Here is a 49,999-nt window from a genome sequence, read left to right as displayed (position 1 = left end):
TGTGAGAGCAACCAAAATGCGGATGAAAGCAACCAATTCTTAAAATAGCAAGTTGACTTGATGGGAAACTAGGATAATTTCGGCCTATTATAGGAATAATATGGCTTAAAGCCCGCGAATTCTTCAGCTAGCATCTACAAGACCGGTTTGTTGGATTGGCAGTAGATAATGTCTCTTCCAACCATATTTTGTGAATAATAGACCGTGATCAGTTAGTACTTTCCATGGATTTTCGCTGTAGTCGGACGCTCACCCGGCGGAAAGTGCCTGTCTGCAGCGAAAATCACAGCGGACACTGTTTAAGACACATTAGCCCTAAAGTATGCAAAACGGCATATCTAATGTCGTTAGATCATTTATGTTTGTTTATTTATTTTCTGTTCATTAATTTGTACTTGCCATCATACATTCCTACTAGGGGGAATGTTATGCTTTCGAAACGAAAATGGGTACTTGCGTTACTTTTTGTATTAGTCTTTTTTATAGTGGCAAACCTAGAGGCAAATAATACATTATCGACCAACTATACAACAACGTTATTAGAGCCACAGAAGCCCGCAGAGGTGTATAAAAAAGTGAAGGCATGGGTAGAGCAATCGGATAAAAAAATTAATGTGAGTGCGCCTGTGACGAACCCTCCTTTAATCGAATATAAATCGATTCAACCTCTTGGTGAAGGAGCCATTTTAGCTGTTGAAGAATCACAGGATTTGTATGCTTCAGAAAATGGATTTATTATTTTTACTGGATATAAGAAAAACACAAGTAAAACGATGTCTATTTTATATGATACAGGGGAAACGGCAACATTTGGATTTGTAGAAGAGTTTCACCAATTGCCATATACATCGGTAAGTCCAGGAGATATTTTTGCGACCGTTGAGAACGAATTACTATATATTGAAGTGGAGAAAGATGGAAAAAAACTAGAAATGAGCGAACTTGTTGATTGGCTAGCAGCAGCTTATGAATAAGCAAGTCTTTAAAGTGCATCCTATTATGATTCCGTTTTTCCTCTTTTTTTATTTATCAGGGGAAATCGCTATCTATTCGATTGTATTTGGTTCCTTGCTTATTCATGAAGTTGGGCACTTAATCGCGGCAAAATTAGTAGGGATAAAGGTGCGATCTTGTACGATTTTACCGTACGGCGGAGAGATTAAAATGGAGCAATTTTCGAAGGTGTCAAAAAGTGGACAGCTTTTCGTTATTTTCGGTGGGCCATTTTGTACACTTTTAATTATGGTTTTTAGTTATTTCATTGACTTTCCGCAAGATCGATTTGTATTTTTTACACAAGTAATTATATTATGTTTAAATTTACTTCCGATTTATCCATTAGACGGTGGACGGGCTTTAGATGCCCTTTTTCCGGATAAATATGAGATGCTAATCGGCTTTTCCATTTGGAGTAGTAGCCTTATTTTTTTCCTTAGCTTAGCTTATTTTCCAAGGGCTATATCGGTTTCGCTCATTTTTTTGTTTATCGTTTTGCAAAATTATTCTTATTGGAGATTTCGAAAGTACAAGCTAGCATTTGATTGGATTACGAAAACTACTTGACGAGGTATTCTATATGTGATAATATTCAAATGTTATTGTTTGTAGCAGCACCCGTTGCTACAACCGCTCTGAAAAGGTTCAAGCATTCAGGTAACTGAATCACCTTTGTAGAAGGCGAGTCTTAGTCTAAGAGGAGGTGCAAGTATGTACGCAATTATTGAAACTGGTGGTAAACAAATCAAAGTTGAACAAGGGCAAGAAATCTACATTGAAAAATTAGATGCAAATGCTGATGAAGTGGTAACTTTCGACAAAGTTTTATTCGTAGGTGGAGATGATGTTAAAGTTGGTGCTCCATTCGTGGAAGGTGCTACAGTTACAGCGAAAGTTGTAAAAAATGGCAAAGCTAAAAAAATCATCGTTTTCAAATACAAAGCGAAAAAGAATTACCGTAAAAAACAAGGTCACCGTCAACCATACACTAAATTAGTAGTAGAATCTATTAGTTTATAAGATGATTAAAGTGACTATAGTTAGAGATCAATCAGGTCTGATTCATTCATTTGAAATGAAAGGACATGCTGATTTTGCAGAACATGGCAAAGATTTAGTTTGTGCAGGTGCTTCTGCTGTATCATTTGGTGCAGTGAATGCAATTATTGCACTTACAGAAATTACACCTGTTATAAAGCAAAAAGGTGACGGAGGCTATTTATACGTCGAAGTACCGAGCATATCAAATTCTGAAAAAGCTGCCAACATACAGTTAATATTAGAAGCGATGATTGTTTCTTTGCAAACGATTGAGCAAGATTATAGTAAGTATATAAAAATAACCTTCAAAAAGTAGGAGGTGGAACATATGTTAAGATTAGATCTTCAGTTTTTCGCATCCAAAAAGGGAGTAGGTTCGACTCGTAACGGTCGTGACTCTCAATCGAAACGTCTAGGCGCTAAACGTGCTGACGGACAATTCGTATCAGGCGGATCGATTTTATACCGTCAACGCGGTACTAAAATTCACCCTGGTGAAAACGTTGGACGTGGTGGAGATGACACACTTTTTGCGAAAGTTGACGGTGTAGTGCGCTTTGAGCGTTTCGGCCGCGACAAGAAAAAAGTAAGTGTATATCCTGTAGCTCAAGAAGCTTGATGATAAGAAAAGGACTGCATTTATGCGGTCCTTTTTTTTAGGTTAGAGCAATAATAAACTATACCTGTTATACTAATAAGAACGAAAGCATAAAACGGAGCGTGGTTACTAAGATGGACAATAAAGAGATAACGTTAAACAATGTAATGCGCCATTCTATGCATGATTTTCTAAATAGTTTACATTTAATACAAATGAATTTAGATATGGGCAGAATTGAAGAAGCAAAAAATCTAATACGCGCTTATTCTTCAAAATGTAGTCAGTTTTTTGATATTAACAATATCGGTCTATACAAAACAAACGAATGGTTACAAACGTTTAGTATGAGATATAATAAAATGACTTTAGTTGTTCAAACATCTCTTTTAACAAGTGGAGCAGAAAAATATGACGCTGCACTTCGGGAGTTCTTAGATTGGTTTCTTCAATCCATTTACCCGAATCTTAGAGGATATGAAGAGCAATTATTTAAAGTTCATATTAAGACGGATGAACAACTAGAAATCCAAATAGATGTCCAAGGTAATTGGTCTTCTTTTTCGTGGATGGAAGAGATGTCTAGTGAAGCGCTTTTTCACGTAGAGAAACAGGTAAAAACAGAAACTGAGTTAAAATTTATACTAATTGCAAGTGAAAGATTGGAGTGAAATAAATGTTTGTAGATCACGTGAAGGTTTATGTTAAAGGTGGAGACGGCGGAGATGGAATGGTTGGATTCCGTCGTGAAAAGTATGTTCCTATGGGCGGTCCTGCTGGTGGGGACGGAGGAAATGGTGGCGACGTTATTTTTGTCGTAGATGAAGGTTTACGTACATTAATGGATTTTCGTTATAAGCGTATTTTCAAAGCAACTCGTGGAGACCATGGTGGAAGTAAAAATATGCATGGTGCAAATGCAGATGATTTATTCGTAAAAGTTCCTCCGGGTACTGTCGTAACGAATGAAGAAACTGGAGATGTTATTGCAGATTTAGTAGAACATGGTCAAAAAGCAATTATTGCTAGAGGTGGACGTGGCGGTCGAGGAAATTCAAGATTCGCAACACCAGCAAACCCAGCGCCAGAGCTTTCTGAAAAAGGAGAGCCAGGTTTCGAGTTAAATGTTGCATTGGAACTTAAAGTATTAGCTGATGTTGGTTTAGTAGGATTTCCAAGTGTTGGTAAATCTACTTTGTTATCCGTTGTATCGGCAGCGAAACCAAAAATTGCTCCATATCATTTTACAACGATTGTGCCAAATTTAGGAATGGTAGAAACAGAAGATCATCGTAGCTTTGCGATGGCCGATTTACCAGGATTAATCGAAGGGGCTTCTGAAGGAGTAGGATTGGGACATCAATTCCTTCGTCATATTGAACGTACACGTGTAATTGTACATGTAATTGACATGTCGGGAATGGAAGGTCGAGATCCTTACGAAGATTATTTAACGATCAATGAAGAGTTAAAACAATATAATCTTCGCTTAACAGAAAGACCCCAAATCATCGTTGCAAATAAAATGGATATGCCAGATGCAGAAGAGAATTTAAAAGCATTTAAAGAGAAAGTGGGATCTGATCTAAAAGTGTTCCCAATTTCAGCAATTTCTCGTCAAGGATTGCAAGAACTATTGTTTGCCGTAGCAGACTTATTAGAAGTAGCACCAGAATTCCCATTAGAACAATTAATGGAAGAAGAAACGCAAAACTCTGTTATGTACAAGCATGAAGCGAAAAAAGATGATTTCGAAATTTCAAGAGATGATGACGGTGCATTCGTATTGTCTGGCGGAACAGTAGAAAGACTATTTAAAATGACTGATTTCAGTCGCGAAGATTCTATACGCAGATTTTCTAGACAGCTTCGTGGGATGGGTATCGATGATGCGCTTCGCGAGCGCGGTGCAAAAGATGGCGATACGGTGCGATTATTACAATTTGAATTTGAATTTATCGAGTAGGAAAGAAGGGGAACCGCATGAAAGACGTAACTGGCCAGCGCTTTTATTTAGTACGGGAGGATGTACTAACCGAAGCAATGCAAAAAACTTTGGAAGCAAAACATCTTCTCCAATCTGGGAAAGTATCTTCGATATGGGATGCAGTAAAAGAAGTAGATTTATCCCGAAGTGCTTTTTACAAATATCGTGATGCGGTTTTTCCGTTCCATTCGATCGTTCAAGAACGAATCTTAACGGTATTTTTGCAGTTAGAAGATCGAGAAGGGACCCTTGCAAGATTATTGCAACTTGTAGCGGGGGCGTCTATCAATATTCTAACGATTCACCAAACAATACCGATTCAAGGTAGAGCAAGTGTGACGTTATCTTTAGATGTAACCGCAATGACAAAAGAATTAGATGAGTTTTTAAACGAAATGAAGCGACTGGACTTTGTAGAATCAGCAGAAGTAATCAGTTCTGGTGCTTTATAAGTAATGCTTTGTTAAACTATACTGTTGATTTCCGTTACAGGCAGACGCTCGTCACTCGCCCGCGAAAAGCGAATGCCAGAGCGTCCAATTCTTGTAGCGGATATTTATCGAAAAATATATTTGTGTGACAAACTTTCAGTGCCCTAAGAGCAAGGCGCTGGAGCTAGACAAAGTAAGGGGGATTACGAATGTCAACTCAACAAGTGGCTTTCCTTGGACCGGAAGCTTCTTTTACACATTTAGCAACGCAAGTTTTATTTCAACACGAAAAGTTAGTTCCACTTCGGACTATACCAGAATGTATAGAAGCAGTGACAAGTGGAAAAGTAGACATTGCTGTCGTACCGATAGAAAACGCTTTAGAAGGTACAGTACCGCTGACAATCGATTATTTATATCACGAAGCAAATGTATCGGTCATTGCGGAAATACTAGCACCTATTCAACAACATCTAATGGTTCATCCATCGAACGTAAAAAGATGGGAAGACATCCAGACAATCTATTCTCATCCGCATGCTTTAGCACAATGTCATAAGTATTTGTCTTATCGATTTGGTAAAGTACCACTTGAACAATCGACTTCGACTTCCGCCGCGGCAAAATACGTTTCTGAAAATGAACAGAATTGTATTGCAGCTATTGGAAATACTTCGGCTGCCACTGAATATGGCCTACAAATTATGGAACATAATATTCATGATTTTCATTTTAACCATACGAGGTTCTTTGTCCTCTCTAAAATGAAAAAGAGTATCTGGCAAGCAGGTCATACAAAACAAGTAAAAACGACTATTATGCTTACATTGCCAAAAGACGATCGATCTGGATCATTACACCAAGTGCTTTCTGTTTTTGCATGGAGAAAGCTCAATTTAAGTAAAATTGAATCGAGACCTTTAAAAACGGGACTAGGGCAATACTTTTTTATTATGGATGTATTAGAGGACGATCAGGTTCCAATGATGCGAGGGGCTATGGAAGAGCTAGCGGCTTTAGGTTGTGAAGTGAAATCGCTTGGATCTTATTATACATATGAAACGAAAGAATCTGCAGATTAATGAACAATAGATAAAACGCTAGATAGAAAACGGATTGTTTTCTGCCTAGCGTTTTTTTGTTATTGCTTAGCTAACCTTCGCGCTTGCCGCACCTCGCATGAGCCAACTCATGACTTCGGTTCATGCGGCCGGGCGCGCTACGGCAAATGTATCCGCTTAACTGGAGAAAATTGTCCAATAAAAAATGCGCAATGTTTATAAATAATGCATCACAATTGTCGCCGTCTCACTCGAAGTAAACTTGTTATTTTAAGATTTGGTTGCTTTCACTAGCAATTTGATTGCTCTTTGTACTGATCTAGTTGCTCTCGTAATAGAAATGGTTGCTTTCAATGACTGGTTTGTTGCTCTATGCCATTTTCTGGTTTTATTTATTCTAGAATTACATAATATTGGGATTTATTGAGCTTAGATGCTGATTAGTCAGCACATCACAGCGGACACCTCTTACGACGCACTATCCCTATTATGTACATCCAATTCTCATTTACCATATCGGGGCAGGGACAAGCGCTTCCTTTTTTGTCATTCTTCTATTAAATACCCTTTTTTTCTTAGTGCTTCTATCCCGCGATTTAATATTTCTTCTGTTGAAGCGGAAAGTAGATGTAAGTGAATACCTGAAGTAAGCTCCAATAAGAAAGAGGCTTCTGTTTCTCGTACCTTTTTTAAGAACATCTCTACATCATGGCGATTGGACACCATAATAGAAGAAGTGATTTCGCCGTATACAGGATGTTCTACGGTCACATTTTCTACCGTCACCCCGGCATCTACAAGTGTTTGAAGTTCATCTTCTGAATCTTTCGATTGGTGATTGCAGGCAACTCTTTTGTGTACATATGCATCATCTTCTTTGTTTGGCAATAACATATATCCTTGACTCGTCGAAACAATTGGGATATTCGTAGCTTTTAGCAGCGTAATATCATTTACGATGACTTGCCGGCTAACATTTGCTAATTTTGCAAGATCTGAACCGGTAACCGGTTGGTTCTGCTCTCTTAAATAGGAGAATATCCAATTTCTTCGTTCTGCACCTTTTAATTTTTTCAATAATAACTCCTCCTAACTTGCATAACGACCTAGCTCCTATTCATAAGTTTATCATGAAGGGTAATGCTTTTCTAAAAAATCTGTGTCCAATTTAGGTAGTTGCACATAGTTTAAGGAGAAGGGAAGGAGGAAGACTGTGCAAATTCATATTGTTGAAAAAGGTGACACTCTTTGGAAAATTTCAAGAAGCTACGGTGTTTCTTTTGAAGAATTAAAAAGATTAAATGCACATCTCGCAAATCCAGAATATATCGTTCCGGGTATGAAGATTTTTATTCCAGATACAAAAAAAATGGAATCCATCAATCATCCATATAGCGAGAATCGCCCAGTTAAAAAAGAAATGGTGAAGAAGGAGGAAATGAGGCCGCATCCGGTTCCGCCAAAAGCGCAGCAAGTACCACCGAAAGCACATCAGGTACCACCGAAAGCGCAACAAGTACCACCAAAAGCACAACCAATTCCACCAAAAGCTCAGCCTGTACAACCGGTTCCAATAGTACCGCCAATTCAACCAGTACCACCAGTTAGGCCGCAACCGATTCCGTCGTATTCGCTACCATATCATATGATGCCAGTTCCAGACTTAGATATGACACCATCTCCCCAAGGCTGGAGACTAGTGGAGTCAACATCTATCCATATTCAAGCAAATTTTAATGAGCGTGAAAGACCAGCACCAGCACCACCAGTTCAGCCTGTTCCACCGGTTCAGCAACCAACTCAACCAGTAGCAAAAGAGCCATCTCCAATATTCGAAGAAATGTATGCATGCCCACCAGAACAAGATTTTTCATATATGCATATGCACCCATTTATGTACCCGCAAATGCACCCACAAATGCAAGCACATTATGGAGGGTGTCCATGTGTACAAATTTGCTACGTACCGGTATATCCATGCCCACCATATCCACACCACCGCTTTTAACAAGTGAGTTACTATATTAAGCAAATAAAAAAAAACGTCTGGAAATGGAATAATGAAAATGGGGTATTTTCTGTAAAGAAATATCCTTCTGAAGAACAGGCAGAAAAAATTCGTTTCATCCACAACAAGTTACAATATATTGAAAATCCATTTGTATTGCCGGTAATGGAATCTCCTCAACTGGATTTCATTATTCAGCCATGGTTTAAAGGGACACATACTGTAAATTACAGTAATGAGGAGGATCGGAAAGCGGTCTACTCGTTACTGACTCGTTTGCATAAAACGAACGAAATCATTGCATGGGAAGATAGCAACGTACTTTTTGCATTTAATTTGATTTCCAAATGGCAAAATCGTTTATTAAAGATGAAAGAAATATCTTTTTTTGTTGAATCGTTTATAGGGGTAAAAAATACGAAAATGCTGTTAATGTATGGTGATATGGCATTAAAAGATATGAAAGCATTTAATATGAATGATCGGACTTTATTACATGGAGATGTTGTGCATCATAATTTCTTATCGGACAGTTCCACTTATAAAATAATCGATTTTGATCTTGCCGTAATTGGACCGAAAGAGATGGAAAATATTTTGTGGATGCATCGTGTGATGTCCGAAATTGACTATGATATTTCTTTCCTTTTGAATGAGTTTCCAATGCTTGAACAAGTCGTATGTAAACATAAAGCAGCAATGATGTATCCGAATGAAATGTATAGAGAATGGCTTTATGCTTTTGCTTTACCAGTAGATAGAAAACAAAAGTTTCTCGATCAATTAGTTCCATATACGAACAAAGCATTAACGGAATGGCCTAATTTATGCTATAATTTAAGTAAGCTTTAAGTGAAATCTAGTTGGAGTTGGTCGCTCGTTTTAAGAGCGGCCTTCTTTGTTTGTACATCCAGACTCCTGCGCATAACTCGTCTCCCCTCGGAGTCAAAGACAGGCGCTTACGATTTTGATCGTTATGGTATACTAGAAGTATTGATTGTGAGGGATTTAAGGTATGTATGATTACTTAAAAGGACAGGTTACACGCATAACGCCTGAGTATGTTGTGTTGGAGTTGCAAGGGATAGGATATCAGCTGTTTACGCCCAATCCATTTGCTTTTAGAAAGAGTGAAGAAATAATCCAAGTATATACACATTTCCATGTTCGAGAGGATATACAACAGCTAATGGGGTTTGCGACTTTAGCGCAACGAGAGTTGTTCCGAAAGCTCATTCTCGTATCTGGGATAGGACCTAAGGGAGCACTTGCAATATTAGCAAGTGGTGAACCGACACATGTCATCCAAGCAATTGAGCGAGAAGATGAAACGTTTTTGGTGAAGTTTCCGGGAGTCGGAAAGAAAACGGCACGTCAAATGATTTTAGACTTAAAAGGGAAGTTGCATGATCTCATGGATTTGGAGCAAATCGAATTTGTGGATGATGAACCGACATTATTTGCGGATAGTTCTACAGACCATGAGCTAGAAGAAGCGATGCTTGCACTTACAGCACTCGGATATTCTGAACGTGAACTCTCAAAAGTTCGTCCAAAATTAAAAGACAATAAAGAGCTTCAAACAACCGATGAATTTATGAAAAAAGCATTGCAATTATTATTTTCCGGGAAATAAGTAAAGCGCAAGCACGGGATCAATAAAGAAAGGGGGTTCTTGGCATGACAGAGCGTGTGATTTCAAGCGAAATATCTAATTATGATGAACCATTTGAACAATCGCTTCGTCCACAATTATTAAAGCAATATATTGGACAAGATAAGATTAAACATAATTTAGAGATTTTCATAGAAGCAGCAAAAATGAGAAGTGAAAGTTTGGATCATTGTCTTTTATATGGACCTCCAGGACTCGGTAAAACGACACTTGCTTCTGTAATTGCGAATGAAATGGACGTTCAAATTCGTATGACTAGTGGGCCAGCTATTGAGCGACCAGGTGATTTAGCAGCTATCGTTAGTTCGCTTGAACCGGGCGATGTATTATTCATCGATGAAATACATCGACTGAATCGTTCCATTGAAGAAGTGCTATACCCAGCAATGGAAGATTTTTGTTTAGATATTGTTGTAGGAAAAGGTCCCGCAGCAAGAAGTGTTCGGCTAGATTTACCACCGTTTACGCTAATTGGTGCAACGACAAGAGCGGGAGCATTATCTGCTCCACTCAGGGACCGATTCGGTGTATTGCTTCGACTGGATTATTATGATGAGGAAGCGCTTACGTCGATTGTTATGCGAAGTGCAGAATTATTCAATGCTTCCATTGATTTTGAATCTGCAGGTGAAATAGCAAGACGTTCGAGAGGAACACCTCGTATAGCAAACCGCCTATTAAAACGTGTGCGAGATTATGCACAAGTGCGTGGAAATGGTCATATATCATTAATTCTAGCAAGAGAAGCACTCGAGCTTCTTCAAGTAGATCCAAGAGGTTTAGATCATATTGATCATAAGTTATTGATAGGAATGATCGAAAGATTCAGAGGCGGTCCTGTTGGCCTAGATACAATTGCCGCAAGTATTGGAGAAGAATCTACGACGATAGAAGATGTATATGAGCCGTATTTATTACAAATTGGGTTTATACAAAGGTCCCCTAGGGGAAGAATAGTAACGCCACTTGCTTACGAGCATTTAGGAATGCCGTTACCGATAGAAAGAAACGACTAATAAAGGATGTACGCCAGATGAGAGTAGAAGATTTTGATTTTGATTTACCAGAAGAACTGATTGCACAAACGCCATTACTGGACCGGACAAGTAGTAAGCTATTAATAGCGGATTATCCAAAGAAGGCGTATACACACAACCATTTCTCCGCCATTTTGGATGAATTAAACGAAGGGGATTGCCTCGTTTTAAACGATACGAAAGTAATGCCTGCCCGTTTAATGGGAGTGAAGGAAGAGACTGGTGCGAATGTAGAAGTGCTTTTATTGACACAAATAGAAGGTGATCATTGGGAGACCCTTGTGAAACCGGCAAAACGCGTCAAAATAGGGACGACGATTGTATTCGGTGACGGGCTACTGCGCGCTGTTTGTACCGATATAAAAGAGCATGGCGGACGTATATTCCGCTTTGAATACGACGGTGTGTTTTTTGAAGTATTAGACCAGCTTGGCGAGATGCCTTTACCTCCGTATATTCATGAAAAATTGGAAAACAAAGATCGTTATCAAACAGTTTATGCGAAAGAGCAAGGTTCGGCCGCAGCACCAACTGCTGGATTACACTTTACAGAAAATTTATTAAGTGACATTCGAGCAAAAGGTGTTAAAATAGCCTTTGTGACACTTCATGTAGGACTTGGAACTTTCCGTCCTGTAAGTGTGGATTCTATCGACGACCATGAAATGCATTCGGAGTTTTATCGCCTATCGAAAGAAACAGCAAATACGATAAATGAAGTGAAAGAAGCGGGCGGAAAAATAGTTGCAGTTGGCACTACTTCTACAAGAACGCTTGAAACAGTTGCGTCCAAATTTAACGGACAATTGCAAGAAGACAGCGGTTGGACTTCTATTTTCATTTACCCTGGATATGAATTTAAATGTATTGACGGAATGATTACGAATTTCCATTTACCAAAGTCGACGCTTGTAATGCTAGTGAGTGCACTTACTTCAAGGGATTTCATCTTGTCCGCATATAAAGAAGCAATTGATTTGAGATATCGATTTTTCAGTTTTGGAGATGCAATGTTTATAAAAGGAAGGAACTATTAAATGACAGCAGTTACGTATGAGTTAATAAAAAAAGATAAACAAACAGGAGCCCGTCTAGGTATCGTGCATACGCCACATGGTTCGTTTGAAACACCAACATTCATGCCTGTTGGAACACAAGCTACGGTAAAGACGATGGCACCTGAAGAAATAAAAGAGATGGACGCAGGTATTATATTAAGTAATACGTATCATTTATGGCTACGTCCAGGTCACGATATTATTCGCGAAGCTGGTGGATTGCATAAATTTATGAACTGGGATCGTGCTATTTTAACGGATTCTGGTGGTTTCCAAGTATTTAGTTTGAGTGATATGCGTAAAATTGAAGAAGAAGGCGTTCACTTCCGCAATCATTTAAACGGTGACAAATTATTTTTAAGCCCTGAGAAATCAATGGAAATTCAAAATGCATTAGGTTCAGATATTATGATGGCATTTGATGAATGTCCTCCATATCCGGCTAGCTTTGAATATATGAAGGCTTCTGTGGAACGAACATCACGTTGGGCGGAGCGTTGTTTAACTGCACATACAAACACAGATAAACAAGGGCTATTCGGGATTATCCAAGGCGGAGAATATGAGGAATTACGTCGCCAATCAGCAAAAGATTTAATTTCGATGGATTTCCCAGGTTATGCAATTGGGGGACTATCGGTTGGTGAGCCGAAAGACGTGATGAATCGTGTACTTGATTTTACGACGCCTCTAATGCCGGATAATAAGCCTCGTTACTTGATGGGGGTTGGCTCTCCCGACTCGTTAATCGATGGGTCTATACGCGGTGTAGATATGTTTGACTGTGTGTTACCAACACGAATAGCTCGCAATGGTACATTCATGACATCGAAAGGTCGTTTAGTCATTAAAGGAGCAGCGTTTGCTCGTGACTTTGGACCGATTGATGAAAAATGTGATTGCTACACATGTAAAAACTATTCGAGAGCGTATATTCGTCATTTGTTTAAAGCGGATGAAACATTCGGACTGCGTTTAGCATCGTATCATAATCTTCATTTCTTAATGAAGTTAATGGAAAATGTTCGTCAAGCAATTCGAGAAGATCGCTTACTTGATTTTAAAGAAGAGTTTTTTGAAGAATATGGGTATAACAAACCAAATGCAAAAAACTTCTGATTCTTGTATACTATAAAGAGATAAAAAGGAGGGGAATAATATATGGATACATTGGTAGGCTTATTACCGATAATTGCGATGTTTGCAGTGATGTGGTTTTTCATCATTCGCCCAGCACAAAAACGTCAAAAAAATACAGCTTCAATGCAAAATAGTCTAAAACGTGGAGATCAAATCATTACAGTTGGTGGTTTACACGGCAAGATAGATGCAGTGGACGATCAAACAATTTTTGTAGTAGTTGCAGACGGCACTCGTTTACAATTCGAGCGCGTTGCAGTTGGACGAGTTGTTTCAGAGTCATAAAAAAAGTAAAAGAACTTACTCAAATATACGAGTAAGTTCTTTTTTTCTGGGCACAGTAAGGATGAGGTGATCATGTGCAAGATATACTCATCATAATGCTTCGTACGATTATATTATATTGGGTTATACTAGGTATTTTGCGTATAATGGGAAAACGAGAAGTCGGAGAGTTAAGTATTTTTGATTTAGTCGTTTTTTTACTAATAGCAGAGGTTGCGGCCTTTGCTTTAGATGATCCACATAGTAATTTTATTCATGCGCTAGTGCCAATGGTTATGTTATTGATTATTCAAATTGGCGTTTCTTATTTTTCATTGAAAAGTAAAAAGTTTCGAGATGTAATGGAAGGTCAACCTTCGATCATTATGAAAGAAGGGATTATTATTGAAAAAGAAATGCGAAAACAACGATATAATTTAGATGATTTACTGCAACAATTACGAGAACAGCAAATTGGATCCATCCGATCTGTTTCGTATGCTTTTTTAGAACCTTCTGGAAATTTATCCGTATTTAAAAAAGATGAACAACAATATGTTTTCCCGCTTATCATAGATGGAGATATTCAACAAGACCATCTGGAACGAATCGGAAAAAGTGAAAAATGGTTATGGGAAGAATTAGAAAAGCAATCGATTACGAACGTAGAAAAAATATTCTATTGCAGTTATGAAGAAGAAGCACTTTATATACAACTTAAAACTTCCTTTTAGTTGTCCGAACAATTTTAAGTATCACAGCTATTTCCTTTCGCTTTATTTGTCTAGTTAACACTAATCCGATTGTCAAAAAGGCTAATGTATACAAACAATCGACGATTAAAGATTGATCGCCTATAGCAAGCAGAAGTGGTCTTGCAATAATGGTGATTAAGAAAACAACATATGGAAGCACAAAAAATGAGAAACCAATTTGTGCTTCTTTTTTTTCTTTTAACGAAGCGATATGTAAAAACGATGTGATTAATACCCCAAAACCAATCGCAACAACAGCTCCCTTTTCTTGAATAGAAACTTGGGAGGCAAGAAAAAATAATAACAATAATTTCCCAATGCCACCATATAAAGAATTTAAAAAAGCGGCTTTTGAATTATCCAGCGCTTGTAAAATGGAAAATAACGGACTTTGAATATAATAAAAGAAAAAAACCGGTGCCAATATTTTCATGTAAATAGTGGAATTTTCTACATGGAAAAGAGTGGAAACTAATTCGCCACCATGCAAATAAAATAAAGTCGCTGCGTAGCAACCAGTCAATGTCGAGAACTTCAACGATAAATGAATTCTTTCTTTTAGAAGGGAGAGATCCCTCCTTGCAAATGCATCGCTTACTGCAGGAATGAGCACAATTGAAAGGGCATAAGGAATAAACGACGGAAACAATACTAATGGTATTAATACCCCGGAGATTACCCCATATAATGTAGTCGCTGCAATACTTGTCATACCGGTAACGGCAAGTGCTTTGATGAAAACAATTGGTTCTAAAAACCAGGTAAAAGATCCAAATAATCTAGAACCAGATGAAGGTAATGCAATCGCGAGCAGCGGTGATAAGGGATAAGAACTTGTTGCTTTTGCATACTTTTGCTTTGTTTTCCATTTATCATATTTCCATTTTAAATAAAGTAATGATGCAGCCTCAGCAAGTAGAGTCATACCCATTGCATATGCTGCGGCTTCTTGCGGTGAAGCAGAATTAAGTAAGAACGGTAATGCAAAAGTGATAAGCAATATACGTAAAATTTGTTCTAGCAACTGTGCCACTGCAGTTTCTTCTAATCTAGCAATTCCTTGGAAAAAACCTTTAATAATACCACTTGCAGCTGCTAACGGTACGATTGCAATACATACATACAAAGTCATCGTAATTGCATCGTTTTTCAATAAGTTACCAGAAATCATTGGCGTGACAAATAAAAATAATGGTGTGAATATTACTGTAGTAGCAACTGTTAAAACAACGGAAGTTCGCATAACGGAGAAATACTGAGAAATCGCATTTCTTGTTCGCAGCTCTGCGACTATTTTAGCAATTGCAACCGGGATTCCAAGTTGTATAATAGATAGAAAAAAGATAAAAGCTGGATAGGCGGTCGAGTAAATACCAACTACTTCTTCGCCGGTTAACCGGACAAACTGCATTCGATAAATAAAACCTAGAAACTTAGATAAAAAAATGGAAAGCATTAACACAAGAGAACCTTTTAAAAAAGTCGACAAATAAACACTTCCTTCTCAAATACAGGAACATCGTTTACAATAACAATATGCTTACTTGTTAGTACATTATTCGTTAAAAGAGGTGTAGTATTTTGGAAAACACATACGAAGACATTTTTACGCACGTACTACCAGCTTTGGAAAGTAAGAAGAGTGAATTTGAAGTATATCAATACACCACAGTGACGGAAAGCGATATATGGAAATATTGTGTGTCCAAAAAGTGGCGCAAAAAAGACATTGCTACTTTGCCTTTACACCAAATTGTCAATGATGTGCTTTCGATTTCACCAGCAGAATATATGACGTTTGAACAAATTGATCAATTTAAAACGGCTAATTGGTTTTCAGAGGTCAATCAAGAAGAATTGCAACTATTATTAAATCCAAAAAATGTAGATGCATAAAGTAACCGTTATTTGACAGTGAGCGCATCGTGTTTCATAATAAACATGTTGCGTTTTTTTGAGGAGGAATACATACATATGAAAACTAGAGGGCGCCTAGTTGCGTTTTTATTACTTATCGTTATTTTTGCAGGGACAATCAGCCCTACGGTTAGTGGAGTACTAAATAATATTAAACTTGGCTTAGACTTACAAGGTGGTTTTGAAGTACTTTACCAAGTAGAAGAGTTAAAAGATGGACAAGTAATTACGGATGAAGTAGTATCGGCTACTGCATCAGCACTTTCGAACCGGATTGATGTATTAGGTGTAAGTGAGCCTAGTATTCAAATCGAAGACGGTCATCGTATTCGCGTTCAGCTTGCTGGAGTGGAGGATCAAAACTCAGCAAGGGAAATTCTTTCTACACAAGCGAATCTAACTTTCCGTGATTCAGATGATAACATTATGTTAGATGGAGCAGATTTAAAAGAAGGTGGAGCGAAGGATGCCTTTAATCAACAAGGGCAACCAATTGTTACATTAGAACTTAAAGATGCTAGTAAATTTGCAGATATAACATCCGAAATTGCGGCTAAACCAGCACCAGATAATGTATTAGTTATTTGGATGGATTTTGAAGAAGGCGTTGATTCCTACGCTGCGGAAGTGATGAAGCCAAAACCAAAATTTACATCCAATCCACGAGTTTCTCAGCGCATTAATTCTGATAGCGTTGAAATTTCAGGTGCTTTCACTTTAGAAGAAACAAAGAATTTAGCAGGTGTTTTAAATGCAGGAGCACTACCGGTTAAGTTAACTGAAATTTACTCTACATCTGTTGGTGCTCAGTTCGGTGAAGAAGCATTAAATAGTACAATTCTTGCTAGTATTATCGGGGTTTCCGCTATTTTCATTTTCATGATTTTCTATTACCGTTTACCAGGTGTAGTAGCAGTTATATCTTTAGTAGTTTATATTTTCTTAATTTTAGTAATTTTTGATTGGATTAATGGTGTATTAACACTTCCAGGTATTGCAGCGATTGTACTCGGTGTGGGTATGGCCGTGGATGCCAATATCTTGACATATGAACGAGTAAGGGAAGAATTACGAGTTGGTAAGTCTGTTAAAAAGGCATTTGATGCCGGAGCAAAAGAGTCTTTCTCAGCGATATTTGATGCAAATATTACGACTCTTTTAGCAGCAGCCGTATTATTCTACTTCGGTACTAGTTCTGTTAAAGGATTCGCAACGCTGTTAATCATAAGTATATTAGTTATTTTCATTACTGCGGTTTGGGCATCACGTGTATTATTAGGGTTACTCGTTAACAGTGGTTATTTTGATAATAAACCAGGGTGGTTTGGTATTCCGAAGAAACGTATGCACGCTCCGGAAGATGAAGTAGATACACTTGACTTAACGACGAAATTTGACCGTTTTGACTTTGTGCACAGTCGTAAAATTTTCTATATTGCTTCGATTACTTTAACGATTGCTGGGATTATTATCTTAAGTGTCTTTAAGTTGAATCTTGGTATAGATTTCTCCAAAGGTACTCGCGTAGATATTCAGTCTACTGAGTCGTTAACAAAAGAATTTGTTTCGGAAAAACTAGATAATATTGGTTTATCTTCTGATGATATTGTACTTTCTGGAGAGAATAATGAAATAGCGGTAGTAAGCTATAAAGATGATTTCACTCAAGAAGAAGTTAAAACGTTAAAAACGGCAATGACCGAGGAGTTTGGTATTGATCCAAACGTAAGTAGTGTATCTCCTACGGTTGGGCAAGAGCTTGCGAAGAATGCGGTTAAAGCACTACTTTTTGCGGCGTTAGGTATTGTAATTTATGTTGCATTTCGTTTCGAGTGGAAAATGGGCCTTGCTTCCATCGTTTCGCTACTGCATGATGCATTTTTAATGGTTGCGATATTCAGTATCCTACGGTTAGAGGTAGATATTACATTTATAGCTGCTGTACTGACGATTGTCGGGTATTCGATTAATGATACGATTGTTACGTTTGACCGTATTCGCGAAAATTTACATCGTAGCAAAAAAATTACGACTGAAGAAGAACTTGCAACAATCGTAAACAAATCATTACGTCAAACGCTTGGACGTTCTGTAAATACCGTGTTAACTGTTATTTTAGTAGTTGTTGCGCTTCTAATATTTGGTGCAAGTGGGATTCAAAACTTCTCGATTGCATTGTTAATTGGTTTAATCGCTGGTACGTATTCTTCGATTTTTATCGGAGCTCAGTTATGGTTCGATTTGAAAGTGAAAGAATTACGTAAAACAGGTGGACTTGATGTGAAAAAAGAAGATAAAACATGGGGTTCTGATGAGCCAGTAGTTTAAGTATGATACATTTTGGGAACAGAGACTATATTCTGTTCCTTTTTTTTATGGTAAAGTAATAAGTAAATGGGGTGCCTGTATGAAGTTTCAGTGGTCGCTTTTATTTGGACTTTTATTTGCCGTTATTATTGCTTTGTTTGCTGTGTATAATGTTGGGGCAGTACCTGTCAATTATATTTTTGGTACAGCTGACTGGCCACTTATTTTAGTCATACTTGGTTCAGCATTATTAGGGGCATTATTAAGTGGTACGGTTGCAATCTATCGTTCCTTTGTTCTTTCAAGAAAAGTGAAACATCTGGAGAAAGAAATGGAAAAGAAAGAGGCTTCCATTAGTGCTTTGCAGAATGAATTGATTGTTCATCAAGAGCAACTACCAAAAGCAACGGAAGTAAAAGACGAAAATACGACAAATTAAGTAGAAAACCTTTTGGCTTATGTCAAAAGGTTTTCTAACGCGTTTAATAATACATAAGGAAGTGAAGAAATGATTCAATCTCAAAAAAAATGGCTTATTTCAAGACCAGATGAACAACTTGTACATGAACTGGAAACTGCACTTTCGATACCAAGCGTTTGTGCGAAAGTGCTAGTATCAAGAGGTTTTAAAAGCGTTGAAGATGCTAAGCAATTTTTATATATTACAGAAGAACAAATTCATAATCCATTTTTATTGAATGGAATGGATGCTTTAGTGGCTCGTGTTCACCAAGCGATAGGTGCAGGAGAACGTATAATGGTATACGGTGACTATGATGCGGATGGCATAACTAGTACAACGATTATGATGAAAGTATTAGAGTTGATGGGTGCGGATGTTCTTTTTAAAATACCCAATCGATTTATTGACGGTTACGGTCCTAGTGAACGCTTATTTCAAGAAGCATTTGATGAAGGAGTCACTTTAATAATTACAGTAGATAACGGTATTTCTGGGCATGCAGCCATTCAATTTGCGAAAGACTTAGGAATGGATGTTATTGTAACGGATCACCATGAACCAGGAGAAACGTTACCGCCTGCAGATATTATCATTCACCCAGGATTGAAAGACGCAACATATCCATTTTCTCATTTAGCAGGAGTAGGGGTTGCTTTTAAAGTTGCTCATGCGTTAATCGGAGAAATACCGAAAGAATTCTATTACTTAGTAGCAATCGGAACAATAGCGGATTTGGTTTCATTGACAGGAGAAAACCGTTATTTTGTCCAACAAGGAATAAAACAAATGCAACGAACCGATTCTATAGCAATAGAGGCGCTTGCTAATGTGAGTGGTGTAGAAATATCCACGATCAATGAAGAAACAGTTGGATTTATGTTTGGTCCACGCATCAATGCAGTAGGTAGACTAGGTGAGGCGGCACCTGGTGTTGAATTATTTTTAACAGAGGAACCAAACTATGCATTAGCGATTGCCAATATATTAAACGAAAAAAATAAAGAACGGCAAGCAATCGTCAAAGAAATTACAGATGAAGCAGTGGAAATGATCGAGAATGCGAATGTCATAGATGGCCCTAGTGTGATCGTAGTTGGTAAAAAAGATTGGAACCCTGGGGTACTTGGAATTGTCGCTTCCAAACTAGTGGAAAAATATTATCGACCTGCAATTGTTCTTGGTTTTGATGAAGAAAAGCAAATGGCAAAAGGGTCTGCTCGTAGTATTGAAGGGTTCCATATGTATAAAGAGATTGCGAAAAACAGCGACATTGTACCCCATTTTGGTGGGCATCCGATGGCAGCTGGTATGACTTTATCATTAGAATATGTAGAAACCTTCCGAAATCGATTAAATGAACAAGCTAAAATAGCTCTAACGGACGAGCAATTAGTACCGATCGTTTCAATAGATGTTCCACTTGAAATGGAAGAAATTTCAACGGAATCGATTGAATCACTTCAAAAGTTGGCTCCATTTGGAATGGATTTTGCTAAACCTGTCTATTGTATAGAAAATGTAGAAGTGTCATCTGTACGTAAAATTGGGTCTGCGCAAAATCATGTGAAAATGGAACTGAAACAAGGAATTACATTATTAGATGCTATTGGATTCGGTAAAGGAGATCTTGCAGACGAAATTGCACCAGCGGCAAAACTTTCCTTCATCGGAGATTTACAAATTAATGAATGGAACGGACGCAAAAAGCCACAACTGATGATTCAAGACGCAAAAACAAATGAATGGCAGCTTTTTGATATTCGAGGAATACGTCAAGAGAAACGCTGGTTACCAATGATTCCGCTTGAACAAACTATTTTTGTAGCGTTTCATGAACAAACTATTGCTCACTTTCGATCGGTAATTCCGAAAGATATATGGCTTGTTGCTGAATTATTGGAGCAACAAGTACACGCTGATTTTGTCACTATATTAGATTTGCCGTCTGATGAAAAAGAACTTAATCAATTATTAGAATACCAAGAGTGGCAACGGATTTATGCGCATTTCTATGCAGATGAATCTACGTATTTTGAAGGATTACCGACCCGCGATCAATTTAAGTGGTACTTCTCCTTTTTAGCAAAGCGTAAAACATTTGCATTAAAACAACATATACATGAATTAGCCAAACATACAGGTTGGAGTCAAAAAACAATTAATTTTATGTCAAAGGTGTTTTTTGAACTTAATTTTGTTAGAATAGAGGGTGGGTCGTTGGTTGTGAATGAAAATCTTGCTAAACAAGATTTATCGGAAGCGCCAGCGTATCAACAGCGTGCAAAAGAAATTGAGCTTGAACAGAAGCTATTATATGCGCCATACATTGAACTGAAACAATGGTTTGAAGAGCGAAGAGCAGGGCAAACCGTTCCTGAGGAGGAGCAAAAATGGATTTAAAGCAATATGTAACAACGGTTGAAGATTGGCCAAAACCAGGTATTAGTTTTAAGGATATTACGACAATTATGGATAACGGGGAAGCATATAAGTATGCAACGGATCAAATTGTAGAATATGCGAAAAAGGTAAATGTTGATATTATAGTTGGACCGGAAGCGCGTGGATTTATCATCGGATGTCCTGTTGCTTATTCACTTGGAATAGGCTTTGCTCCAGTCCGTAAAGAAGGAAAGCTTCCACGGGAAGTAATTCGTGCTGAGTATGGGTTAGAATATGGTAAAGATATTCTTACTATGCATAAAGATGCGGTTAAACCTGGACAACGTGTACTAATTGTAGATGATTTACTAGCAACTGGCGGTACAATTGATGCAACGATTCAATTAGTAGAAGAATTGGGCGGGGTCGTAGTAGGTTGTGCATTCTTAATCGAACTTACATACCTGGAAGGACGAAAGAAGCTAAAAGATTACGATATTTGCACATTAATGCAGTACTAAATAAGGGCGGACTTTACAAGTCCCTCTTTTTTTTTATAGAATATAACTTATATATCATTTTAACTTTATTACGCCAAGGCGTATTTAATAAATATAAACGAAATCAGGTGAGCTTAGCATGGCAAAAGATCAAGTGAAGACAGCAGAAGATGTTTTCGATACACTTTCCAATTATATGAACGAAGAGCATGTGAATTTTGTGAAAAAAGCATATGAACTTGCAGAGCATGCACATCGAGAACAGTTTCGAAATTCTGGTGAACCATATATTTTACATCCAATTCAAGTAGCCGGAATCTTAGCTGATCTTCAGATGGATCCAGAAACCGTTGCAGCTGGTTTTCTACATGATGTGGTAGAAGATACCGAATACACACGAGAAGATATTGTTTCAGAATTCAATGAAGAAGTGGCGCTTTTAGTAGATGGCGTTACAAAACTTGGCAAGATTAAATATATGTCCAAAGAAGAACAACAAGCAGAAAATCATCGTAAAATGTTTATCGCTATGGCACAAGATATTCGAATTATCCTTATAAAGCTTGCGGACCGTTTACATAATATGCGTACGTTAAAACATTTACCAGAGGCGAAACAACGTCGTATTTCCAATGAAACCTTAGAAATTTTCGCGCCACTTGCGCATCGACTAGGAATTTCTGCGGTGAAGTGGGAATTAGAAGATACGGCATTACGTTACTTAAATCCACAACAATATTATCGAATTGTTAATTTCATGAAGAAAAAGCGTACGGAGCGTGAATCTTACTTAAAAGATGTCATGAATGATATTCGCAAGCAACTAGATGAGATGGAAGTAATTGCAGATGTATCAGGTCGCCCAAAACATATTTATAGTATTTATCGTAAAATGGTTGTCCAAAACAAACAGTTTAATGAAATTTATGATTTGCTCGCAATGCGGATTATTGTTAAAAGTATAAAAGATTGTTATGCGGTTTTAGGTGTTATCCATACATTGTGGAAACCGATGCCTGGAAGATTTAAAGATTATATTGCCATGCCAAAGCAAAATCTGTATCAATCCCTCCATACTACGGTAATCGGGCCTAATGGGGATCCGCTAGAAGTGCAAATTCGTACAGAAGAGATGCATAATATTGCAGAATACGGTGTTGCAGCTCACTGGGCGTATAAAGAAGGAAGAAGAGTAGAGGTAAGTAAACAAACCATTGATTCTAAACTGACTTGGTTTAGGGAAATCCTTGAATTTCAGCAAGAATCGTCGAACGCAGAGGAATTTATGGAGTCTTTAAAATTCGATCTATTTTCCGATATGGTGTATGTCTTTACACCGAAAGGGGATGTTGTCGAGCTTCCAGCTGGTTCAGTACCGATTGACTTTGCTTACCGAGTGCATTCTGAAGTTGGAAATAAAACAATTGGTACGAAAGTAAACGGTAAAATGGTTCCGCTCGATACAAAGCTAAAAACAGGCGATATTATTGAAGTGTTAACGTCGAAACAATCATTTGGTCCTAGTAAAGATTGGCTAAAAATTGCGCAATCTTCTCAAGCCAAAAATAAAATCAAACAGTTCTTTAAAAAACAACTTCGTGATGAAAACGTGTTGAAAGGGAAAGAACTAGTAGAAAAAGAAATTAAAGCACAAGAATTTGACACAAAAGAAGTATTAACTTCTGAAAATATTAAGCGTGTTTGTGAAAAATATGCGTTTGCAGGGGAAGAAGATTTATACGCGGCAGTTGGTTTTAATGGAATCACCGCACAACAAGTAGTGAACCGTTTAGCAGAAAAAATGCGTAAAATTCGTGATCAAGAAGAAGCACTCGAAAAAATCACAACAGAAATGAAAGCACCTACTATTAAAAAATCGACCGAATCAGGTGTTATCGTAAAAGGGATTGAGAATCTATTAATTCGCCTTTCTCGCTGTTGTAGCCCTGTCCCTGGCGATGAAATTGTCGGGTTCATAACGAAAGGAAGAGGCGTATCGGTTCACCGTGCAGATTGTCCGAACGTACAAAGCGACGATGCCCATTCCAGAATTATCGAAGTTGAGTGGGAACAGTCCGATGTGCCGATAAGAAAAGAATATCAAGTAGATATTGAAGTGTCCGGATTTGACCGTCCAGGATTACTCAACGAAGTATTACAAGTGGTCAATGAATCGAAGACTAATATTGCAGCTGTAAATGGTAAAACCGAAAATGACATGGCCAATATCCATTTAACGATTCTCATTTCAAATATTGCCCATTTACACAAAGTAGCGGATCGGATTAAACAATTACCGGATGTATATTCAGTTCAACGAATTATTAATTAAAGGAGTTACCGTATTATGAAAGTGTTGCTTCAACGTTGTCGAAATGCCAGTGTTACAGTAGATGGACAAGTAACAGGGAAAATTGATCACGGTTATGTATTATTAGTTGGCATTACTTCAACCGATAGTGATAAAGAAATAAATTATTTAGCAGATAAAATTGCTGGTTTGCGATTATTTGAAGATGAGGAAGGGAAGATGAATCATTCCATCAAAGAAGTAGAAGGTTCCATTCTTTCCGTTTCCCAGTTTACATTATATGCAGATACGCGAAAAGGTAGAAGACCGAGTTTTACAGAAGCAGCCCGTCCAGAGATAGCGAAACCATTATGGGAATTATTTAACACGAAGCTTCGTGAAAAAGGATTTACGGTGGAAACAGGTGTTTTTGGTGCAATGATGGATGTAACATTCACAAACGACGGCCCAGTGACCATTATGTTAGAAGCTTAATGGATATGTTGAATATCCAATGTATTAATGCAGATTGTTCAAGTAGGTTTTCGGAGTACTTTGGACTAGAATGTTTAGTCATACTGTTTTACCGGGATTTTTAAATACGATAGGAGCGCTAGCTGTGCTAGCGCCCCTATCGTATTTTTTTCGGTAATCCTATTACTCACATTCGACCGTCGTACTCCTATAACATAAAGAAACAAAATGCGAAGCTTTATGTTAATGAGAGAATAGCTTACTTTCTTATTCATTATTAGGCAGCCAAAGATACAATTTTGGCTGCTCACCGCTTGTTTATTGGTTTCTTTCTTACTATTTTATAAAAAAGTGTCCCTAGGATAATTAGTATCACCGATGCAAAGGTGTATCTTTTCAAAAAAATAAGCAAGAGACTTCCTGTTCGAAAGCAAATGTGCGAGCGAAATTGTATCTTCGCAAGCTCTCTTAATTGAAAGTATATCCTCTTATCTTATCCAAAGAAATTGCACTTATCACTTGAACTTTTTCGGGTAGTGACGGACAAATATCCGCCACAGGATTATCTGAAAAGGTGGTTTAGGGGTGTGACGTTGTCACACCCCTAAAAGTTATTTTTATGATAATGGTGTAGCAATTATTTCGTCCAAAGAGAACCGAAACTTACAAGTGAAATCCTTTGTCTTTTCTTAATCACTGATCATCAAAGTAATTAATAATTCCATTATAAATACCATGTGTCGCTTGTTCTCTAAACTGTCTAGTCGTGACATTTCGTTCTTCCGTAGGATTACTCAAATATCCTAGCTCTATTAAAATTGCATTTTGTCTATTTTCGCGTAGCACTAAATAATTACCTGGTTGCGCACCACGATCTCTAAGTGAAATCGTATTACCTAGTCCAGCATGTACATATTCCGCTAGTTTCTTTTGATAGCTATGCATGTAATACGTTGTATACCCTCGAACAGTGCTATTTTCCACTGCATCGTAATGTAGACTAATAAATGCATCAGCAGCTGCTTGGTGACCGATGGAAACACGTTTTCGAAGATCAACGTATACATCCGATTGTCTCGTCATAATGACATTCGCACCTGCTGCTTGTAATTTGGAAGAAAGTAACTCTGCAGTTAACAAAGTAATATCTTTTTCATCTGTTCCAAGAGCTCCCGTAGTTCCACGATCATTTCCGCCATGACCAGCATCAATCACAATGGATAAACCTTTGAGCGTCCCCTTTTTTCTTGGTTGCTTATTTTCTTGTATCGGTAAGTCTGTGCTAACAATAGAATTGGATGCCGACACGACCCAACTTGCAGCATATGCTATTGATTTGTTCTCCAAAATGATTTTATACCAATCGTTTACTTTGTCTGTTACTTCAAAAGTTTCCCCGGCATCTACCCGCTTTACAACTGCACTATTTGTCGTGCTGTCTGAACGTAAATTAGTTCCATTGTATAAAATAGTGATTGTATTAGTCGATTCGGAAGACTGCGTGGATTGCATTTCATTTGAAAATGTACCATAAAAGCTGTATACCCAACCACTTTTTCCATTATCCAATTGTACTTTTACCCAATTATGATCGGTGTCAAGTACTTCTAATTGTGTTCCTTTTGTCACTTGTCCAATTTGTTTGGACGAAAGATCTGCTTGTGTCCGAACGTTTAGTATATCTACAGATACAACAAATTGTTTCTCTAAAGAAGGAGTTTTAGAGTTCGTCATACCGTTCGGAGTTTGTTGTGCAACCGTAATATATGCCCCGTTTACCCAGCCTTTTCTACCTTGAAAATCAATTTCAATCCATTCACCTTCTGATTTGTAGGCAGGTGTTTGGTCTCCCTCACTTAGCTGACCGATAACGGCAGAGGAAGTAGATGGCTCTGTTCGTACATTTAATCGGTTTACTTTTGAAACGATTAGTTTATTCGTCATTTCGATCGTTTCACTTGATGTATACCAACTGGCAACCCAACCAGTCGTGGTGCCATATTTAACCTGGAGCCAATCATTTTCTTTATCGATAACAATTAGTTTGTCATTTTGTGTAACTGCTCCAATTGTATCGTATGTAAGTCCCGGGCCAGATCGAACTTTCAACGAAGCAACATTTACGCTCACTTCGTTTTCCTGTGCTTCTACTGGAAAAGTTGGAATAAGTAGAATGACAGCAAGGAAAAAAAATGTTATTTTCTGCAGTATTTTATTTTTCACTGAATCACTCCCACTACCATTGTAAATATTCTGATATAAAATTTCTACCTTTTCTTCAAAAGGGTTGACTTATTTCGCTTCCGTTATTAAGATAAAGTATAATTAAAAACTATAATAAACCGATGACCGAAAAAGTAACTGTTTCAAACGGATGGCAAGAGAAGGAAAGACGTGGCTGAAATCTTTCCTACAGACGAACTCAGTGAACAACATTCGAGAGGATTTTTGTCGAAAGAGAATTTTTTTAGTAGGCAAAAACGGAGCTGGCCGTTATCCAGAGTTGAGAGGGTCAGTTTTTTTGACCAACTAGGGTGGAACCGCGGAAGCTTATATAAGCTCTCGTCCCTTGCTATATGCAAGGGATGAGGGCTTTTTTTATTTTTATTCAACGAATGTCGAAACACGCGTTGAATAAAGATAAAGTCTCCGGCGGATGGCATAGATTTTGAATCGAGTATGCTCGATTCAAAATCTGGACGCAATTACGCCAAGGCGTAATTGATAAGCAAAAAAAGGAGGCAACAGCCATGGATATTAAAGTACCAAGAGGAACGCAAGATATTTTACCCTCCGAAACAGGGAAGTGGCAAGTAGTAGAAGAGCTAATAAGAGAAACTTGTCGAATGTATCAATATAAAGAAATTCGAACACCAATTTTCGAGCATACGGAGCTATTCACAAGAAGTGTTGGAGATACAACAGATATCGTCCAAAAAGAAATGTATACATTCCAAGATCGCGGGGACCGTTCGCTTACGCTTCGTCCGGAAGGTACAGCATCTGCCGTGCGTGCATTTGTAGAACATAAAATGTTTGGATACCCAGACCAACCGGTGAAATTGTACTATATGGGACCAATGTTCCGTTACGAACGCCAACAAGCTGGACGATATCGTCAATTTGTTCAATTTGGAATTGAAGCAATTGGTAGTGCAGATCCGGCAATCGATGCGGAAGTAATTTCACTTGCGATGTCTGTATATCAAAAAGCGGGCTTGAAAAAACTGAAGCTCGTTATAAATTCGCTTGGTGATACGGAAAGCCGGGTAGCGCATAAAGAAGCATTAGTAAATCATTTTGAACCGCATATTGCAGAATTTTGCTCGGATTGTCAAAATAGATTGCAAAAAAATCCACTTCGCATTTTAGATTGTAAAGTAGATCGTAATCATCCGTTAATGGCAACTGCTCCTTCTTTAACCGATTATTTAAATGAAGAATCAGCTGCTTATTTTGAAAAAGTGAAAGAATATCTCAGCTTACTGAATATTCCTTACGAAGTAGATCCTAATTTAGTTCGTGGACTTGACTATTACAATCACACCGCGTTTGAAATTATGAGTACAGCGGAAGGTTTTGGTGCAATTACAACACTAGCAGGTGGTGGGAGATATAACGGACTTGTAGAAGAACTTGGTGGACCCGCTTCACCTGGTATTGGATTTGCGATGAGTATTGAACGATTATTACTTGCAGTAGAAGCTGAGAACAATAAATGGGCGGATCTTTCTACTTTAGATGTATATGTAATTGGTATGGGGGAAGCTGCAAAGAAAAAAGCAGTCGAGCTTACATATGAATTACGGAACAACGAGATTACGGCGGAAATGGATTATTTAGATCGAAAAATAAAAACACAAATGAAATCTGCAGATCGTCTAAAAGCAAAATTAGTGCTCGTAATCGGGGATGATGAACTCGAAAAGCAAAGTGCAATGCTAAAAGACTTAGCAACAGGAGAGCAGCAGCTTGTCCCATTTAGCACATTAATTGAGCAAGTAAAAATTAGTATAACAACACAAGTGGAGGCAAAAGAACAATGAACAGAACACATACAAGTGGACAGTTAAATGAACAACATATTGGCGAGTCCATCCAGCTAATCGGTTGGGTACAAAAGCGAAGAGATTTAGGTGGATTAATATTTGTTGATGTTCGGGATCGTTCAGGACTAGTACAAGTAGTTTTTAACCCAGAAATTTCGGAAGCGGCGATCGAAGTTGCAGATAAACTTCGCAATGAATACATTATTCAAGTGACTGGAACTGTAATTGCGCGTGCGGCCAATCAAGTAAATCCTAATATTACTTCTGGTGCGATTGAAGTGCATGCAACAGAAGTAGTCATTATTAATGATGCTAAAACGCCACCGTTTGCTATTGAAAACCAAACAGATGCCGGAGAAGATGTTCGATTAAAATATCGTTACTTAGATTTAAGAAGACCGGTTATGTATGACACATTCAAAATGCGTTCAGATATTACAAAAACGGTTAGACGTTTCTTAGATGATGAAGGGTTTTTAGAAGTAGAAACACCTATTTTAACAAAATCTACACCAGAAGGAGCGCGTGACTATTTAGTTCCTAGTCGTGTGCATAATGGAGAGTTTTATGCATTACCGCAATCTCCTCAATTGTTTAAGCAAATGTTAATGGTAGCTGGTTTTGAACGTTATTATCAAATTGCAAGATGTTTCCGTGATGAAGATTTACGTGCAGACCGTCAGCCTGAATTTACACAAATCGATATGGAAATGAGTTTCCTATCGATGGATGAAATTTTAGAGATGAACGAGCGCATGATGAAAAAAATCATGAAAGAAGTGAAAGGTATTGATGTGACCATTCCTTTTGCACGCATGGATTACGATGAAGCGATGGCTCGTTATGGATCGGATAAACCTGATGTACGATTTGGTTTAGAGTTAGTAGACTTATCGGAAACTGTAAAAGATAGTGCATTTAAAGTATTCGCTGCTGCAGTAGAATCCGGTGGTCAAGTAAAAGCGATTAATGTGAAGGGAGCAGCAGCTAATTATTCACGAAAAGATATCGATGCTTTAGGTGAATTTGCAGGGATTTACGGTGCTAAAGGTCTTGCTTGGTTGAAAGTAGACGAAGAAGGACTAAAAGGGCCAATCGCTAAGTTTTTCGAAGGAGAAGCACAAGCGAGCTTAATCCAAACATTAGAAGCCTCTGCAGGAGATTTACTGTTATTTGTAGCAGATAAAAAATCAGTTGTAGCTGATTCACTAGGAGCACTACGCTTAAAACTAGGAAAAGATTTAGGATTAATCGATGAAAATCATTTTGAATTTTTATGGGTTGTTAACTGGCCATTATTTGAATACGATGAAAAAGAAGGTCGTTACTATGCAGCGCATCATCCGTTTACACGACCATTCGACGAAGATCTGCCGTTAATGGATACGGATCCAAGTAAAGTGCGTGCGCAAGCATATGACTTAGTATTAAATGGTTATGAGCTTGGCGGGGGATCATTACGTATTTATTCGAGAGATGTACAAGAAAAAATGTTCCAAGTACTTGGATTCGCTGAAGAAGAAGCAAAAGAGCAATTTGGCTTCCTAATGGAAGCTTTTGAATATGGAACTCCTCCGCATGGTGGAGTAGCATTTGGATTAGACCGTGTCGTGATGCTTCTGTCAGGTAGCACAAACTTACGTGATACAATCGCTTTCCCGAAAACGGCAAGTGCTAGTGATTTATTAACACAAGCGCCTAGTCCAGTAGCACAAGCCCAACTAGAAGAGTTAAATTTAAAGTTAAAATAAAACGCAATGATAACAGGTGACCACTCAGCAGTTAGAGTGGTCTCACAGTTAAGAATAAGAAAAAAGTCCTGAATTTTAAAGTTCAGAATAGTCGGTAAACATCACGATAAAATGATTGATGTTTCATAAATCGTATGCTATCATACAAGTAATACGAATCCTGATGTGTTCGCAACATGCAATCAGTTTTGACCGAACAATTTTTATCGTCGGGAGTCTAACTTTTATTATGACTGACATGCCCTACATAAGGGACGCCAAAAGTAATAAAGAGGACACCCACCTGCTGAGTGCGGGTTCAAAACGATACGCTTTATATTGTCGGCACGATTGGGATTCGTCCTAGATTACTAATGTCCCTCTAGCAATTTTTGCTGGAGGGTTTTTGTTAGGCTTAACTTGACTCGGCGAATAATAACTGCTCGTGCGCAAGCTCGTCGCAAAAAAACATGTGCTGAGTCAAGTTAATCCTCCGGAGGATGTCACAAATTTTGTAAGGAGTTAAGGAAGGCAGTCTAAGTTCGCGACGTCCTGTCGCAACGACTGCATGACCTACCTCCTGTAGGCCTCAAGCGCAATTCAAAATTTGGACGCAATTACGCCGAGGCGTAATTGATCCGTACTAATTCGATACAGATGGAGTGTTTATATGTTACATCAATTTTCAAGAAACGAATTATCAGTAGGAAAAGAAGGCGTAGATTTAATCAGAAATACGACAGTCGCTATTTTAGGTGTCGGCGGGGTAGGCTCTTTTGCGGCAGAAGCATGTGCAAGAAGTGGAGTCGGTCGAATTATTTTAGTGGACAAGGACAATGTAGATATTACAAATATAAATCGCCAATTAGTAGCATATATGTCTACAATTGGTCGTTCGAAATCAGAAGTAATGAAAGAGCGAATTGCTGATATTAATCCAGACTGTGAAGTAATTGATATGCATATGTTTTATACGGAAGAAACGTATGAACAATTTTTTGCGATGGATATAGATTATGTAATTGATGCATCTGATACAATTATATATAAAGTACATTTGATGAAAGAATGTTTAAAACGTGGTATTAAAATTATTTCAAGTATGGGAGCAGCAAATAAAACAGACCCAACACGTTTTCAAATTGCCGATATTTCCAAAACACATACAGATCCAATTGCGAGAGTGATTCGTACTAAATTACGTAAAGAAGACCATATTACAAAAGGAATTCCAGTTGTATTTTCGGATGAAAGTCCGATAGTAGTACGGGAGGATGTTGTGGGAACTGTTGGAAAACCAGATGCAGCCATTCGTAAAGCAAAAATGCCGCCATCTTCCAATGCATTCGTCCCATCTACAGTAGGGTTAATATGCGCTAGTTGGGTGATTAATGATATTACTAGAAACATTCATATCAATCGAGTGAAGTAATTAGTTGCAGTTTTTTCCTTAACCCTTATACTTAAAATTAAAGCACTAAGGAATGAGAGGGATAGACAATGACAGAATCGACCAATCAAGAAGCACCAAAAAAGAAAATGTCTTTGCAAGAGGCAGTAAAACAAAAGCTAGAAGAAAAGAAAAACCAAGCGAACGGTGGCAAATCGCAAGCGAATGGACCAGCCGCTAATCAAAAGGCAAAAAGCCAAATGACGAAGAAAGTAAGTAATACACGTCGTAAAATGGGTGTGTAATGAAGAGCTCCGCATGAAAAAACCCTCGTGCGGAGCTTTTTTGTTGCTTAGGGAACTACAACAATTTAGACATGTTGCTAACTTGTCAAGTAGCATAAGGTAAACATTATATTGCACGTGATATAGGGAATATGTGTTGTAAAAAGCATTATCAGGTGACCGCTGTGATTTTCGCTGCAGGGCGTACGCTTACCGCCGGGTAAGCGATGAGCCATCCCCGTCGCTTAGGCGTACGCCTCAGATGTCTCATTTGCTCCCAGCGGAACAAAGGCTAAGTACGCCACATCGTGTGGCAACGCCTTCGTGACTAACATCGTGTTGGCCTCGGCAGGAGTCGTCGCCAGCAGCGGAAATCAAAGGAAAATTTCTTACTTATTGAGTATCAGCTCGTAAAATACATAATCTAGTACAGATTTTTGATTGAGTGAATCCAATAAATGGCAGAGAGCAACAAAACAGACATCAAAAGCAACCAATTCTATTCCGAAAGCAACCAAATCAGCATGAGTGCAACCAAATTGCTGGTGAAAGCAACCAAATCTTAAAATAGCAAGTTTACTTGGATTGAGATGCCAATGGCTAAGACGCACTTTCCCTATTTTATGGATCATTCCATTCATCTTTCCCATTTGCTTTTTGTTACGGGGAAATTAGGTTGGTTGTAAAAAGAAAATAATCCAAGCTAGACATTTGTCCAGCTTGGATTATTTTTCTTTTTTAAACTTTTCTAAACGATTATAAATCGCAGCGAGTCGTTTTTCTTCTCCAGCTTCAATTGGTTCATAAAATCTTGTTCCGACTAAATTATTTGGTAAGTACGTTTGATTGACCCAGCCTCCGAACGTTCCAATTTTATGATCATGTGGATAAATATACCCTCCGTGACCAAGTTCTGCTGAACCTGCGTAATGCGTATCTTTCAAATGGTTTGGTATATCACCCGTTTTCCCTACATGAATGCTCGCGATTGCAGCATCCAGTGCTGAATAAGCTGAATTAGATTTCTCCGATAAACACATAAGTACAACTGCATTTGCTAGAGGAATTCGAGCTTCTGGCAGACCAAGTCTTTCAGCCGACTGTATTGCTGCGAGTACTTGTGGACCAACAGTTGGATTTGCAAGACCAATATCTTCGTAGCTCATAACGAGTAACCTTCTTGATACCGCCACTAAATCTCCATTCTCAAGTAAATGGGCTAAATAGTATAGTGCCGCATCTGTATCACTCCCTCGAACGGATTTTTGCAGTGCGGATAATAAATTATAAAAATGAGATCCTTTTTTATCACCAAAAACTCCGACTCGATCAACTAAACTGTTCAGTATACTATCTTCAACTTTTGTTACACCGTCTTCTTCAAAGCTTGCAAAAATAGTCGATTCTAATAAGGTTAATGCTTTTCTAGCATCCCCATTTGCGGCATCTGCAATTTTCTTTCGTTGTTCCTCTGTAATGGCAATAGCCATTTTCCCTAGCCCTTTTTCTTTATCGAGTAAGGCCCTTTCTAAAAGCATGTCCACATCTTCGGTTGTAAGTCGCTTTAGTTGTTTTATTTCACCGCAACGTGATCGTATTGCTGGGTTCACATCGTGAAAAGGATTTTCCGTCGTAGCCCCAATTAATATGATCGACCCATTTTCCACATGTGGAAGCAGTGTATCTTGTTGTAATTTATTAAAACGATGTATTTCATCTAAAAATAAAATAACTTTTCCGCTAATTCGTGCATCTGCTACGACATCTTCTACATCCTTTTTCCCTGCTTTTGTTGCATTTAGTGCTACAAAAGGAAGTTTCGTCGTACCAGCTATTGCAAAAGCAAGGGAAGTTTTGCCGACGCCTGGATCTCCGTACAAAAGCATCGAAGGAACATGCCCATTTTTGATCATTTTATATAAAGCTGTATCTTTTCCAATAACATGCTGCTGACCAGCTATTTCATCTATCGTTTGAGGTCTCATACGATATGCTAAAGGTTCGTTGTTCAAAACAATCCCTCCTTGTTCAAACGTTTGTTCTTTAATTATACCGAAGTTTGAGTGGAAAGTCATTTTAAAGTCGTTATACCGCGGAATTATGCTATACTAATAAAAGTATTTTTTAAATTTAATGAGGTGGAATATATTGAAATTTTCAACAAAAGGACGATATGGTTTAACGATTATAGTTGCTCTAGGAAAACAGTACGGAGAAGGGCCAATTGCGCTTCGAACAATTGCAGCAGAGCATAATTTATCCGAAGCGTATTTAGAACAAATTGTATCTCCTTTGCGAAATGCAGGACTTGTTAAAAGTGTGCGCGGTGCTTATGGGGGTTATATGCTATCAAACAAGCCAGACGAAATAACTGCTGGCGATGTTATTCGAGTTTTGGAAGGACCGATTCAAATTGTAGAAGGCATTGAAGAGGAAGAACCACCACAACGCGAATTGTGGATGCGTATACGAGATGCAGTAAAAAATGTGTTAGATACGACGACAATTGAAGATTTAGCAAAATATACAGAAGATAATCCAGACGATACTGGATATATGTTTTATATTTAAGGAGTCTTTTAAATGACTAGAATATATTTAGATCATGCCGCAACTACACCAATGGCAGAAGAAGTAATCCAAACATTTACCGCAGAAATAAATGAAGAATACGGAAATGCATCGAGTATTCACCAAACAGGTAGAAATGCAAGAAAAAAACTAGATCAATCACGAATCATTTTTGCTAAAAGCATCGGGGCACACGAAACAGAAATTACGATAACAAGTGGGGGAACCGAAGCGGATAACTACGCTATTTTTGGGACTGCTTATGCTAGGGAAAATGAAGGAAAGCATATTATTACGACACAAATTGAACATCACGCAGTACTACATGCTTGCGAGCAATTAGAACGTGCAGGTTTCGATGTGACGTATTTACCGGTGAATAAAGAAGGAATAGTCGAGATAAATGACTTGAAAAATTCGTTACGAGACGATACTATTTTAGTTTCTGTTATGTATGCGAATAACGAAGTCGGGGCGATTCAACCAATTCAAGCAATCGGGGAATTGTTAAAGGATCATCCTGCTTATTTCCATACAGATGCAGTACAAGCATACGGTAGTGTTGAAATAGACGTGAATGAATTACATGTCGATTTGCTAAGTGTGTCTAGTCATAAGATTAACGGACCAAAAGGGATCGGTTTTTTATATGGGCGAAAAGGTATTATGCTAAAGCCTCTATTTTATGGTGGTCAACAAGAACGAAAAAGACGTGCAGGGACAGAAAATATTCCAGCGGTCGTCGCTTTTGCAAAAGCAGTCGAACTAAAACAAGCGAACATACAAAAAAGCGTTACCGATTATGTTCAATTGAAACAAGCTTTCTTAAAGCAACTAGAAAGTAACGGTGTCCAGTTCACTGTAAATGGATCGAAAGAGAACGTGTTGCCACATGTCTTGAATATTAGCATTCCAACAACAGATGTGGAAACATTTTTAGTGCAACTCGATTTAGCTGGAATTGATGCTTCTAGTGGTTCAGCATGCACTGCTGGTTCCATCGATCCTTCTCATGTGTTAGTTGCTATGTATGGTGAAAATACACCCGAACTTCGAAATTCTGTCCGCTTTAGCTTTGGGATAAATAATTCAGAGCAGCAAGTAATAGAAGCTGCAAATAAAATAAGTAAAATTATTCTAGGATAATTGAAATGAGTGAGTAAAAGTGAAAAAAATAGAAGATACACGAGTAGTGATCGGGATGTCCGGTGGCGTTGATTCATCCGTTGCAGCTTATCTATTAAAAGAACAAGGGTACGACGTTATCGGTATTTTCATGAAAAACTGGGATGATACAGACGAATTTGGCGTTTGTACCGCAACAGATGACTATGAAGATGTTATCAAAGTATGTAACCAAATAGGTATTCCGTACTACGCAGTGAATTTTGAAAAACAATATTGGGATAAAGTATTTACGTATTTCTTAGAAGAATACAAAGCAGGAAGAACGCCAAATCCAGATGTTATGTGTAACAAAGAAATCAAATTTAAAGCATTTTTGGAGCATGCATTAGCATTGGGTGCAGACTATTTAGCAACTGGGCACTACGCTCAAGTAGAAGTAAGAGATGGACAAACTCGCATGCTCCGCGGAAAAGATAATAACAAAGACCAAACTTACTTCTTGAACCAATTAAACCAAGAGCAATTAGAAAAAGTCATGTTTCCAATTGGTCATTTAGAAAAGAAAAAAGTTCGTGAAATTGCATTAGAGCAAGGTTTAGCAACTGCAACGAAAAAAGATTCAACTGGTATCTGTTTCATCGGAGAAAGAAACTTCAAAGAATTTTTAGGGCAATATCTTCCAGCTCAAAGAGGAGTTATGGAAACGATGGATGGCAAACAAATGGGGCACCATGACGGGTTGATGTACTATACGATTGGGCAACGTCATGGTTTAGGTATTGGTGGTTCTGGAGATCCATGGTTTGTTATTGGGAAAGATTTAGAGCGAAATGTATTATTAGTAGGTCAAAATATTAATAATGATGCCCTGTTTTCTACAAGTTTAACAGCAACGAATCTATCATTCACAACAACACTAGAAAAACCAACATCCTTTGATTGCACAGCAAAATTCCGTTACCGCCAAGAAGATGTGGGCGTTCATGTAGAACTTCTTTCGGAAGGCAAAGTATTGGTGACATTCGATCAACCAGTTCGCGCAATTACACCAGGACAAGCAGTTGTTTTTTATCAAGATGACGAATGCCTTGGTGGAGCTACGATAGATGAAGTGTTCAAAGATGGATTGAAGTTGGACTACGTCGGGTAACAGGAGGTATTAGAATGGACTACAATGAATTAGGTATTCAGGCAATACAAGAAGAAAATTATGAAAAAGCAGCAGAATTATTCACGAAGGCGATTGAAGAAAATCCAGATGAAGCGATTGGCTATATTAACTTCGGAAATCTGCTAGCTTCCATGAATGAGAATGATCGTGCGGAACGATTTTTTCAAAAAGCAATTACACTAGATGAGCACGCGGCAACTGCCTATTATAGTCTAGCAAATTTATACTATAATGCGGATCGTTTCGAGGAAGCTGCAAAACTTTATGAAAAGGCAATTGCAGGTGGAATTGAAGGGGCAGATGCCTATTTTATGCTAGGGAAAAGCTTTGAAAAAGAAGGACATACGAAGCTTTCCTTGCCATATTTACAACGTGCTTATGAACTAGCATCCGGAGATATTCAAATTGCACTTTCCTATGGTATTGCGCTAGCAAGTATGGAAATGTTTGAACAAGCGGAACCCCTGTTCAAAGAAATTTTAGAAGCGGATGCAGAAAATGCAGACGCGCATTATAATTTAGGTGTTTTATACGCGGTTTCTACTTCGGATACAGATGCCGCTTTACATCATTTAAAAGAAGCTTTTACAATTCAACCAACTTATGATCAAGCACGTTATGTGTACGACATGATTTCTTTACGTAATTAATATGACAATTTTTGGAGGCGGTAGTATGACAAACGAAATGAACAGTGAAAAGCAGTTTATCTCGGGACGTCCTATCGTCTCTATTTTTCATAATCCCCAAAACCTATTTTCCATTATCAAATTAAAAATAAAATCTACGAATACTACATATACCGATAAAGAAATAATTGTAACCGGTTATTTCCCTTCACTTGTTTTAGAAGAAGCATATAAATTTACTGGATTTATTAAAAATCATCCGAAATATGGTGTACAGTTCCAAGTGGAAACATTTCAAAAAGAAGTGCCGGCAACGGAACAAGGAATTGTCCATTATTTGTCGAGTGATATGTTCCCGGGAATTGGACGTAAAACAGCTGAAACAATTGTGAAAAAGCTTGGATCTAATGCTATCAATAAAATTTTGGACGATCCTGCTGCCTTAGATGTGATTCCGAGACTGGCAGAAGAGAAAAAACAAACGCTACGTGCCGTTTTAGAACAAAATTTAGGTTTAGAAAAAGTAATGATTCAGCTAAATGAATGGGGTTTTGGACCTCAAATTGCGATGAAAATATATCAAGCATACCGACAAGAAACGATTACGGTTTTAACGAAAAATCCATTTCGTTTAATAGAAGAAGTGGAAGGTGTCGGATTTGTACGTGCTGATGAGCTTGGTTATAAATTAGGTATTAAAGGAAATCACCCGGATCGTATTAAAGCGGCCATTTATCATTTACTGCAAACTGCTTCTTTAAGTGAAGGACATGTCTTTTTATATGCCGAGCAGTTGCTGGAATCGGTTAAAAAGCTATTGGAAAGCGCCCAAAGAGAAGAAATACCGTTCGAATCGATTACAAAATGTTGCATTGAACTTGCGGAAGAAAACCGAATTGTTGGGGAAGTGAATCGTTTTTATATCCCTTCTCTTTATTATTCGGAAGTTGGTATCGGTTCTAAAATCGAAACGTTACTCGGTGAAAATGATGCACATCATAAATTTCCTCTAGCAGAGATGAAAAAGCATTTAGGCGGTATTGAAGAACGATTAGGCGTGCAATATGCAACTACTCAAGTAAAAGCGATTGAAACAGCCTTAAACGCCAGTATGACGTTATTAACGGGGGGACCGGGTACAGGGAAAACAACGGTAGTCCGAGGAATCGTTGAATTGTATGCCGAACTTCATGGGCTTTCACTTGATCCAAAAGAATGGGCAAAAGACAAAAAGCCCTTTCCTATTGTGTTAGCTGCTCCAACTGGTAGAGCAGCGAAACGTCTAAGTGAGTCAACCGAATTACCTGCTATGACTATTCATCGGTTGCTAGGATTTAATGGTCAAGAAGATGATGATGTGGAAGGAAAAGAAATAGAAGGCAAACTAATCATCATAGATGAAACTTCCATGCTTGATACATGGCTAGGACATCAACTGTTAAAGGCAATTCCAAAAGATGCGCAAGTTATTTTTGTAGGAGACCAAGATCAGTTGCCCCCAGTTGGACCTGGGCAAGTATTAAAAGATTTGCTGGCATCTAAGCGGATTCCAACGGTCGAGCTAAAAGATATTTATCGCCAATCAGAAGGATCCTCTATCATTGAATTAGCCCATGAAATGAAAAAAGGATCGGTTCCACAAACTTTACTAGACAAAACGAGGGATCGTTCGTTTATCAAAGCTTCCACGGAACAAATACCAAAAGTAGTGGAGCAAGTACTGAAAAGTGCTTTATCCAAAGGACATTCTATCCGAGACATTCAAGTACTAGCTCCGATGTATAGAGGTCCAGCTGGAATTGATGCGTTAAATAAAATGATGCAAGAAATGGTCAATCCAAATCCTGATGGAACACGGAAAGAAATGATTTTTGGAGAAACAATCTACCGTATAGGGGATAAAGTACTACAACTCGTCAACCAGCCGGAAAGTAATGTGTTTAACGGAGATATGGGGGAAGTTGTAAGTATTTTCAGAGCAGCTGAAACTGTTGATAAAAAAGAAATCCTCGTCGTTTCATTTGATGGTACAGAAGTGACGTATGAAAAAAATGATTTAAACCAAATTACATTAGCCTATTGCTGTTCTGTACATAAATCGCAAGGTAGTGAGTTCCAAACGGTTATTATGCCAGTGACGCGCAGCTATATGAAAATGCTACGGCGAAACCTATTGTATACAGGAATTACGAGAGCTAAAAATTTCTTAATATTATGTGGGGATCCGGAAACTTTTAAGTATGGTGTGGAGCGGACAGATGATTTGCAGCGTTTAACGACACTAAAAGATCGATTGATTGGAAGTGAGGAGTCAGTAGTGCAACCAGTTGAATCGGAAGTTCCAAATTCCGATGAACCGAAGGAAGAACTCCTAGACACTACTTTTTTATCAGCAGATAACTATCATTCGATCGATCCATTAATCGGTATGAAAGGAATTACACCTTATCAATTTATGGAGGCAGACAATTGACATTAGGACGATTGTTTTTTATAATCAATTGCATATAACGAAAATGTTGACGGAGAAAGTACGATTGTTACCTGACAAGAGAGGGATTCCACGGCTGGAAGAATCCTCAGTGCATAACAATTAGGAAAGCTACTCTTGAGTGCAGTTAAAACCTGCCGTTTTGCCGCGTTAAGGCTTCTTAAGAGACATGTTTGGCAACAGCTAATATGTAACTAGGGTGGTACCGCGAAATAATAGCTTTCGTCCCTTTTTGGGATGAGGGCTTTTTTTATTTCTACAAAATTAGGAGGAATTAGGATGAAACAATTAACAGGTGCGCAAATTAGACAAATGTATTTAGACTTCTTTATCGAAAAAGGACATACGCAAGAACCATCTGCTCCACTAGTGCCGATTAATGATCCATCTTTACTTTGGATCAATAGTGGGGTTGCAACTTTAAAAAAATATTTTGATGGACGTGTCGTGCCAGAAAATCCACGTATTACGAACGCTCAAAAATCTATTCGTACAAATGATATTGAGAATGTAGGGAAAACTGCTAGACATCATACGTTCTTCGAAATGTTAGGTAACTTCTCAATCGGTGAATACTTCAAAAAAGAAGCGATCGAATGGGCATGGGAATTTCTGACGGATGAAAAATGGATTGCTTTTGATGCAGAAAAATTATCAATTACGGTTCATCCTGAAGATGAAGAAGCATATAGTATTTGGAGAAACGAAATTGGTATTCCGGAAGAAAGAATTATTCGTCTAGAAGGAAACTTCTGGGATATTGGAGAAGGTCCAAGTGGTCCGAACTCTGAAATTTTCTATGACCGCGGAGAAAGTTACGGAAATGACGCAAATGATCCGGAGTTATATCCAGGTGGAGAAAATGAACGTTATTTAGAAATTTGGAACTTAGTATTTTCTGAATTCAACCACAATCCAGACCACACGTACACACCACTACCAAAACAAAATATTGATACTGGTATGGGTCTGGAACGTATGGCAAGTGTTGTACAAGATGTTCCTACTAACTTTGATACAGATTTATTTATGCCAATTATTCGCCAAACAGAAAGTATTTCAGGAAAAGCATATCGCCAAAACGATGAAGATGATACTGCATTTAAAGTAATTGCTGACCATGTTCGTACAGTGGCTTTTGCAATTGGTGATGGAGCGCTTCCATCTAATGAAGGCAGAGGGTATGTACTTAGAAGATTACTTCGACGCGCGGTCCGTTTTGCAAAACAACTTGGCATCGACAAACCATTCTTACACGAGCTTGTCCCTGTTGTTGGAGAAATTATGCAAGATTTCTACCCAGAAGTTACAGCGAAACAAGAATTCATTATGCGTGTTATGAAAAATGAAGAAGAACGTTTCCACGAAACACTGCATGACGGTTTAGCGATTTTAGAAAAAGTAATCGAAGAGCAACATGCAAAAGGGGAGTCATTCATCCCTGGAACGACTACGTTTACTTTATATGACACATACGGCTTTCCGATTGAATTAACGGAAGAATATGCAGAAGAAGCAAATATGACAGTAGATCATGAAGGCTTTAAAACAGAGATGGAAGCACAACGTTCTCGCGCTCGCGCTGCTCGTCAAAATGTCGATTCAATGCAAGTACAATCAGAAGTATTTAGTAAACTTCATGATGAAAGTGAATTCATTGGATATGACACACTTTCATCTACAACGAAAATCACATCGATTATTCTTGGTCAAGCACTAGTGAAATCTGCAAGTGAAGGCGATGAAGTGAAAGTTATTTTGACACAAACTCCTTTTTATGCAGAAAGTGGTGGTCAAATCGCCGATCATGGAATCATTGAAAATGAGTCGTTTAGAGGATTTGTCAAAGATGTGCAAAAAGCACCAAATGGACAAAATTTACACACTGTTGTGATCGAATCAGGGGAAATGATCAATGATGCATCGGTTAATGCAAGCGTAGATCCATCACTACGTGGTCATACGATTAAAAATCACTCTGCAACGCATCTATTACATCAAGCTCTAAAAGACGTTTTAGGAACTCATGTAAACCAAGCAGGTTCTTATGTTGGCCCTGATCGCCTGCGTTTTGACTTTTCTCATTTTGGACAAGTTACAAAAGAAGAGCTAGAGAAAATTGAACGTATAGTGAATGAAAAAGTGTGGGATAATATCCCGGTAGTTACTGGATTCCATAATATAGATGACGCGAAGAAAATGGGTGCAATGGCATTATTCGGGGAGAAATACGGTGATATCGTTCGCGTTGTCCGAATGGGTTCATTCTCTCTAGAACTTTGTGGAGGAGTTCATGTACAAAACACTTCTGAGATCGGGTTCTTTAAAATCCTATCAGAAAGTGGAATTGGAGCAGGTACTCGACGTATTGAAGCTGTTACAGGTAAAGGTGCTTTTGAAGTTGTCAAAGAGGAAGAACATGTACTTGCAGAAGCTGCAAATTTATTGAAAGCACAACCAAAAGATATCGTTTCGAAAGTAGCGCAAACATTACAAGAATTAAAACATGCGCAAAAAGAAAATGAATCACTTTCTGCAAAAATCGCTAACAGCCAAGCTTCATCTGTACTTTCATCTGCTCAAACAATAAATGATATTACCGTATTGTCTGTAAAAGTAGATGCAAAAGACAATAACCAACTACGTCAAATGATGGATGATTTAAAACAAAAACTTGATAAAGCAGTGATCGTGCTTGGAGCAATTGATGGGGATAAAGTAATGATTTCGGCAGGAGTAACAAAAGATTTAGTTGGTGGAAACTATCATGCAGGCAATATCGTCAAACTAGTAGCAGAACAATGTGGTGGTAAAGGTGGCGGTCGCCCTGACTTCGCAATGGCTGGAGCAAAAGACGGCAGCAAATTAGAGTCTGCTTTAACTTCTGTTTACGAATATATGAAAACTATCTAAAAAAATTAGGTATATTTGATACTATTTCCAATTTCGGTTATACTGAAAGTCAGATAAGTAATGTTGCCTACTAAAATCGAAAGCGAGGTGCTGATCATGAGTTCATTTGATAAAACGATGAAATTTAATTTTCCTGAAGAATCGATGGAACAGGAAGTCAAACATGTGATGCTACAAGTACACTCTGCACTAGAAGAAAAAGGGTATAATTCTATCAATCAAATTGTAGGCTACCTACTATCTGGTGATCCAGCTTATATTCCTCGCCATCAAGATGCGCGTAATATGATTCGAAAATTAGAACGTGACGAGATTTTAGAGGAATTAGTAAAGTTCTATATTAAAAAAAATAATGAGGCTTAAACATGCGAATAATGGGTTTAGACGTCGGTTCCAGGACAGTTGGCGTTGCGATAAGTGACGCACTGGGTTGGACAGCACAAGGTATTGAAACCGTCAAAATTAATGAAGAAGAACTAAATTTTGGTTTGGATCGTATTGATGAATTAGTAAAACAACATGAAGTAACAGAATTCGTCGTTGGTTTTCCTAAAAACATGAACAATACTATTGGTCCTCGTGCAGAAGCATCTGAACACTATGCGAAGCTACTAACCGAAAAATACAATTTTCCCGTAACGATGTGGGATGAAAGATTGACAACAATGGCTGCAGAACGTATGTTAATAGATGCAGATGTTAGCCGTAAAAAACGGAAGCAAGTAATTGACAAGATGGCTGCTGTAATGATATTACAAGGTTATCTAGACAGAAAAAATAAATGAGGTGACTGCAATGGACCACGGTCAAGAAAATATTACAGTAGTAGATGAAAATGGCAACGAGCAACTTTGCAATGTACTGTTCACATTTGAATCAGAAGAATTTGGAAAATCATATGTACTTTACTATCCAGTAGGGGCAGAAGAAGATGAAGACGAATCAATCGAAATTCACGCATCTTCCTTCACTCCAAACGAAGAAGGCGAAGATGGAGATTTACTTCCAATCGAAACGGATGCTGAGTGGGATATGATCGAAGAAATGTTAAATACATTTTTAGATGAAGAAGACGAAGATTAATTATTCGACAAAAAAGGAAGGAAAGAGGTTCTCCTCATTCCTCCTTTTTCTTTTTGGACATTATCTAGTATAATGAATTGGAATAAGGGGGGAAACCCGTGGAAAACGAATCAAAAAAAGAGATAATGTTTGATCGGATGAAAAAAAAGAAAAAAGAAGTGAAACTTGTCAGAAGAATTGTTTTGGTTATCGTACTTTTTCTCCTAATTGTAAGTGGAGTAGGTGGATATATTGCTTATAGTTACGTGAAAAGTGCATTAGAACCAGTAGATCCAACTTCAGAAGCTATAGTAGATGTAGATATACCAATTGGTTCTGGCTTGGACACCATTTCCGCAACACTTGAAGATAATGGTATTATTAAAAATGCGAAAATATTTAAATACTATGCGAAATTTAATAATGAATCTAATTTTCAAGCAGGACAATATAGTTTAACGAAAGCGATGACTTTGGATGAAATTATCGAAAGTTTGAAAACCGGTAAAGTATATAGGGAGCCATTGTTTTCGTTGACAATTCCAGAAGGTCTAACTTTGGAACAAATAGGACAAGTTATTGAGAAGAAAACTGGTCAGTCCGCCGATGAATTTTTTGCTCTTGTAACGAGTGATGAATTTGTTGATAGAATGATGGTTAAGTATCCTAATTTGCTATCTGCAGAAATTAAAGCGGAAAATGTTCGTTATGCATTAGAAGGTTATTTATATCCTGCAACGTACCCATTTTTCGAAGAAAGTCCATCTTTAGAAGTAATAGCTGACACGATGATTGCAAATACGGAAAAAACGGTATCAGCATACTATGACCTTTTGCAAACAGAGGAAAAAACGGTACACTGGTTGTTGACATTTGCATCGCTACTTGAGGAAGAAGCTACTGCACAAACAGATCGTGAAACGATTGCTAGTGTCTTCTATAATCGATTAGATATCGATATGCCATTACAAACAGATCCGACCGTTTTATATGCACTAGGTAGCCATAAAGATCGGGTGCTATTTGAAGATTTGGAAGTGGACAATCCTTATAATACGTATCAAAATTTAGGTTTACCGCCTGGTCCAATAGCGAACGCAGGAAAGTCATCTATTGAGGCAGTGTTAAATCCAACGGATACTGATTATTTTTATTTCCTTGCTGACAAAAAAGGAGAAAATCACTTTTCCGAAACTTATGAACAACATCTTCAAAAAATTGACGAATATTTAAAATAATATACTGCAGGAGAAGGAATGAGGTCGCATTCCTTCTCCTGCTATGCTATTATAAGATATGTTTTTTACATACAAAAAGGGGTTAGCTTGGAATGAATGTAAGTGATGAATTTTTAAAAGATTTGATAAAACCTCGCTCCGCTATTTTTATGGAAATGGAGCAATATGCAAAAGAAAACCATGTTCCCATTATGCAGTTAGTCGGGATGGAGTCCTTACTACAACTTCTTTCCTTACAAAAACCAATGTCTATTCTAGAACTAGGGACAGCAATAGGCTATTCATCTATGAGAATGGCGACGAAGCTAACGGATGCGTCAATCGTAACGGTAGAAAGAGATGAACAAAAAGCAGAACTTGCCAAAAATTATATAGAGAAAGCGAACTTGCAAAATCGTATACAAGTCATTATTGGCGATGCTTTAGAAATTTCAGAAGAGCAATTGGGCAATCGAACATTTGATGCAATTTTCATTGATGCAGCAAAAGGACAATATAAGAATTTCTTTGAGAAGTACGCTCCATTTCTAAATGATGGTGGCGTTATTTATTGTGATAATTTATTACTTAATGGCCTATCAGAACTACCGATGAGTGAAGTACCTAGACGTAAAAGAACGATGGTACGCAACCAACATCAATTTATGGAATGGTTGATCAATCATCCTGATTATGACACGGCATTTCTACCGGTCGGCGATGGCATGCTAGTAAGTATTAAGAGGTGACAGGATGAAAAAAACAGAGCTATTAGTTACGCCTGCAAATTTGGAACATTTGACTGAGTTAATCGAAGCTGGAGCAGATGCTTTTTTAGTTGGAGAGCAGTTTTACGGTTTGCGCTTAGCTGGAGAATTTTCATTGGAAGATATTAAAGTTGCAAGAAAACGAACAAAAGAACATAATAGAAAATTATATGTTGCGATGAATGGAATTTTTCATAACGACAAAGTGGATGCACTTGTTCCGTATATGCAAAAACTTCAAGAAATCGGTGTGGATGGCATAACATTCGGGGATCCAGCAGTTATTATAGCGAGAAGAGAAGCGGCGGTATCTATTCCGTTACACTGGAATACCGAGCAAACAGCCACGAATTATTTCACGGCTAATTATTGGGGCAAGCGTGGTGCGACGCGCGCCGTTTTAGCTAGAGAACTAAGCTTAGATGAAATAGTGGAAGTGAAAGAAAATGCGAACGTTCAAATTGAAGTACAGGTACACGGAATGACTTGTATGTTCCAATCGAAACGTTCGTTACTAGGAAATTATTTCTTGTTCCAAGATAAAACGATGGAAGTAGAAAATCGCTCCAAAAATAAAAACATGTTTTTGCATGATAAAGAACGTGCAAACAAATACCCGATTTATGAAGATGAAAACGGCACACATATTTTTAGTCCGAATGATATGTGTATGATCGATGAGCTGGATGAACTTTTGGATGCAGAAATAGATAGTTTGAAAATAGATGGAATTTTACATGATCCATCCTATGTTACAACTATCACAAGCTTGTATAGACAAGCAATCGATGCATACGAGCATTCAAAATCTAGCTATAAAGAAATAAAAAAAGAATTGTTCAAGCAAATTGAAGCAATACAACCTCCACTAAGACCATTAGACACTGGATTCTTCTTTAAAGAAACGGTCTATTAAGAAAGGAAGGTTATAAGTGACGGTTACTAAATTAGACAACATAAGTGAACTTGTAAATGGAAAACGCGTTATTACTAAAAAACCAGAATTACTTGCACCGGCAGGAAATTTAGAAAAACTGAAAATTGCTGTCCATTATGGGGCAGATGCTGTTTTTATAGGTGGACAAGAATTCGGACTACGGTCCAATGCAGGTAACTTCTCGATTGAAGAAATGCGTGAAGGAGTAGAATTTGCGAACCAGTATGGTGCGAAAATTTATGTGACAACGAATATATTTGCGCATAATGAAAATATGGATGGGCTTGCAGCATATTTGCAAGCTATTGAAGGTGCGGGTGTAACTGGAATTATTGTCGCAGACCCATTAATCATTGAAACTTGCCGTACCTTTGCTCCGAAGCTAGAATTGCATTTGAGCACGCAGCAATCATTATCGAACTGGAAAGCAGTACAGTACTGGAAAGAAGAAGGACTTCATCGGGTCGTACTTGCTCGTGAAACGACTGGCGATGAAATTCAATTGATGAAAGAAAAAGTGGATATAGAAATTGAAACATTTGTGCACGGTGCGATGTGTATAGCATATAGCGGCAGGTGTACGCTTTCTAATCATATGACTGCACGGGATTCTAACCGTGGTGGTTGCTGTCAATCATGTCGTTGGGATTATGATTTATATGAACAAAACGACGGGATGGAGCACGCATTATTCAGTGAAAATGATACGCCATTTGCGATGAGTCCAAAAGATTTAAAACTATTGGAATCCATTCCAAGAATGATTGAAATGGGCATTGATTCTTTAAAAGTGGAAGGCCGTATGAAATCGATTCATTATATTGCAACGGTAGTTAGCGTTTACCGAAAAGTGATAGATGCGTATTGTGCAGATCCAGAAAATTTTGTCATGCAACACGAATGGATAAAGGAGCTTGAAAAATGTGCTAATCGTGAAACAGATACTGCATTTTTCGAAGGAGAACCAAGTTTCGAGCAACAAATGTACGGTGTACACGATAAAAAGCTAGGCTACGATTTTGTAGGTCTCGTGTTAGATTATAATGATGATACACAAATCGTGACACTTCAACAACGGAATTATTTCAAACCAGGTGACGAAGTAGAATTTTTCGGTCCGGAAATTGAAAATGTTCGAATGAAGATAAGTGAAATCACGAATGAAAAAGGAAGAATATTGGATGCAGCAAGACATCCTTTAGAAATAGTACAATTTACATGTCCAGTGAAATTGTATCCAAATAATATGATGAGAAAGGGGCTAAAATAATGTCTAATAGAACTCCTCTTATCATTGGAATCACAGGTGGTTCCGGTTCTGGGAAAACGAGTGTAACAAATGCGATAAGCGATGTATTTAAAGACCATTCAGTTGTCGTAATTGAACAAGATTATTATTATAAAGACCAAAGCCATTTAAAATTTGAAGAGCGTTTAAACACAAACTATGATCACCCACTTGCTTTTGATAATGACTTACTTATCGAGCATATTCATGATTTATTGAATAATAAAGCAATAGAAAAACCAGTGTATGACTATGCACAGCATACGCGTTCGAACGAAACGATTACGATAGAGCCAAAAGACGTAATCATATTAGAGGGAATACTAGTGCTAGAAGATGAGCGTCTCCGTAATTTAATGAACATAAAATTATTTGTCGATACGGACTCTGACTTACGAATTATTCGTCGAATTTTACGAGATATTCACGAAAGAGGTCGTACAGTAGAGTCAGTCGTGGAGCAATATCTGACAGTCGTTCGCCCTATGCATAACCAATTTATAGAGCCTACAAAAAAATATGCAGATATCATTATTCCAGAAGGCGGACAAAATGAAGTGGCAATCGATTTAATGGTTACAAAAATAAAAACAATTCTTGAAACTAACGTTATTGTATAATATGATGATTGGTGATTGACAATAATTTCATGAAATTCATATCATTTAAATGTTCAGCATATGAATGGTACATGAAGATGTTTTAAGTGTGTATTTAAAGGAGTGTATGGGAAGTGTCAACAGAGAAACAATATCCAATGACCGTTGCTGGTAAACAAAAATTAGAAGAAGAATTAGAAATACTGAAGACGGTTAAACGTAAAGAAGTAGTAGAACGTATTAAAATTGCGAGAAGCTTCGGGGATTTATCCGAAAACTCGGAGTATGATTCAGCGAAAGAAGACCAAGCATTTGTAGAAGGTAGAATTTCTACACTTGAGTCGATGATTCGTAATGCAGTTATTATTGAAGAAGAAGGCAATAATGATACTGTAACACTTGGGAAAACGGTAACATTTATCGAAATTCCTGATGGTGATGAAGAAACATATACAATCGTTGGTTCAGCAGAAGCAGACCCGCTAGAAGGCCTAATTTCCAATGATTCGCCTATTGCTAAAGGATTACTTGGCAAAACAATAGGAGAAAAAGTGAAAATATTGACTCCAGGTGGAGAAATGGACGTAGAAATAAAATCAATCTCATAACAAAAAAGAGGTAAACGATTATGTTTGCCTCTTTTTTGAATGCTTTAGGAAAATAAATAAACTAGACAATTGATTAAGTTCCTAATAAAAAATAATGTACGTCATCATATAGGGATACTGCGTGGTAGTGGGTTGAAAATGAGTGTCCGCTGGGATTTCCGCTGCTGGGCGGACGCTTTCCGTGGGGTGAGCGATGAGCCTTCACCGCCGCGCCTGCGCGCGTCCGTTGTGAAGTCTCATTTTGCTCACACAGAGGAACAAAGGCTAAAAACGCCACATCGTGTGGCAACGCCTTCGTGACCAACATCCTGTTGGCCTCCACTGGAGTCGCCTCCCAGCAGCGAAAATCCATGGGAANTATAAACTATTATAACCATAAAAGGTTGAAATCTAAATTCAAGATGAGTCCTGTACAATACCGTACTCATCTTGCGCAAGCCGCTTAACTAAAAAATCATGTCTAACTTTTGGGGGTCACTACACTAGCGCGTACGCGCGTCCGTTGTGAAGTCTCATTTTGCTCACACAGAGGAACAAAGGCTAAAAACGCCACATCGTGTGGCAACGCCTTCGTGACCAACATCCTGTTGGCCTCCACTGGAGTCGCCTCCCAGCAACGAAAATCCATGGGAATTGCTTGCTAATTTTGCGTCCACTGTTATCAGAGCTTTAAATTGATCAGATTCCCTACGCAATATTTACTAAAGCTAATTAGAAAATGCTTTCTCCAAATAAGTAGAGCATTTACTTAGGATAAAGTTCGTTTCATACAACTATTTAT

48 protein-coding genes, 1 other RNA gene, 1 pseudogene and 3 other annotated features are annotated in these 49,999 nt (G+C 38.0%); of the genes and pseudogenes, 45 read left to right on the top strand and 5 right to left on the bottom strand.

Translation table 11 applies throughout. The annotated features are described in order from the left end of the window. Positions 1–428 precede the first annotated feature (428 nt). The 9 genes from FG383_RS10095 to pheA all read left to right on the top strand — a co-directional run bounded on the left by FG383_RS10095 (position 429) and on the right by pheA (position 6,135). Positions 429–974, top strand: coding sequence for a hypothetical protein (locus tag FG383_RS10095; RefSeq protein ID WP_142607289.1), 546 nt, complete (start codon positions 429–431; stop codon positions 972–974). Then, a complete protein-coding gene (locus tag FG383_RS10090; protein WP_142607288.1) occupies positions 967–1,563 on the top strand; it encodes a site-2 protease family protein in 597 nt (198 codons plus the stop codon). Before FG383_RS10095 ends, FG383_RS10090 begins: the two co-directional genes overlap by 8 nt. 51 nt (positions 1,564–1,614) lie before the next feature. Next, positions 1,615–1,695 (top strand) — a sequence feature (ribosomal protein L21 leader region). A gap of 12 nt (positions 1,696–1,707) precedes the next feature. Next, positions 1,708–2,016, top strand: a complete 309-nt coding sequence (gene rplU / locus FG383_RS10085; protein WP_142607287.1) for a 50S ribosomal protein L21 — start codon at positions 1,708–1,710, stop codon at positions 2,014–2,016. Between the two features lies 1 nt (position 2,017). After that, a complete protein-coding gene (locus FG383_RS10080; RefSeq protein WP_142607286.1) occupies positions 2,018–2,353 on the top strand; it encodes a ribosomal-processing cysteine protease Prp in 336 nt (111 codons plus the stop codon). Between the two features lie 12 nt (positions 2,354–2,365). Beyond that, the gene (gene rpmA / locus FG383_RS10075) at positions 2,366–2,656 is read left to right on the top strand and encodes a 50S ribosomal protein L27 (protein WP_093266255.1); all 291 of its coding nucleotides are present in this window, start codon (positions 2,366–2,368) and stop codon (positions 2,654–2,656) included. Positions 2,657–2,769: 113 nt separating this feature from the next. After that, the gene (locus FG383_RS10070) at positions 2,770–3,306 is read left to right on the top strand and encodes a Spo0B domain-containing protein (protein WP_142607285.1); all 537 of its coding nucleotides are present in this window, start codon (positions 2,770–2,772) and stop codon (positions 3,304–3,306) included. A 5-nt stretch (positions 3,307–3,311) separates the two neighbouring features. Next, a complete protein-coding gene (gene obgE, locus FG383_RS10065) occupies positions 3,312–4,601 on the top strand; it encodes a GTPase ObgE (protein ID WP_142607284.1) in 1,290 nt (429 codons plus the stop codon). A 17-nt stretch (positions 4,602–4,618) separates the two neighbouring features. Continuing rightward, the gene (locus tag FG383_RS10060; RefSeq protein WP_142607283.1) at positions 4,619–5,074 is read left to right on the top strand and encodes an ACT domain-containing protein; all 456 of its coding nucleotides are present in this window, start codon (positions 4,619–4,621) and stop codon (positions 5,072–5,074) included. A 188-nt stretch (positions 5,075–5,262) separates the two neighbouring features. Continuing rightward, positions 5,263–6,135: a prephenate dehydratase gene (pheA, locus tag FG383_RS10055; protein WP_142607282.1), complete on the top strand. Its 873-nt coding sequence runs from the start codon at positions 5,263–5,265 to the stop codon at positions 6,133–6,135. A 525-nt stretch (positions 6,136–6,660) separates the two neighbouring features. Here pheA and FG383_RS10050 read toward each other — a convergent pair. Next, positions 6,661–7,191 carry a transcription repressor NadR gene (locus FG383_RS10050; protein WP_142607281.1) on the bottom strand — a complete coding sequence of 177 codons (531 nt, stop codon included), beginning with the start codon at positions 7,189–7,191 and terminating at the stop codon, positions 6,661–6,663. A gap of 136 nt (positions 7,192–7,327) precedes the next feature. On the opposite strand from FG383_RS10050, the gene FG383_RS21475 reads away from it, so the two are divergent. From FG383_RS21475 to FG383_RS10010, 8 genes are all read left to right on the top strand, one after another. Further along, a complete protein-coding gene (locus FG383_RS21475; RefSeq protein ID WP_142607280.1) occupies positions 7,328–8,122 on the top strand; it encodes a LysM peptidoglycan-binding domain-containing protein in 795 nt (264 codons plus the stop codon). A gap of 3 nt (positions 8,123–8,125) precedes the next feature. Next, the gene (locus FG383_RS10040) at positions 8,126–8,974 is read left to right on the top strand and encodes a phosphotransferase (RefSeq protein ID WP_142607279.1); all 849 of its coding nucleotides are present in this window, start codon (positions 8,126–8,128) and stop codon (positions 8,972–8,974) included. Between the two features lie 163 nt (positions 8,975–9,137). Further along, positions 9,138–9,758 carry a Holliday junction branch migration protein RuvA gene (gene ruvA, locus FG383_RS10035; protein WP_142607278.1) on the top strand — a complete coding sequence of 207 codons (621 nt, stop codon included), beginning with the start codon at positions 9,138–9,140 and terminating at the stop codon, positions 9,756–9,758. 44 nt (positions 9,759–9,802) lie between these two features. Beyond that, complete coding sequence (gene ruvB / locus FG383_RS10030; RefSeq protein WP_142607277.1) at positions 9,803–10,813, top strand: Holliday junction branch migration DNA helicase RuvB; 1,011 nt, start codon at positions 9,803–9,805, stop codon at positions 10,811–10,813. A 17-nt stretch (positions 10,814–10,830) separates the two neighbouring features. Then, entirely contained in the window at positions 10,831–11,871 is a 1,041-nt protein-coding gene (gene queA, locus FG383_RS10025; RefSeq protein ID WP_142607276.1) for a tRNA preQ1(34) S-adenosylmethionine ribosyltransferase-isomerase QueA, read from the top strand. Continuing rightward, entirely contained in the window at positions 11,872–13,011 is a 1,140-nt protein-coding gene (tgt, locus tag FG383_RS10020) for a tRNA guanosine(34) transglycosylase Tgt (RefSeq protein WP_142607275.1), read from the top strand. A gap of 42 nt (positions 13,012–13,053) precedes the next feature. Then, entirely contained in the window at positions 13,054–13,317 is a 264-nt protein-coding gene (gene yajC / locus FG383_RS10015) for a preprotein translocase subunit YajC (RefSeq protein ID WP_142607274.1), read from the top strand. A 74-nt stretch (positions 13,318–13,391) separates the two neighbouring features. Next, on the top strand, positions 13,392–14,030 hold the full coding sequence (locus tag FG383_RS10010) for a DUF421 domain-containing protein (RefSeq protein ID WP_142607273.1): 639 nt from the start codon (positions 13,392–13,394) through the stop codon (positions 14,028–14,030). Here the strand turns inward: FG383_RS10010 and FG383_RS10005 are convergent. After that, positions 14,014–15,540: a putative polysaccharide biosynthesis protein gene (locus FG383_RS10005; protein WP_142607272.1), complete on the bottom strand. Its 1,527-nt coding sequence runs from the start codon at positions 15,538–15,540 to the stop codon at positions 14,014–14,016. The genes FG383_RS10010 and FG383_RS10005 overlap by 17 nt on opposite strands. 92 nt (positions 15,541–15,632) lie before the next feature. Here FG383_RS10005 and FG383_RS10000 point away from each other — a divergent pair, with 92 nt between their 5' ends. The 7 genes from FG383_RS10000 to dtd all read left to right on the top strand — a co-directional run bounded on the left by FG383_RS10000 (position 15,633) and on the right by dtd (position 24,405). Beyond that, entirely contained in the window at positions 15,633–15,947 is a 315-nt protein-coding gene (locus FG383_RS10000) for a post-transcriptional regulator (RefSeq protein ID WP_142607271.1), read from the top strand. 78 nt (positions 15,948–16,025) lie between these two features. Next, on the top strand, positions 16,026–18,296 hold the full coding sequence (secDF, locus tag FG383_RS09995; RefSeq protein ID WP_142607270.1) for a protein translocase subunit SecDF: 2,271 nt from the start codon (positions 16,026–16,028) through the stop codon (positions 18,294–18,296). A gap of 79 nt (positions 18,297–18,375) precedes the next feature. Then, the gene (locus tag FG383_RS09990; RefSeq protein ID WP_142607269.1) at positions 18,376–18,714 is read left to right on the top strand and encodes a LapA family protein; all 339 of its coding nucleotides are present in this window, start codon (positions 18,376–18,378) and stop codon (positions 18,712–18,714) included. Positions 18,715–18,783: 69 nt separating this feature from the next. After that, positions 18,784–21,138 (top strand): single-stranded-DNA-specific exonuclease RecJ, encoded by a 2,355-nt coding sequence (recJ, locus tag FG383_RS09985; RefSeq protein ID WP_142607268.1) that lies wholly within the window; start codon positions 18,784–18,786, stop codon positions 21,136–21,138. Next, complete coding sequence (locus FG383_RS09980; RefSeq protein WP_142607267.1) at positions 21,129–21,641, top strand: adenine phosphoribosyltransferase; 513 nt, start codon at positions 21,129–21,131, stop codon at positions 21,639–21,641. The genes recJ and FG383_RS09980 overlap by 10 nt, the downstream gene beginning before the upstream one ends. Positions 21,642–21,759: 118 nt before the next feature. Next, the gene (locus tag FG383_RS09975) at positions 21,760–23,952 is read left to right on the top strand and encodes a RelA/SpoT family protein (protein ID WP_142607266.1); all 2,193 of its coding nucleotides are present in this window, start codon (positions 21,760–21,762) and stop codon (positions 23,950–23,952) included. Between the two features lie 15 nt (positions 23,953–23,967). Then, on the top strand, positions 23,968–24,405 hold the full coding sequence (dtd, locus tag FG383_RS09970) for a D-aminoacyl-tRNA deacylase (RefSeq protein WP_142607265.1): 438 nt from the start codon (positions 23,968–23,970) through the stop codon (positions 24,403–24,405). A gap of 672 nt (positions 24,406–25,077) precedes the next feature. On the opposite strand, the gene FG383_RS09965 is transcribed toward dtd, so the two are convergent. Further along, positions 25,078–26,607, bottom strand: a complete 1,530-nt coding sequence (locus FG383_RS09965; RefSeq protein WP_142607264.1) for an N-acetylmuramoyl-L-alanine amidase family protein — start codon at positions 26,605–26,607, stop codon at positions 25,078–25,080. A 113-nt stretch (positions 26,608–26,720) separates the two neighbouring features. Continuing rightward, positions 26,721–26,957: a binding site (T-box leader), on the top strand. A 177-nt stretch (positions 26,958–27,134) separates the two neighbouring features. On the opposite strand from FG383_RS09965, the gene hisS reads away from it, so the two are divergent. The 5 genes from hisS to FG383_RS09940 all read left to right on the top strand — a co-directional run bounded on the left by hisS (position 27,135) and on the right by FG383_RS09940 (position 31,858). Continuing rightward, a complete protein-coding gene (gene hisS, locus FG383_RS09960; protein ID WP_142607263.1) occupies positions 27,135–28,430 on the top strand; it encodes a histidine--tRNA ligase in 1,296 nt (431 codons plus the stop codon). Next, on the top strand, positions 28,427–30,184 hold the full coding sequence (gene aspS, locus FG383_RS09955; RefSeq protein WP_142607262.1) for an aspartate--tRNA ligase: 1,758 nt from the start codon (positions 28,427–28,429) through the stop codon (positions 30,182–30,184). The genes hisS and aspS overlap by 4 nt, the downstream gene beginning before the upstream one ends. Before the next feature lie 154 nt (positions 30,185–30,338). Beyond that, positions 30,339–30,525, top strand: a non-coding RNA gene (gene ssrS, locus FG383_RS09950) — 6S RNA. Between the two features lie 308 nt (positions 30,526–30,833). Continuing rightward, positions 30,834–31,595 carry a tRNA threonylcarbamoyladenosine dehydratase gene (locus FG383_RS09945; protein WP_142607261.1) on the top strand — a complete coding sequence of 254 codons (762 nt, stop codon included), beginning with the start codon at positions 30,834–30,836 and terminating at the stop codon, positions 31,593–31,595. 68 nt (positions 31,596–31,663) lie between these two features. Continuing rightward, complete coding sequence (locus FG383_RS09940; protein WP_142607260.1) at positions 31,664–31,858, top strand: hypothetical protein; 195 nt, start codon at positions 31,664–31,666, stop codon at positions 31,856–31,858. Between the two features lie 368 nt (positions 31,859–32,226). On the opposite strand, the gene FG383_RS09935 is transcribed toward FG383_RS09940, so the two are convergent. After that, on the bottom strand, positions 32,227–32,469 hold the full coding sequence (locus FG383_RS09935) for a hypothetical protein (protein WP_142607259.1): 243 nt from the start codon (positions 32,467–32,469) through the stop codon (positions 32,227–32,229). A 93-nt stretch (positions 32,470–32,562) separates the two neighbouring features. Continuing rightward, on the bottom strand, positions 32,563–33,849 hold the full coding sequence (locus FG383_RS09930; RefSeq protein ID WP_142607258.1) for a replication-associated recombination protein A: 1,287 nt from the start codon (positions 33,847–33,849) through the stop codon (positions 32,563–32,565). A 136-nt stretch (positions 33,850–33,985) separates the two neighbouring features. Here FG383_RS09930 and cymR point away from each other — a divergent pair, with 136 nt between their 5' ends. The 16 genes and pseudogenes from cymR to FG383_RS09850 all read left to right on the top strand — a co-directional run. Beyond that, the gene (cymR, locus tag FG383_RS09925) at positions 33,986–34,408 is read left to right on the top strand and encodes a cysteine metabolism transcriptional regulator CymR (protein ID WP_142607257.1); all 423 of its coding nucleotides are present in this window, start codon (positions 33,986–33,988) and stop codon (positions 34,406–34,408) included. Positions 34,409–34,420: 12 nt separating this feature from the next. After that, positions 34,421–35,554, top strand: coding sequence for a cysteine desulfurase family protein (locus FG383_RS09920; protein WP_142607256.1), 1,134 nt, complete (start codon positions 34,421–34,423; stop codon positions 35,552–35,554). A 19-nt stretch (positions 35,555–35,573) separates the two neighbouring features. Continuing rightward, positions 35,574–36,686 carry a tRNA 2-thiouridine(34) synthase MnmA gene (gene mnmA, locus FG383_RS09915; protein WP_142607255.1) on the top strand — a complete coding sequence of 371 codons (1,113 nt, stop codon included), beginning with the start codon at positions 35,574–35,576 and terminating at the stop codon, positions 36,684–36,686. A gap of 14 nt (positions 36,687–36,700) precedes the next feature. Beyond that, a complete protein-coding gene (locus FG383_RS09910) occupies positions 36,701–37,357 on the top strand; it encodes a tetratricopeptide repeat protein (protein ID WP_142607254.1) in 657 nt (218 codons plus the stop codon). A gap of 25 nt (positions 37,358–37,382) precedes the next feature. Then, positions 37,383–39,809 carry an SF1B family DNA helicase RecD2 gene (recD2, locus tag FG383_RS09905; protein ID WP_142607253.1) on the top strand — a complete coding sequence of 809 codons (2,427 nt, stop codon included), beginning with the start codon at positions 37,383–37,385 and terminating at the stop codon, positions 39,807–39,809. A 37-nt stretch (positions 39,810–39,846) separates the two neighbouring features. Further along, positions 39,847–40,060 (top strand) — a binding site (T-box leader). Between the two features lie 46 nt (positions 40,061–40,106). Beyond that, positions 40,107–42,740, top strand: a complete 2,634-nt coding sequence (gene alaS / locus FG383_RS09900; RefSeq protein WP_142607252.1) for an alanine--tRNA ligase — start codon at positions 40,107–40,109, stop codon at positions 42,738–42,740. 96 nt (positions 42,741–42,836) lie between these two features. Further along, positions 42,837–43,103, top strand: coding sequence for an IreB family regulatory phosphoprotein (locus tag FG383_RS09895; protein WP_053588802.1), 267 nt, complete (start codon positions 42,837–42,839; stop codon positions 43,101–43,103). Between the two features lie 2 nt (positions 43,104–43,105). Beyond that, positions 43,106–43,525 carry a Holliday junction resolvase RuvX gene (ruvX, locus tag FG383_RS09890; RefSeq protein ID WP_142607251.1) on the top strand — a complete coding sequence of 140 codons (420 nt, stop codon included), beginning with the start codon at positions 43,106–43,108 and terminating at the stop codon, positions 43,523–43,525. A gap of 10 nt (positions 43,526–43,535) precedes the next feature. Continuing rightward, positions 43,536–43,823, top strand: coding sequence for a DUF1292 domain-containing protein (locus tag FG383_RS09885; protein ID WP_142607250.1), 288 nt, complete (start codon positions 43,536–43,538; stop codon positions 43,821–43,823). A gap of 98 nt (positions 43,824–43,921) precedes the next feature. Next, complete coding sequence (gene mltG, locus FG383_RS09880; protein WP_142607249.1) at positions 43,922–45,040, top strand: endolytic transglycosylase MltG; 1,119 nt, start codon at positions 43,922–43,924, stop codon at positions 45,038–45,040. 92 nt (positions 45,041–45,132) lie between these two features. After that, a complete protein-coding gene (locus FG383_RS09875; protein ID WP_142607248.1) occupies positions 45,133–45,768 on the top strand; it encodes an O-methyltransferase in 636 nt (211 codons plus the stop codon). Positions 45,769–45,772: 4 nt separating this feature from the next. Beyond that, entirely contained in the window at positions 45,773–46,702 is a 930-nt protein-coding gene (locus FG383_RS09870) for a peptidase U32 family protein (RefSeq protein ID WP_142607247.1), read from the top strand. Between the two features lie 16 nt (positions 46,703–46,718). Then, a complete protein-coding gene (locus tag FG383_RS09865; protein WP_142607246.1) occupies positions 46,719–47,993 on the top strand; it encodes a peptidase U32 family protein in 1,275 nt (424 codons plus the stop codon). Then, the gene (gene udk / locus FG383_RS09860) at positions 47,993–48,631 is read left to right on the top strand and encodes a uridine kinase (protein ID WP_142607245.1); all 639 of its coding nucleotides are present in this window, start codon (positions 47,993–47,995) and stop codon (positions 48,629–48,631) included. Before FG383_RS09865 ends, udk begins: the two co-directional genes overlap by 1 nt. A gap of 113 nt (positions 48,632–48,744) precedes the next feature. Continuing rightward, positions 48,745–49,218, top strand: coding sequence for a transcription elongation factor GreA (gene greA, locus FG383_RS09855; RefSeq protein ID WP_142607244.1), 474 nt, complete (start codon positions 48,745–48,747; stop codon positions 49,216–49,218). A 359-nt stretch (positions 49,219–49,577) separates the two neighbouring features. Beyond that, a pseudogene (locus FG383_RS09850) lies at positions 49,578–49,664 on the top strand (IS3 family transposase); the annotation flags it as partial. Between the last annotated feature and the right edge of the window lie 335 nt (positions 49,665–49,999).

This window comes from Psychrobacillus soli, assembly GCF_006861775.1.
GTDB lineage: Bacteria > Bacillota > Bacilli > Bacillales_A > Planococcaceae > Psychrobacillus > Psychrobacillus soli.
Note: the sequence above shows the minus strand (reverse complement) of the source record. Positions and strands in the feature narration are given on the sequence as shown.

Coding starts and splice junctions, on each gene's coding strand:
- FG383_RS09940 (WP_142607260.1), top strand. CDS start 31,664: ATGACAGAATCGACCAATCAAGAAGCACCAAAAAAGAAAATGTCTTTG.
- FG383_RS09980 (WP_142607267.1), top strand. CDS start 21,129: ATGGATTTAAAGCAATATGTAACAACGGTTGAAGATTGGCCAAAACCA.
- recJ (WP_142607268.1), top strand. CDS start 18,784: ATGATTCAATCTCAAAAAAAATGGCTTATTTCAAGACCAGATGAACAA.
- FG383_RS09895 (WP_053588802.1), top strand. CDS start 42,837: ATGAGTTCATTTGATAAAACGATGAAATTTAATTTTCCTGAAGAATCG.
- FG383_RS09870 (WP_142607247.1), top strand. CDS start 45,773: ATGAAAAAAACAGAGCTATTAGTTACGCCTGCAAATTTGGAACATTTG.
- FG383_RS10070 (WP_142607285.1), top strand. CDS start 2,770: ATGGACAATAAAGAGATAACGTTAAACAATGTAATGCGCCATTCTATG.
- tgt (WP_142607275.1), top strand. CDS start 11,872: ATGACAGCAGTTACGTATGAGTTAATAAAAAAAGATAAACAAACAGGA.
- FG383_RS09885 (WP_142607250.1), top strand. CDS start 43,536: ATGGACCACGGTCAAGAAAATATTACAGTAGTAGATGAAAATGGCAAC.
- FG383_RS10080 (WP_142607286.1), top strand. CDS start 2,018: ATGATTAAAGTGACTATAGTTAGAGATCAATCAGGTCTGATTCATTCA.
- FG383_RS10095 (WP_142607289.1), top strand. CDS start 429: ATGCTTTCGAAACGAAAATGGGTACTTGCGTTACTTTTTGTATTAGTC.
- pheA (WP_142607282.1), top strand. CDS start 5,263: ATGTCAACTCAACAAGTGGCTTTCCTTGGACCGGAAGCTTCTTTTACA.
- obgE (WP_142607284.1), top strand. CDS start 3,312: ATGTTTGTAGATCACGTGAAGGTTTATGTTAAAGGTGGAGACGGCGGA.
- recD2 (WP_142607253.1), top strand. CDS start 37,383: ATGACAAACGAAATGAACAGTGAAAAGCAGTTTATCTCGGGACGTCCT.
- aspS (WP_142607262.1), top strand. CDS start 28,427: ATGAACAGAACACATACAAGTGGACAGTTAAATGAACAACATATTGGC.
- rplU (WP_142607287.1), top strand. CDS start 1,708: ATGTACGCAATTATTGAAACTGGTGGTAAACAAATCAAAGTTGAACAA.
- dtd (WP_142607265.1), top strand. CDS start 23,968: ATGAAAGTGTTGCTTCAACGTTGTCGAAATGCCAGTGTTACAGTAGAT.
- alaS (WP_142607252.1), top strand. CDS start 40,107: ATGAAACAATTAACAGGTGCGCAAATTAGACAAATGTATTTAGACTTC.
- FG383_RS10090 (WP_142607288.1), top strand. CDS start 967: ATGAATAAGCAAGTCTTTAAAGTGCATCCTATTATGATTCCGTTTTTC.
- hisS (WP_142607263.1), top strand. CDS start 27,135: ATGGATATTAAAGTACCAAGAGGAACGCAAGATATTTTACCCTCCGAA.
- FG383_RS09935 (WP_142607259.1), bottom strand. CDS start 32,469: ATGATCCATAAAATAGGGAAAGTGCGTCTTAGCCATTGGCATCTCAAT.
- rpmA (WP_093266255.1), top strand. CDS start 2,366: ATGTTAAGATTAGATCTTCAGTTTTTCGCATCCAAAAAGGGAGTAGGT.
- FG383_RS09945 (WP_142607261.1), top strand. CDS start 30,834: ATGTTACATCAATTTTCAAGAAACGAATTATCAGTAGGAAAAGAAGGC.
- FG383_RS10060 (WP_142607283.1), top strand. CDS start 4,619: ATGAAAGACGTAACTGGCCAGCGCTTTTATTTAGTACGGGAGGATGTA.
- yajC (WP_142607274.1), top strand. CDS start 13,054: ATGGATACATTGGTAGGCTTATTACCGATAATTGCGATGTTTGCAGTG.
- ruvA (WP_142607278.1), top strand. CDS start 9,138: ATGTATGATTACTTAAAAGGACAGGTTACACGCATAACGCCTGAGTAT.
- secDF (WP_142607270.1), top strand. CDS start 16,026: ATGAAAACTAGAGGGCGCCTAGTTGCGTTTTTATTACTTATCGTTATT.
- ruvB (WP_142607277.1), top strand. CDS start 9,803: ATGACAGAGCGTGTGATTTCAAGCGAAATATCTAATTATGATGAACCA.
- queA (WP_142607276.1), top strand. CDS start 10,831: ATGAGAGTAGAAGATTTTGATTTTGATTTACCAGAAGAACTGATTGCA.
- FG383_RS09875 (WP_142607248.1), top strand. CDS start 45,133: ATGAATGTAAGTGATGAATTTTTAAAAGATTTGATAAAACCTCGCTCC.
- FG383_RS09990 (WP_142607269.1), top strand. CDS start 18,376: ATGAAGTTTCAGTGGTCGCTTTTATTTGGACTTTTATTTGCCGTTATT.
- FG383_RS09910 (WP_142607254.1), top strand. CDS start 36,701: ATGGACTACAATGAATTAGGTATTCAGGCAATACAAGAAGAAAATTAT.
- udk (WP_142607245.1), top strand. CDS start 47,993: ATGTCTAATAGAACTCCTCTTATCATTGGAATCACAGGTGGTTCCGGT.
- FG383_RS09920 (WP_142607256.1), top strand. CDS start 34,421: ATGACTAGAATATATTTAGATCATGCCGCAACTACACCAATGGCAGAA.
- FG383_RS09975 (WP_142607266.1), top strand. CDS start 21,760: ATGGCAAAAGATCAAGTGAAGACAGCAGAAGATGTTTTCGATACACTT.
- ruvX (WP_142607251.1), top strand. CDS start 43,106: ATGCGAATAATGGGTTTAGACGTCGGTTCCAGGACAGTTGGCGTTGCG.